Raw genomic sequence first — 57,671 nt, 5'->3', positions numbered from 1 at the left:
GTTCAAACCGTTTAAATAAACTCTTCGCTACAAAAAAAGATAACCTGTTATCTATATATTATACAGCCGGTTATCCCGCTTTGAATACTACGGTTGATATTGCCGAGGCATTGGAAAAAGCCGGGGCCGATTTCCTGGAAGTAGGCTTTCCGTATTCAGATCCTGTGGCAGATGGTCCAACCATTCAGCACAGTTCAGAACAAGCGCTTGAAAACGGTATGACGCTTAACCAGTTATTTGAGGAATTAACAGAGCTACGTAAACGTGTAACCATTCCGATATTGCTGATGGGTTATTTTAACCCCATAGTACAATACGGCGTAGAGCGCTTTTGCAAAAAGGCAGCCGAATTAGGTGTAGATGGTGTTATCGTTCCGGATTTGCCCATGTATGAGTATGAAGCCATGTATGCCAACTATTTTATCGATAATAACCTGAGTAACATATTCCTGGTTACACCGCAAACTTCAGAAGATCGCATCCGCAAGATAGATGAGCTGAGCAATAGTTTCATCTACCTGCTATCGTCGTCGTCTATCACTGGCGGCAGTTTGCAGCTTACAAACAGCATTGAGGATTACTATAAGCGCATTAAAGCTATGGAACTCAGCAATCCAACAATCATCGGCTTTGGTATTTCAGATCATAAAACTTTTGAACAGGCCTGCAGTTATGCCAATGGCGCTATTGTAGGTAGTAAGTTTGTGAAGCTATTGGCGGAAGATGGATATATGGAAAAAATCCCCGGGTTTATAAAAGGGATAAAGGGATAATTATCCGTCCTTTTGTTAGTTGTAAGGTTGACAGATTTAGCGGAGAAACCAAGCGACGAAAGATTTACGAAGTTTTAAAAACTTCGTAAGTCTGGGTTCTGCAACCAGATCACGAAGCAAATACTTGTATATAAGCAACGCTTTTACAAATACAATTCCAAATCCCCTTTACCTTCACGAATAACCTCAAAATCTCCATTGGTACAATCAACCACCGTTGATGCCACATTATCACCGTAGCCGCCATCTATCACTATGTCTACCTGGTCTTCGTACTTTTCGTAAATCAGTTCAGGGTCGGTAGAGTATTCAATGATATCGTCGTCATCGCGGATGGAGGTAGATAGGATGGGGTTGCCTAAAACCCTCACTATCTCCCTGGCAATATCGTTATCGGGTACCCTAATACCAACCGTTTTTTTGTTTGAACTCAATAGCTTGGGTACCTTGTGGCTGGCATTAAATATAAATGTAAACGGCCCCGGCAAGGCCTTTTTTAATACCCTGAAGGTAGTATTATCAATAGGCTTAATATAATCCGATATATGGCTCAGATCATAGCAAATGAAAGAGAAATTAGCCTTCTCGGGTTTAATGTTCCTTATTTTGCAGATAGCTTCAATGGCTTTATGGTTGGTAATGTCGCAGCCCAAGCCATAAATGGTATCGGTTGGGTAAATGATGAGGCCACCTTTGCGTAACACTTCAACAACCTGTTCAATAGCCTTGGGATTCGGATTTTCGGGATATATTTTGATGAGCATAATAGATAGACAAATATACCCTTAGTTAGTTTAAAATATTGTATGGCAGGTATTAAAATAGTGAGGCAAGATCGCATTCGTTTTACATGGAAATCCTTAATAAAACCTTACGTTGTGCTAAATCGATATTAATTACCGTAATTTACTTTGAAGGAATATCATATTAATACGTAATTTGAAGCGGATTTAAATATATTAAGATCGATGCCAAAGTTTTGGATGTTAACGCTTTTTGTTTTATGCCTTTTAGGTAATAAAGCGTTGGCAGCTAACACAATGAACTCTGCCGATAGTTTAAAATCAATCCTGGTTCAAAAAAACAATTCCCTGCAAAAGGAAGATGTGGTAACCCTGTTGAAAAGAGCTTTCTTTGCCTCATCTGTTAACGATAAATATCAAAACCAACTTGCAGATACTTTAAATAAGTATGATAAGGTAAATTCCACAACCTTAAATACTTTTATAAGCGCTTTGATAAAACGACGTCAGCAAAGGTTTAAAGAGGCGCATGACCTGTTGTTAAAAGCTATTTACATTGCCGAAAAAAATAAACAAACCTATTACCTGTACGTGCTTTACAACCAGTTGGCGTATGCGCAAACAGATATGGGCGACGCGATTGCAGCGCTGTTTAGCTACAGGCAGGCAAAAAGACAAGCGGGTATTTTAAATAATGAATATTACCAGGCCGTTGTAAGCCTTAATATTTCAGATGTTTACACCAATGTGCAATTTTATGCGCAAGCCCTGGTATACCTCAACGAAGCACAGGCTTATTGCTCCAAACATCCCGATAGGGATCTTTCGCTTATTCATAACATCTATTTAAATAAAGGCGAAGTGTTTTTCAAGCAGAAACGAGCGGATTCGCTTGATTTTTATACGGATAAGATTAATAACGAGAGCGATTGGATTGTAGATATAGGTCGTAGCCGTACGCGTTTCGCGGCTTATCAATTGTTGTTAAAACGAAATTATCCGGCTGCTATTACGCTGATAAAAAAACTGGTAAAAGATACTTTGGCATATGCCTATGACGCGGATTGCTGGAACCTGGCCGAAACTTATTTTAATAATCACCAACCCGATTCGGCAAAACTGATACTTCAAAGTTTGCTTGCAGGTAACAGGCAGAATGAAGCGCCTGAGTTACAATATAAATATTACCAATTATTGGCTACCATAGCCGAGCAGGCCAACGATTATCATGAGGCTTCTCTTAATTCGCGCCTGGCTTTAAAACAGGCCGAAAAGTTTGCCCATAACCTGGTACAGCTTGGCGATCTATCGTCACAAATCAGGCTTGATCAGATAGAATCATCTTACCAGGCCGATAAACTGGCTTATAAAAGAGAAAGGATATTGCTGATGATGGCTATCGCGTTGTCGGTGCTCGTAGTAGTAATCATTGGCATGTTTTACTATAATACCAAACAAAAAAGGCATTACGAACAATTGTTGTACGCCTCCAAGAAGAAAACGCTTGCCTACATGAATTCACACGAAGTGCGCAGGCACCTTTCAAACATTCTTGGCCTTTGCGCCTTGCTTGAAGAAGAAAACTTAGACCAGGAAGAGCTTGCCACCTTCAATAAATACATGCTCGAATCGGCCCGCCAAATGGATGAATCACTTAAAAGTGTAGAGCAGGAGTTGAGCGGGGACGGGTAGGGTAGCGGAAGCAGGTAGGATACTAATCTTCACCAGCTAAACGAAGAATCTCTTTGATAACAAATGAAGAATAATGGAAATTTGTTTTTTGAACTTTTTCTATAATTGAAAGTACAGATGGAATAAGTCCGTTTTGCTTTGCCCGCAGAATTAAACCAAAAGTTCCGGTGTAATTTAAATTCATCCTTTCGGCGGCAATCCTTGCTTTCTGGTCATCTAAAATTAACAACGATGGCTTAGATTCCATTGCAAGTGAAATTGCACTGGCTTCCCCCGCGTCTATATCAAGCATGGATTGGACATCAAGATAACTTGTGGGTTTTACAATTACCCACTCGGGTAGTGGAGAGCCAAATTCCTGGGCTATAGTTGTAGTTGTGGTAACCTGGCCGAAAAGGGATTTTAAAAGATTCAATTCACCAATTTTATCCAATAAAATAAAACAGGTAGTATCGGCAATAACAATTTCATATTCTGCCTGCATCACGCGATATTTCAGAAACAGGGTAATTTAAAAGCGAAACATTATAGTCGCTCAACAAATCAGCAAAAGTACGTTTTGATAGGTTCGCCATTTCGGCGGCCTGTCCCAATGAAAGTTTGCCAGATTCATAAAGCTTAGCTGCTATAAACCTAATGGTATCGTGTTTATACTCGCCAAGACTATCCGGTATTTGCAACGTTAATGTGGTCATAAACAAAAATAAACATTAAATTTAGTAAATGACGCCTGCTTCGTTTATTGTTCCGCTGGTAACTTCAAATGTTTTTATTTCCTAAGCAGCTTTGTATGGGCCTTGGCTCCGTTAGCTTCAATATCAACAGCTATCGAGTCTCCGTAAAATTTGCCGCTGTGTGGAATTTCAATATCGCCTAAAGTAACGCTGAAGGTGAACTTATCGCCGTTTATTTTGCCATTGTCAACAGGCAGCTCGCCTTTTGGGGTAAGTACCGTGCCAGTTAGCGCGTCGCCGGTAATTTTAAAGTTGTAGGTTAAAGGATATTGATCGCCATTTTCCATGGTAAGTACTCCGATCCACTTGCCGCTAAAATCGGCAATGGCAGCAAAACAAGCTAAAAAGCAGCAGGTTAACACGGTTGTTGCTAAAATCTTTGTTTTCATGAGTGTTGTTTTTATACCATTAAAGGTAAATTCCCTATTAAAATTTAATATCAACAATAAGTTAAGTTTACCCTATGATGCCATGGCATAAACTATGCCCGGTACAGCCATTAAACTAAATGATATGAATTTTTTACACTCACGCTATATTTTGGCGGTTTTTATGGTAATACTGCTTAATACAGTGCACGCCCAGGTATATAACATTAAAGATTACGGCGCTGTAAGCGATGGTAAAACCAACAATACGGCAGCTATTCAAAAGGCTATAAACGCCTGTTTTAGCAATGGTGGAGGCAGGGTTTATATACCGGCGGGTATCTTTGTTACCGGTACCGTAAACCTGAAAAGTAATATTAACCTGTACCTGGAGAACGGAGCGGTATTATCTGCCAGCACCAATCTTAAAGACTATCAAACTTACACTGTGCCCGAATATGGTGTAAACCATTACGGTATTTTATACACTGCCGATGCCGAAAATGTATCTGTTACAGGGCAGGGCACCATTGACGGCAACAACAAACTGTTTTATGATTTTAACCATGCCAAAACCATGGATGCCAACAGCACCAAACTTACCCGGCAAAAAGACAACTTCAGGCGTGTAACCAGTGGGATAGGGGATGGCCCCGTAGTGCCGCTGGACAGACCCCGGCAAATGGTAATTTTTGCCCGGTGTAAAAATGTACAGATGCGGGATATTTCGCTGCTTAACTCGTTTTTCTGGACTTTGCACTTTGTTGATTGCGACATGGTGAATGTAAACGGTATTCGCCTGTGGAGCGGTATCCTGGTGCCTAATGCCGATGGTATTGATGTAAATAGTTGCAGCAACGTGGTGATAGCCAATTGCGATATCCGCACAGGAGATGACGCGATAGCTATTACAGGCTTTGATCATCATTTTGAGATGGGCGGCTTTAGTGGCTTACGGCACGCGTCAGACAATATTATTGTAAGTAACTGTAATTTGCAATCGGCATCCAGCGGTATCCGGATAGGTTTTCTTGATCAAAATACGGTACGCAATATACAGGTGAGCCATGTTAACATCACCAATTCAACCCGTGGCATAGGTATCTTTTTGCGTGATGAAGGTTCATTAGAAAATATTTCTTTTAGTGATATGAATATAGAAACCCACCTGCGCACCGGCGATTGGTGGGGCAATGGCGAACCGATCCATATTTCGGCCGTGCGGGGTAAAGAAAATGTAAAGCTGGGCATTATCAAAAACGTAAGCTTTAACAATATTACCTGCAAAGGCGAAAACGGCATGATCATTTACGGCAGCGACGAAAGCGTAATACAGGACGTGCGTTTTAACAATGTATCCTTTGAGTTGATGAACAGCAAACTAAATGATATAGCCGGCGGCAATATCGACCTGCGCGGTGCGCTTTACGAGAAAGACCAGCTTTTTGCAAGCGATATTCCCGGTTTGTTGGCTCATTACGTGAATGGCCTAACGTTCAGTAGCTTTAAACTAAAATGGGACGATACCATCAATCAACCCTATTTTACCAATGGCATTGAGGTTAATAACTTTAAAGGATTACAAATTAATGGTTTTAGCGGTGGTGCCGCCCCGGCAAATAAAAACGCGTCGCGGATATTTTTAAGTAAAGGTGACGGTGTGGTGTTGGATAATAAAGAAGGATTGAAAACAGAGGGCGTTAGCGATATTAAATTGAAATAACCCATTAGTATAAAAGACAGATTTAAGAGCCTGCTGAAACATCAGTGGGCTTTTTTTATGGCTATCTTTAATTTTATCTCTGAAAAATTCTACCCCGCTAATATTCACTTATCTCCAGATAAAATAATGAGTGTTTAAAATACAATTAATGCTATATTTGAAATATCATAGCTGTTCACAGCTTTTTTCAATTGTAAACTATTATGTATAAAAAGATTTGTTTATTGGCAGCTGTTTGCTGCAGTTTATCGGCTTTTGCTCAAAAAACGCAGGATTATCCCATCCAGCCTGTGCCTTTCACCAGCGTAAAGCTTGCCGATCATTTTTGGACAAGCCGTATAGAAACCAACCGTACGGCTACCATCCCCGCGTCATTTGCACGTTGCGAAAGCACGGGCAGGGTAAAAAACTTCCAGATGGCCGCTACCCACACGGGTAAGTTTTGCACTACTTATCCGTTTGACGATACCGATATCTATAAAACTATCGAGGGCGCATCTTACTCTTTGGCAGTTCATCCCGATGCGCAGTTGGATCATTATATCGACTCGATGATCACTATTGTAGGTAAAGCCCAGGAGCCGGATGGCTACCTGTATACAGCCCGCACTATCGACCCCATCCATCCGCAGGCCTGGGCTGGTGCCGAGCGTTGGGTTAACGAGCAAAACATGAGTCATGAGTTATATAACTGCGGCCACATGTATGAAGCTGCCGCCGCGCATTTCATGGCTACCGGTAAACGCAATTTCCTGAACATCGCCCTTAAAAATGCCGATTTACTGGTACGCACGTTCGGTCCGGGTAAACGTACGGTTGCACCCGGGCATGAGATTGTGGAAATGGGACTTGTGCGCCTGTACCGCATCAGCGGCAAAAGAGAATATCTTGACCTGGCTAAGTTTTTCATAGATGCACGTGGCCATAAAGAGTATAACACCAAAAGCAAAAATCCATTTGAAAACGGCGTTTACTGGCAGGATAATACCCCGGTTACCAACCAGGATGAAGCCGAAGGTCATGCCGTGCGTGCGATGTACTTGTACTCGGGCATGACAGATGTTGCCGCACTTACCGGCGATAAAGAATACATTGCCGCGGTGGATAAAATATGGGACAACATGGTTACCAAAAAAATCTACGTGCAGGGCAGCATTGGCGCGGTCGGCGATGGCGAACGCTTTGGTGGCAACTACGAATTACCCAACACCACCGCTTACAACGAAACCTGCGCGGCCATCGGCAACGTATTTTGGAATCAAAGGATGTTTTTGTTGCATGGTGATGCCAAATACATTGATGTGCTTGAAAAAACCTTATATAACGGCCTTATTTCGGGCGTAGGGCTCGATGGTAAATCGTTCTTTTACACTAATGCCATGCAAATTCAGGATAGCTTCACACATCCCGATATTGAGCGCCAGCGCTCTGGATGGTTCACCTGCTCATGCTGCCCAACCAATATCGCGCGGTTAATCCCATCCATTCCTGGTTATATGTATGCCCAAAATGGTAAAGATGTTTATGTGAACTTATTTATCAGCGGTTCGGCCAATTTAAAGGTGGAGAACAAAGCCCTGAAAATTACCCAGCAAAACAATTACCCATGGGATGGTGGCCTGGTGTTTAATGTTGATCCGGCTTCGGCAATGGATATGAACCTCAGGATCAGGATTCCGGGCTGGGCACAGGATAAAGCCATTCCGTCTGATCTGTACAACTATGAAAAACCATCGGCACAAAAAATAGAAATTAAAGTGAACGGCAAAGCAGTTGCATATCAAATGGAACGTGGTTACGCCGTGGTTAGCAAAAAATGGAAAAAGAATGATAAGGTAGAACTTACCCTGCCTATGGACGTTCAACGCGTAGTAGCCAACGAAAAATTAGCTGACGACAATGGCAAAATAGCCATTCAACGCGGCCCTATCATGTACTGCGCCGAGTGGAAAGACAACACCGGTAAACCGAGCAGCTTTATTGTACCTAAAGATGTGGTATTTACCCCAAGCTATGATGCCAGCCTGCTTAACGGTGTAATGGTATTAAAAGGCGATGTTAAAAGCGTTAATGTTGACGAGGCCGGCCAAAACATCAACACAACCAATGCTACGCTAACGGCCATTCCATATTACTCCTGGGCGAACCGCGGCAAAGGCGAAATGCAGCTTTGGTTTCCGGAGCAGGTTAAGTTTGTGGATTTATTGAGTAAATAGCCGATTAAATAAAACCTTGTTTTGTTGGCGTAGCACGGCAATCTCCTACCTGCAGAGCAGCTCTGTATAGTCGGGGATTGCTTCGTACCTACCCATGACAAGTTATAAAAATGGAAGTCATCCTTGTTTCAGGACCCCACAGGACAAGCGACGGTATACTTAGCAAGTGGGGTGCCGAAACAAGTTCGGCATGACGTTAGGATTAAAAGTGATTGTCATATCCACTTTCAGAGTCCGCGGATTTTACAACTCGCAATGACAAGTTATGTTTTAAAGTAAGGCGGCCTGTCACCCTGAGCCTGTCGAAGGGTCGCGCACAGAGGCCTTCGCCCGCGTGCTTCGACAGGCTACCCATGACAACTTGTAAAAAGTAAAGAGGGCTGTCAGTCTGAGCCTGTCGAAGACTAGCGTGCAGAGGCCTTCGCCCGCGTGCTTCGACAGGCTCAGCATGACCCCATTTTTTTTCTTGATGCTGTCATATCCACTTTCAGAGTCCGCGGATTTTACAACTCAGCATGACCCCATTTTTTTGATGTTGTCATTTCACTTTCAGAGTCCCTGGATTTACAAACTCAGCATGACCATATTTTTTTCTTTTTTTCTTTTTTTTGATGTTGTCATTTCCACTTTCAAAGTCTCCGGATTTCACAACTCGCAATGACGTATTTGTATGTGTGGCTTCTTCTTTCAATAAATGTTAAACATACATTTACATTTTTGCTAATTGTTTCTATCTTTAAAAACAATTACAAAAACCATGTAAACCAGTGTTAAACCTGTGTACTCACAGGCTTTAACAACATTTAAACCCAATCAAACATGATCAGGAAGATCTTTACTATGCTATTCCTTTCGGCGGGTGTTTTAAGCGCGTCGGCACAGGAGGTGTCTTTAAGCAAGGGCTGGAAGTTTGCCGTTGGCGACTCGGCACAATGGGCCTCCCCAACATTTAATGACCAGGGCTGGCAAGCTGCTAACCTTAATGAAAGCTGGGAACAGCAGGGACACCCCAATTATGATGGCTTCGGCTGGTATCGTACCAAAGTGGTGATCCCATCATCATTAAAAAATAATTCGTTTTTAAAAGATAGTTTGCGCCTTAACCTGGGCAGCGTTGATGATAACGACGAAGTTTACATAAACGGCAAACTGATAGGTAAATACGGCGGCTATGGTGGTACTATTAAAGATGGTCATTACGGTGCGCGCTCCTATACCATAGCGGTAAACAATCCTGCTATTTTGTGGGATAAAGAAAACGTGATAGCCGTACGTATTTTTGATACCGGAGGCGATGGTGGCATTTACAGCACCGGGCATGGCAACGTGTTTAACCTTACCATGGCCGATGTAATGGATCATGTAACGGTAAATACCGGTGCCGATTTTGAATATGGCGAAAATAACAGTCTTAATAAAAGCATTAAACTGGTAACCACCAATAAATACCTTTACAGCGGTAAACTGGCATTTAAAGTAGTTGACCCCGAAAACGGTACGGTACTTTACGAAAAGACAAACGATGCCAATTTTACCAGCGGTAAACCCTTCACCTATTCGTTTTCAATAGCGCGGCTGGCCAAAAGGTCATATGCTATTACTTACACGTTTACCGATACAAAATCGGGTAAATCAATAGTTAAAACTGAAACTACGCCGTATGTGCTTACGCCATATCCATCGGCCAAAGTAAAAATTAATGGTGCCGACGTGTTTGGCGCAAGGCCGGGCAATCCGTTTTTGTACCTTATCCCGGCATCGGGCAAAAGGCCTTTAACTTACAAGGCTGATGGTTTGCCCGAAGGCTTAAAGCTTGATGCCAATACAGGGGTTATAACAGGCGTTGTAGCCCAAAAAGGCGACTACCCGGTAACTTTCACCGTTAGCAACAGTTTAGGTGCTAAAACCAAGAAATTTACCATCAGCATTGGTGATAACATTGGTCTTACACCTGCTTTGGGCTGGAACAGCTGGAATGCCTGGGGATTAAGTGTTAACGACGAAAAAGTACGCGTATCTGCCCGAGCCATGATTGATAAACTAAGCCAGCATGGTTGGGCCTATATTAATATTGATGATGGATGGGAGGCCGAAAACCGCGCTGCCGACGGTAAAATTGTAACCAACAGCAAATTCCCGGATATGAAGGGCCTGGCCGACTATGTGCATAGTTTGGGTTTACGCATCGGTATTTATTCGTCGCCTGGGCCGCGTACCTGCGGTGGATTTTTGGGTAGCTGGCAACATGAAGATCAGGATGCCCAAACTTACGGCGACTGGGGTATCGATTACCTGAAGTACGATTGGTGCGCCTATTCGGAGATTGTTCCTAAGCCAGACCTGCCCGGCTTAAAAAAACCTTACCAGGTAATGCGCGGTTCATTGGATAAAGTACACCGCGATATTATGTACAGCCTTTGTCAATACGGCTGGGGCGATGTATGGAACTGGGGTGGCGAAATTGGCGGCAACAGCTGGCGTACAACAGGCGATATTGAAGATACCTGGCAAAGTATGTCGGGCATTGGTTTCAGACAGGGTGATGCCGCTCCGCACGCAAGGCCTGGTCATTTTAATGATCCCGATATGTTAGTGGTTGGCAAAGTAGGATGGGGCCCAAGCCTGCACAATACCCGTTTAACTTATGATGAGCAGTATACCCACATCAGTTTATGGAGCCTGCTATCATCGCCATTATTAATTGGTTGCGATATGGGCCACCTGGATGAGTTTACGCTGAGCTTGTTGACCAATGATGAAGTTATCGCCATTGATCAGGATGCTTTAGGTAAAGGTGCCAGCCAGTACGTTAAAAAAGATGATTACCAGATATGGGTGAAGGATTTGAAAGATGGTAGCAAAGCCATCGGCCTGTTCAATACATCTGATAAATATCAAACCATCAGCCTTGATAAAAATGACCCAGCCATAAGCGGGTATACCAAATTCAGGGATGCGTGGCAGCAAAAATATATCATTACTGCAGGTAATGCTTTAACCGCCAAAGTAGCGCCGCATGGTGTGTTACTGGTAAGGGTTGAAAAATAGGTTGTCGTTTTTCCAGACTTACGAAGTTTCAAAAACTTCGTAAGTCTTTCGTTTACAGTAGTCCTACTTCAACGGACTATCGTAATAATAAATCGGCGCGAAAACGCCTTCGCTGGTGGTGTAGTAGCCTTTTCCATCATTAGTGAAACCAATGGCCTCACCTTGTTTTTCCATGGTATAATGCAATTCCTGTGGTTTTTTGACCATCACATCCCATATGTGTTCATTGGGCTTGCGTTTCCAGTAGTATACCTTTTCGTAGCTTCTTAGCAGTATTTGAGTACCATCTTTTGATATATCGCCGGCAGTGATCCATTTAAAGGGTTTAAAGCCCGCAAAGAACAGTTTGGATCGTTTGGTTAGCGTAACGGTATCATTGGCTTTAAAGCCGCTTAAAGGGGTTGTATATACGGTTACAGAGTCGCTGCGTTTGCTAACAATGCAAAGCAGTTTTTCTATGGGGTCTATCATCAATGTTTCCGCGTCGCGTGGCCCATCGGGGTATTTAAAATTTACCGGTACTGGTGTAGCGTGGGTAGTAGTATCCAGACTCCATAATTTGCTTTCGGCAAACCTGTAAACGGTGATGTATTTTCTTATGCCGTTATTATCACCAATATCGCCAAGGTAAACGTAACTCCTGTTTTTTTGAGGGCCGGGGCCAACAGCAATATCCTCGCAATCCCTTACGCCTAAGGGTTCTTTTTTATCGCCGGTAAAATAAATGGTACTTTTTAGCTTGCCATCCGGAGTGATAGAGAAGAACCTGCTGGTATCGCCACTATCATTATGTACGTAATAAATATCGGGGTTGATGGATGAAGCGGCAATGCCCGATGTTTCGTCCATTTCCTTGCTGCTTAGGGTACCTGTAATATCTTTTTTATCAATAATACGGTGCTTGGCATAAGCTCCTATAAAAAGCAACAGGGTAAAGGGAATCAGTATCTTTAGCTTTTTTTGTCGACTCATCTTATTGTTGCAAATAATAACGCAAAACTATCACATTATTATGAAGTTCACATTAATTAAATAATGCGATTAATCAATCTGCAATAATAAGGCCAGTTATTTAGGCGGGTTCTTCCTGCGCAATTTCTGTAGTTTGCTGAATTTCCTTTGCCCGGTGCATATCCTTTTCCTGCGGCGTACCATAGCGTTGCGGATGGTCAAATTTTTGAAAAGGGATTTTTAGCACATTTACAAACTTACCGTTTAGGTTTTCGTCCATGTGGGTATCTATACCAAATACGGTTTTCTCTTTTTCAAGGCTCCCAAAGGTGCCAAACAAGCGGTCCCAGATGCTTAATACATCACCATAATTGCAATCGGTATAAGGCAATTGATAGTGGTGGTGCACATGATGTAAATTGGGGGTGATGAACACCATGCTTACAATTTTATTTACCCTGGTTGGTAACCTGAACTCGGTATGCGCCACAATGTTTGAAAACGATTGGAACGTTTGCCTTAATATTAAAACACCTATAGCCGGGCCACAAATAAAAACCCACAGCATTAAAAAGCTGGTACGGATGGCGGTTTCGCAAGGATGCTCCCTGATGGTGGTAGATACATCTACTTTTAAATCGCTGTGATGTACCAGGTGAAATTTCCACAGAGCTTCAACTTTGTGCATGGTAACATGGTACACATATTCACAAAAATCCATCATCATAAACATGGCGATATAATAAACCCATATATTGGTGTGGAAGGGGATGAAATTGATTAAACCCCAGTGATGCGCGTTGGCCCAGCCAGATATCATTACCACAAAGGTGGTAAGTACCAGTTGGATTGGTAAGGCGGTAAAAATAAAAAGCGTATTTACCGTTGAGTGTTTCCATTTGGTTTTAATGCCATCTAATGATACTATCATTTCGGCAAACCAAAGGCTTGTGATTACACCGGCATATAAAATTACCTGTGTGAGGTCTTCATGTTGTGAAAAAAACGAGCGTAGCTCCTGCATAGTTATTGTCAATAGGGAAATAAAGATAACGTTTTTGTTACCAAATCATAAATTTGGTATAAAATCTTCATTATTTTTTCATTTTTTTTTGACAATTTAATGATTTTTTTTTGTTTACTATATATGGCTAACTTTTTGGAAATAAAACCGGTATCAAACAAAAAAAGACCCTAATGGGTCTTTTTTTGTTTGATACTAAAATTCTTATTCTGTTATCAATTCCGGTTTGGCTGCTTCCGCGCGACTCATTTCGGCATCGGGTTTTGAAACATCCGTTAGCGCTACCCTGCCGCGATCCTTACGTAAAATGCGGTTGAAAAGCGAAATCTCCCTATCAAACAAAAAGCGGAAGAATAATTTGGTCCACGATGTATGGTAATACAAGGTGTCATAATATTCTGGAGCGGTTTTTTTGATCTCAGGTAATTTATTCCATGGAATAGATGGAAAATCATGGTGCTCATTGTGGAAGCCTACGTTAAAGGCAACCACGTTTAGGTTACCATAGTAACTGTAAGTTTCCTGCTCTTCGGTATGCGTTAAATAATGCTCCTGAATCCAGCGGGCACCAAGTGGGTGCAAACCTACCGAAAAAGAGAAGCTAAGCAGTAAAAACGCTACCGCGTGCCAGCCCATAAAATAAGCGATGGCAGTGGTGAAAATTACCTGTAGTACAAAGTTGGTAATAATCCAGCCATCAATAGGGTGGATTTCTCTCAATCTTGATAAACGGAACAATTGAAATACCGGGAAAAATAATAACCACATGGCTTTGCCAAAAAAGGAATGACCAATAAGTTTTGCTTCCCATTTGTTAGGTAAATCGGCATCCAGCTCATGCACACCCTGAAAAGAGTGGTGTTTGATGTGATATTTTTCGAACGAGATAGCGCTTGGCAATATTTGCGGCAAATTGGCAAACATTGATGCCCAACGGTTAGCGTTGCGGTTTTTAAATAATAACTGATGTGTACACTCGTGAATCATTACAAACAAAGCATGATCGGCAAAAGCACCTAAGGCGTAAGCCGCGCCGAATACCCACCACCATGACTGATCACGAACCAGCCATGCTAAAACTACCTGGAAAGCCACCAGGCCAACAATAGCAAAAATGGTATTGGGGTTTTTACCTATCAGGTTACGCAATTGCGGAAACTGCTTTAAAATCTTTTTTGTACGGATACGATGTGGTTCAGACTCGGAAGAATAAACAAAATCAGTTTTCTTTATCATATAAAAGTATAAACGTTAAATATAGCAATAACGTTTCGAGAATTTCATTTTGGAGTAAAAAAATTGTCACAAAACGGAAAATTCACAATTTTTTCACGAAAATTTTTTATAAAATTAACCTTACTCAAGCTTGAATACCAGTACTTTAAAAGTATTAGGCAGTGCCTTGCGGGTGCCTGGTTCAAATTCGGCAACGCTTAAATAAATTTTATGGGTTTGGGTATCCAACGCTAACGTTTTAGCTCTCGTTGGCGTTTTTAACGTTTGGATAACGCTGTAGTCATCTGCCGATTTCTGTTTGATGATAACTGTAGTACCATCGCCGCATGAGCAAAATACCAGTTTGGTTTCGGCATCATAAGCTACTGCATCTACGCCGGCACCAATTGGTACCGTGGCAGTTACTTTACCTGTATTGATGTCAACAACACTCATGCCCTTGTTTTCGCGGCAAACGGTAAATACGCGCTGATTGGCTGCGTCTAAAGCTAAACCTGTAGGACCGCCGCATGGAGCCAGCGGATAATTTTTAATTACCTTAAGGCTTTTGCTATCGATAATATTCAGGCTGCTTTTATCTTCCAGGTTGTTGTAAATTTTGCCTTTACCATCTGCAACGGCAAACTCCGGGCCGCCGCCAAGCGCTACTGTGCCAACCTGTTTTAATGTTTTTGGATCGATAACTGATGAGTTGTTGCTTTCGCCGTTAAAACTAAAAACACGATCTGAATATGAATCATACATAATAGCATCAGGTCCGTTTGCACCTGTTAAAGGGATGGTAGCTATAGTTTTAAGCGTTTTAATGTCAAATGCAACAACAGCGTTTGCTTTGCCATCAGTAATAAAACCGCGGTTAAGTTTGTTTACAATGGCAATGCCGTGTACGCCTTTCATGTTATCGATAGAGCCAACCTGTTTTTCGGTAGTTAAATCTATCACATTAACCTGTGTGCCGTGGGATACATAAAGGCGATTATTGGCTTTGTCGATACTTAGGTAATCATACCCGCCATCGCCGGTTAATGCTATGGTTTTATCGGCCACGTAAGTTTGCGCTTTTGTAATAGCCGGAATTAAGGTTGCCGCCAGGAATGCCAGCGTTAAAATTTGCTTTTTCATTTTTATGGTTCTGCTTTTGGGAATGAAATTATCTTTTAAAACTGTAGAAATGTTGGTTACGAAGTATGATTTTCATGTTGTTCCATAGCCGGTGTAGAAAAGCCGTTGCGGTATAAAATACGCATCATACTTGGCAATACTATCAGCAGCAAAGGCAACGCTACCACAAAGCCGCCAATAACTGCTATAGCTAAAGGTTGGTGTAATTGAGCGCCCGCGCCAATGCCTAATGCCAACGGTGTTAAGGCGATAATGGCACCAAGTGCAGTCATCAATTTGGGCCGTAAACGTGTGGAAATAGAATAAACAATGGCTTCGTTTATTGATTTTTCCCTCGCGCTCTCCCTAAATTGCAGGTAGGTGAAAATGGCGTTTTCGCCAATGATGCCTACTATCATAATTAAACCGGTGTAGCTACCTACGTTTAAAGGAGTATGGGTAATAAACAGTGCTAAAAAGCTGCCCGAAATACCTAAAACCGCCATCACCAAAATTAATATGGCTATCCTGAACTGTTTAAATAAAAACAGGATCACACCAAACACCAACAGGCTTGAGGTAATGAGGATGATTAACAACTCTTTGAACGATTGTTGCTGCTCGGCATAAGCGCCGCCATATTCAATATGGTAGCCTTTGGGTAAGCTAATATTATCGGTTATGTTTTTTTGTATCGCCGGAATTACGGTACCTAAATCGCTGTTTTCAAGCCGGGCGGTAATTACCCCCATTGATTGCAGGTCCTGGCGGCTTATTTCGGCATCACCCGCGCTTATGTTCACCGTGGCCAGCTGATCTATAGGAATCAGTTTGCCATTAGCTAAAAATACATTCAGTTTGCGGATGTTGTTAACATTTAATGACCTGTTGCCAGGGTAAACCATTCTGATGGGTGATAGCTGCTGGGGCTCATATAAATTACCTACCACATTACCATCAAGCGCCGTTTGGGCCTGGAACTGCAGGCTGGCCGGCGTAATATTGTATTGTGCCAGTTTTTTATAATCGGGTACAATACTAACCGACGGGCCGGCTATTACAATACCGTCAAAGGTATCGGCAGTGCCCTTTACGGCTGTAACCTGGGCGGCTATTTGTTTTGATAATGATTGTAAAACCCGCTGGTCATCGCCAAAAACCTTTATTTCAATAGGCTGTGTTGAGCTCATTAAATCGCCCAGCATATCGGTAATAACCTGGCCAAAATCGACACGAAGAGCAGGCTGTGTTTTTTCGATCTCACCTCTGATGTCGCTGGTTACTTCTTCTGTGGTTTTTTCGTGGTTCTTTTTAAGCTGGATGAGGTAATCGCCGGTGTTGGGTTCGGTTATAAAGAAACCCATTTGTGTTCCTGTACGTCGCGAATACGCGGCAACATCGGGTTGTTTGGTTACAATTTTTTCAACCTCGCGCAGCATACGGTCTGTTTCTTCTAAAGAAGTACCCGGCGGCGAGCTGTAGTCCATCACAATACTGCCTTCATCCATATCTGGCAAAAAGCCGGTTTCTAATTTAGAGGGGATAAAAACAATCACCGCTATCAATACCAGCATAATCACGATGCTGATAAAAGGTTTCAGGATAAAAAACGAAACCCATCCCTGTCTTTTTACCTCATGTGTTTCTTCCTTCGCGTTTGCCGAGTGGCCATGGTGATTACGTGTTAAAAATAGGTATATAACCGGCAAGCCTATCCAGGTAACAAAAAACGAACAGATGAGCGTAATGATCATGGTATTGGTCATTACTTTAAAATAAGCGCCGGCAACACCCGTCATCAACAAAAAGGGCACAAAAATAACGATGGTGCTTATAGATGAACCCAACATGGCCGGAAACAGGTAGTCTATCGCTTTTTTGATGAGCCTGCTGGTTGGCTCGTCGGGGTGCTCTTCATGCGTACGATGAATTTGCTCCACTACCACAATGGCATCATCAATAATTAAACCTATGGCTGCCGCTATGGCGCCTAAGGTCATGATGTTAAAGGTGTAGCCTATTACATATAATACAATAAGCGTAAGGCAAAGCGTTACAGGAATGGTAATTAAAATAGTAGCACTTGCCTTAAGCGACCGCAGGAAAATAATAGCGACAATAATGGCCAGCAATAAGCCTATCCACACGCTATCGGTTACGCTTTTAACAGAGTCGTTAACAAAATCGGCCTGTACATAGTATGGTTTTATGGTAACGTCCTTTGGTAATATTTTTTGCAGGGCGGCCACTTTTTTAGTCATATCATCTGATAAGGATATCAGGTTGGCATCGGGTTGCTTAATAACCGCTATTAATACACCATCGTGGCCGTTGGCGTTAATTTTGGTGTATTCGATACCCTCGCTGATTTGTACCGAAGCAATATCTTTTACCTGGATAACTCGTTTGCTGTTATTGCTGATCACAATGTTTTCCAGCTGATCTTTGCCCGTTACCGTGGCATCTGTTACGGTAAGGTAAAGCATCTTATAATCTGAAAGGTAACCCTCCGATTTAATGAAGTTGGTTTGGGCCAGCGCGTTGTTAATCATATCGGGCGTTAATGACAGGGCCGTCATCCGTTCGCGGTTAAGTACCAGCCAGTACTCTTTGGTTTTACCGCCAATTACCCTGATCTCTGATACGCCGTTTATTTGCGATAAAAATGGTTTAACGGTAAAGGTAGCCAGCTGTTTTAACTCAATGGGCGATCGTTCGTGGCTCTCTAAGGTGTACCCGCTTACCGGCAAGATAGAAGGGTTCATTTTCTCTACCGAGATATTTACATCGGGCGGCAGGGTATTTTGAATTTTAGCTATCTGCGATTCTATCTGTTGCTTGCTCAGGTCAATATCGGCGTTCCAGTCCATGTAGGCCGAGATTTCGGCACTGCCACGACTGGTAGTGCTCCTTACTATTTGTAAGGCGGGTACCTGTTTTATAGCATTCTCTAACGGTTTGGTAACCGTTATCATCATTTTATTTACGGGCTGCAAACCGGCATCGGCAATTACCTTAATTTTAGGGAAAGTAATCTCGGGAAAAAGCGAAGTTTGAAGTTTGGTATAGGCAAATATGCCGCCCATTAAAGTAAGCGAAAGTACCAGCAACAGGGGCTTACGGTAAAAGATGAAAAAGTTTTCGGCTTTTACTAATCTTGTTTCGTCTGCTTTAGCCATTACTTTATAATTTTAACTTTAGCAGTATCTGCCAAACCGTAATTACCACTTATGATGATCTTATCATTTGGCGAAAACCGGGGCGATAAAATTTCGATCTTATCGCCGCTTTCAATTCCTTTTTTTATTGGTGTTTTAACAGCGGTGTTGGCATCAATCAGTTTCATTACCCAAAACTCTGTTTGGGTTTCGTTTGATAAAATTGCCGAAGAGGGCAGCGAAATGGTATTTGATCTGGCTGTTTTTACAATGCGTGCCCGTGCTACCAGGTTTTCTGGTATAGTGTTGTTGCCAGCTACCTTTATTACAATCCCTTGTGTTTGGGATAGGGTATCAACAGTGGGCATAAAAGAGTTTACCTTTCCGTTTAGTTTGGTACCATCGGGAAGGCTAAGCAGCACATCCTGGTTGTTGGTTACCGATGCCCTTAACTCATACGGCAGTTGCATAATAAAGGCAAAACTGCTGCGGTCGCTAATAATAGCCAATTGTTCGCCGTCCTGTACATAATCGCCAACCTGGTGACTTAACTGGGTAATATAGCCGTGCTCAGATGCTTTGATCTTATTAAGGCCCGAGAATTTGAAAGTGGTATCCAGTATATTAATGCTGTTACCAATACTTTGCGACTCCTTGGTTTTTATGGTAAAAAGTACTTCGCCTTTATTTACATAATGACCTATTTGGGCGTTTACTTTTTGAATATAACCTATAGCGTTTGCCTTCACATAGTTTTTTTGCAGGAACGATGAGGTAGCGTTAAGCTCAATATAATCGGTAAGCGAACTCTGATCAACAGTGGTAACTTTTACAGGTGTTACCGTAGCGGCGGCGGGGGCATCTGCTGCGGCACCAGCATCCGCGGGAGCATTACCACCGCACGATGAGCAGATTACCGCTGCTGTTAAAATGGCTAAAAGGCTTTTAAATGGCATACAGGTCGTTTTATATATTTTCATGCTATTTATTCCAGTAGTTTAATTGATTGATAAGCTGCAGTTTCGCTACAGTAGTTTGGGTAAGCAGGTTGGTTATGGAGTAGTAACTATTTACTGCCAGTATTAAATCGGCCATTCTTACGTCGCCGGTTTGCAGCAGTTTGGTATCAACCTTAATTAAGCTTTCGGCATATTTTACCTGTTCTTTTATCTGGCCGATAAGGGTGTTGTTTTCGTTTATCTGCTGGTTTAACTGCGCTATTTGCTGCAGATATTGCGAATTGAAAAACGATTTATAGTTTAACCTTGTTTCTTCCTGTAATTTAAGCTTTTTGTATTGCAGGCTGCGCTGGCCGCCATCATAAATTGGCATGCTGATGCTAAAGCCAAAGCTGGTACCAAAGTTTTTATAGGCCTGACCGGTAAAATCGGTATTGTAGCCGCCATCAGCAAAAACGTTAACCTTGGGGCGGTAGCTATGGTCAATTAAACTACGGGTGTTAATAAGGCGCAAGCTATCGGCCTTAAACTGCCTGAAAAATATGCTGTTTGCCGCGTCGGGCCTTACAGCTGTTTCTAATTTAGGTTCGCCCAAATCAACCGTGGCTGTATCAACAATGCCAACTACATAACTAAGTGTGGCGTAGTCATTTTTGTATTGCAGCTGCGCCTGTGTAAGCTGTAATTGCTGTTGTTTTAAGGTTACCAAAAAGGCAAGGTATTCGCTTTGCTTGTAAACGTTGGTACGGGTAAGGTTTTTAAGCAAAGCTTCTTCCTGGGTAAGCAGTTTTACAATATCGCGGTTAAAGTTAACCTGCTGTAAACTGCCGTAGGCGGTAATATACTGGCCGGTTACGGTTTTCTTTAAATCCTGTGCAGATACCGCCCCACTGTTGATGATCGAATCGCGCTGCAGGTTAATGGCGTTCAGTTGCGAGTTAAGGTATTGTTTGCTTATAATTTGCTTGTTTACACCCAAAAGCGCGTTAAATGTTTGCACGTTGGTAATTGCGCCAGAGTAACCAAAGCCGCTTATAACAGGGGCGTAGTAACCGCCGCTGTTTAAATTAACCTGGGGTTTTAAACCGGCTCTTAATCGTAAACTATCAATACGGCCAGCCGCGATTTGATTTTTAAGATCCTTTAGAAGCGGACTGTTATTTTGGGCAAGCTCAATATAATGATCAAGCGTGTTTGTTTGCGCCCGGGTAGCAGTATAAATAAAGGCAAACAGTATAAGGCTAAAAAATAACTTCATTAATTCCGTTATAAATCCATTTTAAACATAGCGAAAGTATCCTGTAATTCTGTAAAAAAATAGGATAGGTGAATTGTCACATTTAAAATACAATAGTGAAGGAGTGATGGGGGCTTACATGCTGATAGTTAAGCTGCCAGCCCATGTTTTCGCAAATCTGCTTGCTAATGGTGAGGCCCAGGCCGCTGCCTTCAGATTTATCTGACTTGTGGAAGCGGTTAAAAATTTTATCATCCTGTAAGGGGGTATTACTGCCGGTGTTTTTAACGCTTAAACTTTGGGGAGTTAAGCTAATAATAATTTCGCCATGAGGATGATTGTGTCTTACCGCGTTAATAATCAGGTTGTTCAATAAAATTTCTATTAAATATTGATTACCCATTATTTCTTTGTTTTCCAGATTTGTTTTTATTTCGATCTGTTTATCGCTAAAAATATCCTCTAACTGGGTTAATAATTCCTGTACCAATTCTTTCAGATTAATGGTTTGCTGGTCGGTAAGCAGGCGGTTTTCTATTTTAACCAATAGTAATAGTGATTGATTAAGACGGCTTAATCGTGCCACGGCGCTGTACAGATCTGTAAGCAGTTTGCTTTGCTGTTCGCTAAAATCTTCGGTTTGAATAAGCGTATCCAATTTGGAGTTGATAACCGCGATAGGGGTAAGCAGTTCATGCGACGCGTTTTCGGTAAAAGTTTTCAGATCCCGGTAATCATGCCGGGCTTTGTTGGTCATGGTAGTGGCGGCCTGGTTTAATTCGGTAAATTCGTCTATCCGCGTGGTAGTTTGCGCTATCTCCTGGCTATCAGTGATGTTAAAAAGTTTCATTTCCTTCAAAATCGTATGGAAAGGTTGCCACAGCCGGTTTAATATTAACCGGTTTGCAATTAACAGTACCAGTAATAGCAATAAAATAACGCCAAAAGTGATGCCGAAGATAATCTGGATCAGGTCTTCAGTTTCTACTTTCGATTCTACAATCAGAATTTTATAATACTTACCGTTTACCGTTACCGAACTAATTAACCCGCGACCTGATTCGTACTCGTTTTTATCCCGATGGTAATCGGTATTGATAAACTCCCGGTTTACCGAATTTGGGGCAACTTCGGTAAAAGAGATTTGCTGATCCTTACTTTCAAATTCCTGCGGAAGCTTTTTGTTGAGGTTCACATAGTCAAAAACCTCATTTTCCTCTACCTTTAACGCTTTGTCGTTTTGATCGTTGAGTATCCAGCTAATGGCCTGGTAATAAATAATACCGGTAATAAGCATCACTATAATAGTGGTAATGATGTTTACGCGGTTGTATAAAGTAAGGAGTTTCATTGCCCGGCAAATTTGTACCCCATGCCGTACGCCGCATGGATATAGTCGTTAGCGCCAGCTTCAATTAGTTTTTTGCGGATATTTTTGATATGCGAATATATAAAATCAAAGTTATCGGCAAGGTCAATCCCATCGCCCCAAAGGTGTTCGGCTATGGCGTTTTTAGATACTACTTTGCCTTTGTTGGCTATAAAGTAAATGAGCAGGGCAAACTCTTTGCGGGTAAATTTTAAAGGCTTATCAAGCACGCTCACGGTTTTGGCCTGCAAATCAATAGTGATTTCGTTAAATACTAATAAATTACTGCCATTGTACATTTTACGACGGATGATGGCCGATACCCTGGCCTTTAATTCTGATAAATGGAAGGGTTTTACGAGATAATCGTCGGCACCTAAATTTAAACCATCCAGGCGGTCGTCGAGCGAGTTTTTTGCCGATATGATAAGCACGCCATCGGTATAGTGATTATCTTTTAGTTTTTTAAGTATGCTGATGCCGCTGCCGCCGGGCAGGGTTATATCCAGTAAAATACAATCGTAGCGATACAATTCTATTTTGCTTATAGCATCGGCATAGGTAGCCGCGGTTTCGCAAATACTGCCATCGCCTGTAAAATATTCTTCAATACTTTCGCGCAGGCCTTCCTCGTCTTCAATGATCAGTAATTTCATTTTAGTTTTGAGTAATAAATTGTGCGTATCGGCTTAAATTTAAAGTCAAACTAATACGTATTATTCAAAACTACACGTTCATTTTGTATATATTCTGTATTTGAACAGATTTAATACAGCATCAATCTTCAGTTTTGAATTGTAATAAACATTTATAGCAAAATAAATATTATAGAGCAAGTAACACATCAATTAACAATTAAAACTAACAACCATGTGGTGGATATACGCATTACTATCGGCTTTATTTGCAGCGCTAACCGCGATATTTGCTAAAATAGGCATTAAAGGAGTTGATACCGATCTGGCTACGGCCATCCGTACGGTCATCATCCTGATACTGGCCTGGGGTATTGTATTATTCAGGGGAAGCGCGCAGGGTATTACCGGTTTAACTAAAATTAACTGGACTTTTCTTATTTTATCTGGTTGCGCGACAGGTTTGTCCTGGATATGCTATTTCCGCGCCCTGCAAATAGGGAAAGTATCACAGGTGGCCCCGGTTGACAAATTGAGCGTTGCGCTGGCTATCGCGCTATCTGTTATTTTTCTGGGCGAACCGTTGACGTTAAAAAACGCGATAGGGGCTATCCTGATTATTGGCGGAACGCTGGTGCTGATTTTTTAAGGGAGAGTCAAGAATCAAGAGTCAAGAATCAAGACAGGAACAAACGTGCGAAAAGTATCGTTTGATTTGCACTTTGAAGACACAATTATGCGTCACTACAAAAGAGAGAATCCTCCGTCGAATGTACTAAATTTCTAAAATCGTGCTTTGTTTTGCCTCCAATTACTTGCTATGCGCAACTATTTTGTAACAAAGATATTGATGATTTAACCTTAATGTAACAAACACACCATAATTCAGGATTAATCCAATCTTTCTTTTCATTTTCGCCGCAAATGAAGTTTTCGAAAGTGATGAAAGTAAGGATTATATTATTTCTTAGTGTTTTTTTGGCTATAAAGGTACACGCCCAGGCTCCTGCAGGCAAGGGTAAAATTACGGGTAAGGTTACCGACGCCACCTCCAAACAAGGCGTTGACTATGCTACCATATCTGTTTATAAACAAGGCGCTACGTCGCCATTCAATGGTATCAGTACCGATCCGAAAGGTTATTTTACTGTAGACCAGGTGCCGGCCGGTGAGTATAAGGTAACAGCCGATTTTTTAGGCTACCAGCGTGCCACTGTTGAGCATGTAATTGTTAAAGCAGGCGGTACTTTAAATTTAGGCGAAATCCTGTTAACCTCTTTATCAAAAGAATTGAAAGGAGTAACTATTACCGCGCAAGCACCAACGGTTACCAATAAGATTGATAAAATGGTTTACAACCCTCAAAACGACCTGAGCGCGCAGGGCGGTGTAGCCATCGATATATTGAAAAAAGTACCGCAGATAACTGTTGATATTGATGGTAACGTGGAGTTACAGGGCAATGCCAATATCCGCTTTTTAATAAATGGAAAGCCATCAAGCATCTTCGGGGCAAGTTTGGCCGATGCACTGGCCAGTATCCCCGCCAGCCAGATTAAAAGTATCGAGGTAATTACCAGTCCGGGTGCAAAGTATGATGCTGCTGGTACTGGTGGCATAGTAAATATTATATTAAAAGATAGCCGGGTAGAAGGTGTTAACGGCAGCGTTAACCTATCGGCAGGTACCCGCCGCGAAAACGGATCATTCAATTTAAATGTGCGCAAGGGTAACTTTGGTGTTAACGCGTTTTTTAGCGGTAACGCGCAAATTAACAGTAATGCGCCAACATCAACAAACCGGGTATCTACAGATGGCGCGGGCAATACCAATACTTTGTTCCAGGACGGAAGTAATAATTTCAGGAGGAACGGTTATCAATCGGGCTTAAACTTTACCTGGAACATCAGCAAACATGATGACCTTACCGCTGCTATTGGTTTTGATCATTTTGGTAATCATGGTAACGGCGTAACTAACCAGGATCAGCGCATGGTAAATGCTGCCGGTAGTTTAATGTCAGATACTTCGAGCATCCGTAACTCAAGCAGTAAATTCAACGGCACCTCAACAGATGTAAGCTTAAGCTATAAAAAAACGTTTGAAAAAGAGGGCCAGGAACTGGATGTATTATACTCATCAAGCTTTGGTAATAATAGCTTCAGCTCGTTTCAGCGAACAGATTATCTTTCACCTATCGGCGTACAATCAACCGGCCTGTCAAATACCAATCCTGGTAAGGATAGGGAAACCCAAATTTCTGTTGACTATACACAACCGGTAGCTAAAGATTTTACCATAGAAACCGGCGCTAAACTGGATTTCAATAACATTAAAAATAATGTAGTTACCGATAGCCTGATGGGCGGTAAAAATTTTGTACCCAATGGCGATCAAACTTATGGCTTTACTTACGACCGTAAGATTTACGCTTATTACCTTTCCTTAACGGCATCGGTATTCAATAACTTTTTAGATATCAAAGGCGGTTTAAGAGACGAGTATACCGTAACTACTGCCGACTTTAAGGGCGCTAATATTCCTAACTACAATATCCTGGTGCCGTCGCTGGTGTTTTCGCACAAGTTAAGCGAATCTTCATCAGTGAAGCTAAGCTACACCCGCAGGATTGAAAGACCGGATTACGGTTCATTAAACCCTTTCCTTAACATCAGTGATCCGCACAACATCAGCACAGGTAACCCTAACTTAAAGCCCGAGCGTGGCGATAACTTTGAGTTAGGTTACAATAAATCATTTGAAAAAGGGGCCAACATTAATATAGCGGCTTTCTACCGTAAAAATACAGATGACATACAGCGTTTTACCACCTATTATGATACGTTAAGGATCAATGGCGCTACTTATACCAATGTATCGTTGAGTCAGCGTTATAATTTAGGGTCAGAGGTTCGTGCAGGTATCAATATTTACGCGTCGTTGCCGGTTACTAAAAGTTTCAGTTTGCGAACCAACATGATTTTTGCCGATAGAACAAGCAATAATCCGGGCAGTCCGAGCGTAAGCGGTTTTGCCTATCGTTTAAACCTGAACGCCCAATACGAATTTGCTAAAAACCTGAGTGCCGAATTTTTTGGCAACTACAACTCATCGCAAAAAGGGATACAGGGAACACAGCCAAAGTTTGTGTTTTACAACTTTGCCATGCGCAAAATGTTCATGAACAAAAAAGCCAGTATAGACTTAACCGCTTCAAATCCGTTTGCAAAATATGTTAGCCAAACATCCACAACTTACGGCAGCAACTTTAATTTAACCAACGTTCGTTATGTGCCCATACAGTCATTCGGCATCAGTCTAAGCTATAAATTCGGCAAGCTCGACTTTAAAAAAGACCGTGACAACAAAGGCGATGGAGAAGGTAAACCTGATGATGGATCGGGAGATAAGGGGCGGTAAGAGCCTCACCTAAATCCTCTCCAAAGGAGAGGACTTTTGATTTGTATGCGTAATTAACGTAATAAAAAGCCTCATTTAGAATATTAAATGAGGCTTTTTATTACGTTTTTACCTCCCTCTCCTTTGGAGAGGGCCGGGGTGAGGCTACCCGTTTTTAATCAAAATACTTTCAATAACCAGGGTAGCATCTTCACAACTGTCGGTGGCAGTTTCCATGGCCATAAATACATCGGTGTATTTGATGAGTTGTATGGCGTCGGTTTCGTTGGCCAACAGATCGGCAAAGGCTTCGTTGTAAACGGTATCGGCCTGGTATTCTAATTGTTTAATGTTGTTGCAAAGTTCAAATATCTGGGCCGAATTGCTCAGGTTATTCATCGCTCTTACGGCTTCTTCTAACGCTTTTGCGGTTTTTAGAATCAACCCGGCCAGGTTAATCATAGGAGGCGTAATTTTTGGCACATCATAGAGGTTAATCCTGCGCGATGCCATGGCAATCCTATCGGCAACGTCATCAATGGCAGCAGCTAAATCGCACATGTCCTTGCGTTGAAAAGGGGATATCAGCATACGGCCCGATTCGGTGAATACCTGGTGAGTTATCTCGTAACTTTTGTTCTTTAATTTATCAATATGGTTAAACTGAAATTTTTGTTCGTAAGTGTCTGTAGTGTTTACCGCAGTGTTAAGAAAAGTTGCCATTTCGGAGGCATTTGCAACGGCCCGGTTAAATAAATCATAAAAAACCTGGTTAGAATTTGGAAATATCGACATTGATTTGAATTTTTTATGATCGCTTTTTTAACGTCTTAAAATTAAATGTTTGTATGATAGGTAATTAGCGCCTACCGCACGTAAATATTTATGCAGCTAAATGTAGCTATTAATTTGTTGGCAAAAGTCACACTAATGTTAAGTCAATGTTAATTAAGGGTTATTAAATTATTTATGTCTATGGTGTAGCATTAACACTTTGAGTAAGCGGTAAAAAATATACTTGTAACATTTGTTTAATACTAAAACAATAAGCCACTTAGGTATATTATCATTATATAAGTTAACACATCATGAAACCCGCTGATAAACATTATAAATTTATAAACAGTAAAACTGGTTATGCAATTTATTATCACTCCCTAAGCAGCGACCTCAATGCCGATGAGATCAAAAATCAACTGCAGGAAGTAAAGGCCCGTGTGGCTATTCAAAACGGAATTTATCTTGAAACTGTGTACTGGGAGGAGATAAAGGAAGGGGCCGAATTAGGCAGGTCGACTATTTGATAATAAGTAGTAATTATTTAATTTGCTTTTATACAGGGAAATACGGTATATTTAATCACCAATTATAAACCGCTTCTACTAACCTTTCCCTATATGAAAAAAGTGACATTGGCACTCCTGTGCTTACTGTTTTTTTACACACCTGGTTTTTCGCAAACAGCTAAAACTTCAATTTCTTTAGATGATATCGTAGCGCGTTTACAAACCCTATCAACCACAAACGCAACAGAAAAAGTTTACCTGCACCTGGATAGAACGCAATTTAATGCAGGCGATACGCTTTATTTTAAAGCGTACCTCACGCTTGGCGAACAGCATCAGCTTTCAAAGTTAAACGGCATTTTGCATGTCGATCTTTTAAACAATGCCGATTCATTGGTTAAAAGTATCGAATTACAAACCAATAACGGCTTATCATGGGGCGATTTTACGTTGTCCAAAAATCTGCCTAAGGGAACTTATCACGTAAGGGCCTACACCAAATGGATGCTTAATAACGCCGACCCTGATATTTTTGATCAGCCGGTAATTGTTAACAGTTCTGTACCCGAAACCCAAACGCTTACTAAAAAGCCGTCGAAAAGCACCAATAAGTTTGACATCCAGTTTTTTGCCGAAGGCGGTACTTTTGTGGATGATATACCTGCTAAACTGGCCTTTAAAGCCATAGACGAACATGGTAAAGGCGCGGATGTTAAAGGTGTTGTAGTCGATAACCTCAATACCGAGGTAACTAAGTTTGAAGCCAAACACCTGGGCATGGGCATTATTTTTATAACCCCCGTAGATGGCCGTACCTATAAAGCCAGGCTTACCTATCCGGATGGTACAAAAGCTACTGTGGATTTGCCAAAAGCAGATGTTAAGGGAATGACACTGTTGGTGAATAACGACAACCCGGATAAGTTACTGATAGAAATTAACGCCAGCCGACCCTATTTTCTCGAAAATAAGAATAAGGAAATCAGCGTGGTTATTTATTCAAACGGATCGGTGCGGTCTGTAAAAACGGTGCTTGACAGCCAGGTGCTTGATCTTAACCTGGCTAAAAAAGATTTTCAGACGGGCATTGTAAGGGTAACGTTGTTTTCAAACACCGGCGAGCCCATGAACGAACGGCTATCATTTATCCAGAATAATGATTTGCTCAATATTCAAACCATATCTGATAAACAAGTTTACACCGCCAGGAGCAAGGTACACATTGCCCTAAATGCCAAAAAAGATAACAAACCGGTTACCGGGTATTTTTCTGCGTCTGTTATTGATGCCGAAAAAATTCCGGTTAATGAAAATGCCGAAACTACCATACTTTCCAACCTGCTGCTTACATCAGAGCTTAAGGGCATCATTGAGCAGCCTAACTATTACTTTAACAATGTTACTAATGATACCCGCGCTAATCTTGATGTATTGATGCTTACACAAGGCTATCGCCGGTTTGAGTGGAAGCAGCTATTGGGCGCGGATGAGGCCGCCACTGCATCAAATGTACCGGTTGAAAAAGGAATTGATATTACCGGGACTGTTACCTTAAAGAACGGCAGCCCTGTTGAAAACGGAACCGTAACCCTGTTGACCAAAAGCGGCGGTAATATGCTAAATCAAACAACCGATGCTAAGGGTCGGTTTACTTTTCCTAACCTGGTTTATGAGGATAAAACTCCCTTTGTAATACAGGCTAAAACCAGCGCGGGTAAAAGCGATGTATTGATAGCCATAGATGAACCTCCTTTATTATCTGTCACCGATAATAATTTCCCTGAATCTGATTTTACAGCAACGTTGCTTAAATCAGATGGGAAAGTGCAACCAGTTTTTTTGGCAGATGCAAGCGGTAAAATGTTGAAAGAAGTTGTTGTAACTGATAAAAGCTATATCGGGCCAGATCATGCATCACAAACCATCAATAATAGTCAGCTTAAAGATCAGGGATCAATGGTACGGGGTTTGGAGGGCAGGTTAAACGGAGTGAAATTTATTAGTGGCGTACCATATCTTAACGAAAAAACAGGCGGCTTTGTACAAGGCGGACCAATGATGATAGTTTTGGACGATGTACAAATGTATGAAGGCGCAAGCATTGATAATATTAATGTAAGTGATGTGGAAAGTGTGAAAGTGCTTAAAAACAACGATGCCACGATTTACGGTGTCAGAGGTGCCAATGGTGTTATCGTTATTAAAACCATTAAAAATAAATCCTTGCCGGTTAGCAATATTATGGCTCCCGGTTTACTAACCTATGCTCCAAAAGGCTTTTATAAAGCGCGTACTTTTTATTCGCCGGCGTACGGCGGTTCGGTGCAGGATACCCGGCCAGATTTGCGCAGCACCATTTACTGGAACCCCGATCTGGTTACCGATAAAGACGGAAGCGCCTCTTTTGACTATTTTAATGCCGATGGCAAAGGCAATTACAGAGTTGTGGTAGAAGGGATTGACGAAAACGGCAATATTGGCCGTGGAGTTTATGATTATAAGGTAGAGTAAAAACAAATAAAAAACCCTTGCCGTAAGGCAAGGGTTAAAAAAACCACAACAATTGTTTAACCTTTTGGCTCGTTTAACCTTAAGGTCAATTCCTAACTGCAATGCGGTGTTTCTGATAGTATAACAATACTGTTTATCAAGTGTTTTAGTGAGTACTATAATTTAAAAACAAAAGCATGGTGTTAATTTTAAACAACAAATTGCTACTCACATAAATTTCATCCTATATTTATACCAAACAAAAATCATGAGAACTATTATGAAAACATCTTTTAAAATTAAAGCTGCTTTGCTTTTCGCGTTTGCGCTTTTAACAGTAACATTTGCCCAGGCACAAACTAAAGCAATTGCAAGTCCGCGTGATAGCGTTAGCGGTAAAGTTGCAGGCTCAACAATTACTATTAACTATGGCAGCCCATCGGTTAAAGGCCGTAAAATTTGGGGCGGTCTTGAGGCCTATGGTAAAGTATGGCGCGCGGGAGCTAACGAAGCCACTACTTTTACAACCACTAAAGCTATTAAAGTAGAAGGTAAAGAATTAGCAGCCGGTACTTACGGCTTTTTCCTGATCCCAGCCGAAAGTGGCGAATGGACCGTTATTTTTAACAAAGTGGCCAAACAATGGGGCGCTTTTAAATACGACGAAAAACAGGATGCCCTGCGTGTAACTGTAAAAGGTAAAACTGCCGCCAAACACGAAAGATTGGTTTACACCGTATCTGCAAAAGGTTTTGCCTTATTATGGGATACTGTTGAAGTACCAGTATCGGTAAAATAATTTTATCAACCCATTTTACAAAGAAAGCTCCCTAACCGGAGCTTTTTTTGTAGGTTGCCTTTTCCTTTCATCACACTCATATTATGGGGCCGGTTAAACAAACTTTAATAAGTTTATATTTACTTCTTAATGCGTAAGTACATCAGTAAAAATCCATTACTAAAAAGGATCATAATTATATTATTACTGGCCCTGGCTATCTTTTTGCTCATGTTACTTGCCGATCATCCAAAACTGGTTGAACGGTACTATTCCGGTGGTTTTTATAAACTCATCTGCTGGGTTTTTCACCCCGTTTTAAATCTATTTCCCTTTAGTGTTGGCGATGTGTTGTACGCCGTAGTTGTAATCGCCATCATCCTGGGTGTAGTTCGCATTATAAAATTGCTATTTAAAAAACAATTTGAAAAGGCGGCTGCCGCTTTATTAGGTTGGGTGATAGGGATGCAGATTGGTATTCTTGCGTTTTACCTTTTTTGGGGAATGAACTACTTTCGCCCCTCGGCTGCCGACCGGCTTAATTTGCGCGATACGGCTTTTACTACGGCCAATCTTAAAGCAGTTACCAAATTATTAATTGATAGTGCCAACGCCTGCCGTGCCCGCGTTACTGCTGCCGACCTGGTCCAAAGCAACAGTACTATTTATCAAACGGCTATCAATGCCGTAAAAGCCGTCTCGGCAGATTCTGCCAGTTTCAATGCTTTCCATCCGGGTATTAAGCCATCAATGCTTACCTTTTTCATGAATTATATAGGCACGTCGGGCTATTATAATCCTTTCACATCAGAGGCGCAAATTAATTATGCCATGCCCGTGTTTAACCGGCCTTTTGTGGCCTGCCATGAAATGTCGCACCAGATTGGTTACGGGGCCGAAGATGAAGCCGATTTTGCCGGTTTTGTCATCGGCATTCAGTCTAAAGACAGGTTGTTACGTTACTCGGCGTATCACCTTGCTGTGGACGAGTTTATGCACACGCTCCGTCGCCGGGATACTACAGCCCATAAAGAGCTTAAAGCCATGATATCTAAACAGGTACACCAGGATTTTGTGATTGAGCGCGACTACTGGATAAACTATGAAAACAAGCTAAGCGCCATCAGCAGTATTTTTTACGATAACTTCCTCAAAGCCAACAACCAACCCCAGGGACTGGGTACCTATAACCGCATGGTGCTGCTGGTAATGGCGAAATATAAAGCTTATTGGTTTACTGGGCATTAGTCATTAGTCATTAGTCATTGGTCATTGGTCATTGGTCATTGGTCATTGGTCATTGGTCATTGGTCATTGGTCATTGGTCATTGGTCATTGGTCATTGGTCCAAAACTGTTTTTTTCAAATTGTTTTAAATATTTCCAATTGTTTAAAACCAATATACTAATGACCAATGACAGCGCAGCGAAATGACCAATGACTGCAACGCAAATGACTGCGCAGCATAAAAAAAATGCGTTCCGTATCTCACCCCGGAACGCACTGCAATATCACGTCTCAAATGATATTGTATCAACTAAACCTCAGATCTCATGTTAAACAAGTATCCAAGCTCTTATATATTTACTGCTGTAATAACCAGTAAACAAAAATTTTATTACTTTGTGTATAAGCCCCATTAAAGGCCGAAATTAAAGCTGAGTTTTACGAATTATGAATAATTGAAGGAAAACGCAGGTTAGATGTAAATATTATGCTTAATGCGTCAAATTTACACAACATTATTAATATAGCATTACAACCGTAGTGTTAAATTTGTTTTTTGTTTCGGTAAAAAAAATGTTACCATGAAAATTTATTTAATTTTTATTTTATTATTTTCTCCGTTTATTGTTTTTGCTCAGTTATTTAACCCAAAGGAAATAGAGCGAGCCGAGGCAATGGCAAAAGCGGTAACTATCATTCGTGATGATTATGGCGTGCCGCATATTTATGGTAAAACAGATGCTGATGTTGTTTTTGGGCTGATGTACGCGCAATGTGAGGATAATTTTAAAGGTATCGAACGTAATTACTTATATCAATTAGGCAGACAGACCGAAGTTGACGGTGAAAATAGTTTGGCGATAGACATTCAACTGCAACTCATTGCTGATAGTGCCGATGCCATCAAAGATTATAAAGCAAGCGCCCCGGCTTTTAAGAAGCTATTAGATGCCTTTGCCGATGGAATCAATTATTACCTGTACAAACACCCCGAAGTAAAACCCAAAGTATTTAAACGTTTTGAACCCTGGTATGCATTGATGTTTACTGATGGCAGTGTGGCAGCTACCGAAACAGGGGGCATTAAGCTTGATGAAACCAAGGCCTTTTATGCCGATGGGGGTGAGAAAATAGGCGCGGTGATTAATCACCCGGCTAAAGCTTACGAGTTTGTTGAGGAGCGCGAAACGGGCTCAAATGGCTTTGCTATTTCGCCGTCAAAATCGGCATCGGGACATGCTTTGCTTTATATTAATCCACATGTGCCTTTCTATTTTCGTAGCGAGGTGGAGTTGGTAAGCGAGGAAGGCTTGCATGCCTATGGCGCTGTTACCTGGGGGCAGTTTTTTATTTACCAGGGCTTTAATTCGCACCTTGGCTGGATGCATACCAGTAGCTACGCCGATGTGGCCGACTTGTATGCCGAAAAGATGGTCAAAAAAGAAGGCAAATGGTATTATGAGTACGATGGCGCTTTAAAACCTATTACCACACGTAAGCTGGTCATCAACATAAAAACCGGCGATAAAACCGAGCGGAAAACTATTTTAGCTTACTATACGCACCATGGTCCGGTATTGGGTAGCCGCGATGGCAGGTGGCTGGCGCTTAAGGCCAATAATCGCTCCTATAACGCCCTGTTGGAGTCATGGCAAATTACCAAAGCCAATAACCTGGCCGAGTATAAAAAGGCTATGGACCTGCTTTCAAACGCTACTAACGCTACCGTATATGCCGATGATAAGGGTAATACTATTTTTTGGTATGGTAATTTTATCCCCAAACGTAACCCCAAATATGATTTTAGCCTCCCCGTTGACGGCAGTACATCGGCAACGGAGTGGCAGGGCGTACATCCCTTAAAAGAAATTGTTACCATAACTAACCCGGCGTCCGGCTGGATTCAAAACTGCAATTCAACGCCATTTACAGGGGCGGGAGCAAGTAGTCCCGATAAAAGCAAATACCCGGTTTACATGGCTCCCGATGGTGAAAACTATCGTGCTGTCACTGCCATCAACGTACTAAAAGATGCTAACCATTTAACTATAGACGGGCTGATTGCCAAAGGCTATGATCATTACCTGGCCGCCTTTGATGATTTGCTGCCACCCTTATTTAAAGCTTATAATGAAGCGCCCGACTCTGTAAAAGCTTCGCTTGCCGAGCCTGTTAAAGTTTTGCAGGCCTGGGATAAGCGTACAGCCGTAAATTCTGTAGCCAGCAGTTTGGCTATTGAATGGGGAACCTTAATGTTTAAATTATTGCCCCCTCCTAAAACAGAGCAGGAGGGTACTTTTATCACCCAGCGCGTAAAAACACTTGCACAAGCAATTCCGGGTAACCAGCAATTAAGTTTGCTTGCCGCTGTGATACAAAACCTGCAGAGCCGTTTTGGTACCTGGCAGGTTAAATGGGGCGATATGAATCGCTACCAGCGCCCTGCCGATGGCATAACATTTGATGATAAATTACCCAGCATCCCGGTTGGGGCAACCGGATCAGGTTTTGGGCAGTTGCCATCTTTTCAGAGCAGAACGGTTAATACCAATAAGCGCTACGGCTACTCTGGCAACAGTTTTTTAGCGGCAGTTGAGTTTGGGCCCAGGGTAAAAGCTAAAAGTATCATGACGGGCGGTGAATCATTTGACCCCTTATCAAAAAACTTTAGCGACCAGGCCCGGGGTATTATTGACGGTAAGTTTAAAGATGTTTTGTTTTATAAGGAGGATGTGTTGAAGCATGTTCAAAAAACCTATCACCCCGGCGGCGAAAAGTGATATTTAAAAAAGTATATTTGAATACCTTAAAAATGATGAAGAAATACCTGTTTATAGCTTTATGTTGTTTTGGCTCGGTTAACCTGTTTGCCCAAAGCATCACTGTTAACGATCTTACTAATTTAACAACCCTTGCAAATCCCGAGGCACATAATTACCTGGTGCTTTCAAAAGGCTTCAAAAGAGAATATACCCAGGAGGTAGATGGAAACACAGTTGAGCGTTTAAACAAGCTTACTGCCGATAAAAAAGAGGAGTCGGTAGATATTGGCCAGGCTGTTAAGTTAAGCAGCGGTGCTATTTTACGTACCGTGAGTTATAAAACAGGAACCCCCTTACATGTATTTAACCTGATATCACAGGCCAAAAGGGCCGGCATTCATATGCGTTTTCAGGGGGCCGACGTAAAAAACAATATCTACCAGTTCGATAACGATTTTTATCATATCGAAATGCTTATCGCCAGGGATAATACCTATGGGTTTGTACAGATAAAACAAAAGGAATACCTGGGCTTTGATTAAATAAAACCAGCCCCGATCTTTAACTTTCCGCTTGGGATGCCGCTAAGCTTTGGTATATTGCCATACCAATTATCTAAAGCTTATGGAAAATATCAGTCGCAAAAAGTTTATTGCAACCACGGCTATGGCCGCTGCCGGTTTAACCTTAGGGGTAAAGGCATCGGGTAAAGAATTGTTAACGCATCTGCCCGAAAATCGCCGCCATATTATTGATAATAGCTTATCTGCGGCCGACAAAATTAAAGTAAGCATTTTTTCCAAACACCTGCACTGGTTAAATTATACCGATATGGCTAACCTGGCCGCCCGGATGGGTTTTGACGGGGTTGACCTAACCGTGCGGCCCGATGGGCATGTACTGCCGCAAAACGTGGCTACAGATCTCCCTAAAGCTGTGGCAGCCGTTGAAAAGGCAGGCCTAAAAGTTTATACCATAGTAACCAATATTAAATCGCCGGATGAGCCATACGCGCGTGATATTTTAAAAGCAGCATCGGCATTAGGAATCAAGTATTACCGTACCGCCTGGTTTGATTATAACAAAAGCATAACCATTCTTGAAAACCTGAAAGCTGTTAACAAGCAATTTGCGGCCCTGGCCCAGCTTAATACAGAATATGGCATGCACGGGGCTTATCAAAACCACTCGGGCGAATTGTTTGGCGCATCGGTATGGGATCTTTGGCTGGGGTTGGAAGGGCTTGACCCTAATTTGATCGGCTGCCAGTATGATATCCGTCATGCTACTACCGAGGGGGCGGATACCTGGGCAACATCAATGCAGTTGTTGGTACCCAATATTAAAACCATCAACGTAAAAGATTTTTATTGGGATAAAAAGGATGGCAAGTGGCAGGTAAAAAGTGTGCCTTTGGGCGAAGGCATGGTTGATTTTAAAAAATATTTTGGTATATTAAAGCAACAAGGCATTGGCGGCCCCATGAGCCTGCATTGTGAGTACGATTTGGGCGGTGCGCAAGACGGAGCAAAAAAGCTTACTATAAGCAAAGAAGCTTTTACAACGGCTGTACAAAAAGATTTGCTCACGTTGCGGAAATGGCTGGCCTATAATGGGCTTTAAAAGGTTTTTATGATATCATCTAAAAATTGACTTTGAAAATTTTTTCGCTTCAATTCTGGCAAAACAATTTGCTTTTATAACAAGTTTGTTACTATATTTATATATAGTGACTGGCCTCTTTAACCCAATAAAGCCGCCGGTTGTTTAAAACCAATTTAACTTCTAAAAAAAGGAGGCCGTCATGAACTTAGTTCATAAAATTGAACGCTGGGGCGATACTCATCACCCTAAAGCTATTGATTTGGTACGCATTGCGCTTGGCGTGTTTTTATTGCTGAAAGGTGTAGCGTTTATGGATAACACGGCATTCCTTCGCAATATGATTGAAAGCCAGAATTTTGTAATTCTATCGCCAGATGTATTGATGATTTTGGTGTATTATGTAACGTTTGCGCACATGGTTGGCGGTATCCTTATTGCCCTTGGCATTTTAACCCGTTTAGGCTGCATTGTACAAATTCCTATCGTATTTGCCGCGGTGTTTCTCACCGGCTTTTTCCGCGAGCCTATAAATACCGAAGCATGGCCATCATACGTGGCCCTGGTACTGCTGGTTATTTTCACTGTCTTAGGTTCCGGACCGATATCGTTGGATAAATATTTGGAGGAGTAGGGGCGGGGAGTATCAAGTAGTTAGTATCAAGTATCAAGTATCAAGTATCAAGTATCAAGATTTTTTGATGTGCGATTAACTTCGTTGAGGGCTTCGCCGTTTCAAATGTGCAGATATGCAGATTGATTTTTTGATTTTAGGATTATTTCTGAACTGGGATTAAACAGATTTATCGGATTTTTTGGATTTGATTTTCATGCGAAAGAAAATCCTGTATAATCTCATAAATCTGTTTAATCCCGGTTCAGAAAAAAAATCTGAAATCCGAAATTGAACATCCGATATCCCAAATCAGTACCCCTGCGCTACTTTATCTACATAGCACCATAGCCAGCGTTCGCCGGGTTCGGCAGAGATCACTACGGGGTGCTCCGTCGCATGGAAGTGTTTGGTCATGTGGGTATTGGGCGAACTATCGCAACACAGCGTTACACCGCAGGTTTGGCAGGTACGCAGGTGCATCCAGGAGGAGTGCGTTTTAATGCACTCTTCGCAAAGATAGTCTTGTGGTTGTTTAATATCGGTTACGGCTGCCAGGTGCTGGCAAGTTTCATCGTTTTGCATCGTTATTAATTTTCTGCTAAATATTTGTGTACAAAACTAATAGCCATTGAACCTTCGCCTACGGCAGATGCCACACGGTTCATGGCCCCGGCGCGTACATCGCCCGCCGCGAAGATGCCCGAGCAGCTGGTTTCCAATAAAAACGGATCGCGTTTTAACTTCCATATTTTTTGAAAGCTATCATAAGCCCGCAAATCGCGGCCTGTTTCAATAAAGTCTTTATTGTTTTTAATGATATCCAGCTTTATCCAATCGGTATAAGGTTTCGCGCCGATGAAGATGTATAGGGCCGCTGCTTTATTGGTAACGGTTTCCTGAGTTTTGCAGTTTTTAAGCGTTAGCTTTTCAAGGCAGTTGCCACCATGCGCTTCGGTAATTTCGGTATCGGGTATAACTTCAATATTCGGCGTTTCGCTGATCTGTGTAATGAGGTAGGCCGACATGGTAGCCACCAGATCTTCCCGGCGAATTACTATATGCACCTTGTTTGCGTATTTTGAAAGGTGCATGGCTGCCTGGCCTGCAGAGTTGCCGCCGCCAATTACATATACATCTTTACCAATACAGGCCGAAGCTTCGGTAGTGGCCGCGCCGTAATAAATACCGGCACCTGTAAAGTTTTCAACGCCTTTAACCTCCAGTTTACGGTAATCAACCCCGGTGGTAATCACTACCGTACGGCTAATAATCTCGGGGCCATCATCCAATATAATGGTTTTATAGCCATCTTTTTGTTTGATATCACTTACCGATTGTGGCGACAAAAATTCGGCCCCTAAACGCATCGCCTGGCTTATGGCGCGCCGGGTAAGATCGGCACCACTCAGACCTGCCGGGAAACCCAGGTAATTTTCAATACGCGAACTGGTACCAGCTTGTCCGCCCGGCGCTTTACGTTCAATAAGCAGGGTTTTTAAACCCTCAGATGCGCCGTAAACCGCGGCAGCAAGGCCGGCCGGGCCTGCACCTATAATTACCACGTCATAAACATCGGTAAGCGTTTGCGGGTTTTTCTCCAGCTTGGCTGCAATGCCTTGTATAGTTGGTTTTTGCAGATAGCTGCCATCCTCAAAGAAAACGGTAGGCAGGCAATCAACAGTAAGCTTATTTAAGGCCAGTATGCCGGCCGCGTCAACATTGCGTTCAATATCCAGCCAGCGGTAGGGGATAAGGTTACCTGCAAGGTAGTCTTTGATAATGTGCGATTGAGGCGAAAACTGGTAACCAACTACTTTAATGCCCACAAATTCGGGCACGTAATTATTTTGCCAGTCCTCCAACATATCATTCAGTACCGGGAACAGCTTTTCTTCGGGCGGGTCCCATGGTTTCATGAGATAGTAATCAAGCTGCACATCGTTAATGGCTTTGATGGCGGCTTCGGTATCAGAATAGGCGGTTAAAAGTACGCGTTTGGCATCAGGATAAATTCTTTTGGCCTGCTCCAGAAACTTAACGCCCTCCATTTCGGGCATGCGCTGATCACATAAAAACAAAGCCACCACGTCCGATCCGTTTTTTAATTCGGTAAGGGTATCCAGGGCTTCGTTTGCCGATGTTGTGCTTAGTATTTTGTACTCTTTACCATACTGCGACCGGATGTCGCGGCTGATGGACCGTAGTACTTGCGGGTCATCATCAATGGAAAATATTATAGGTCGGCTCATAGGGGCGTGTTACAGGTAAAGTTTAAATAATAAAAAATATTTGTTAACCATCAATCAGGAAACAAACGCTAAAAACAGTAAGGCCAGGCTGCGATTTCATTTTAATTGATCCGCGGTGTTGTTTAACAATGCGCTGCACTACCTCAAGCCCCATGCCGGTACCTTTGCCCATTTCTTTTGTGGTAAAAAACGGATCAAACACCTGGCTCTGAATCTCGGGCGGAATACCGGGACCATCGTCAACAATAAACACTTCAACAAACTCGCGGTCGCGCCGGGTTTTAATAGTTAATGTGCCTTTGCCCGATGGTGCCATGGCGTCAAGCGCGTTATCAATCAGGTTGGTCCACACCTGGTTAAGTTCGCCAATAAGGGCTTTTACTTCGGGCAGGGTGCGGTCAAAATCTTCAATTACAGATACGTTGCCTTTTTTAATTTTGTAACCCAGCATGGTAAGGGTATTCAGGATACCGATGTGAATATCGGCATATTGCTTGTCCTGGCCCCGGTCCATATGGGTAAAAGTTTTAACAGAACTTACCAGTTCGGCAATGCGTTTTGATGATTCCTGGATATCTTCAATCATCTTTTCGGCCACAAGCTTGCTGCTCATCCAATTTAAAATGGTTGATAGGAACTGCTTTGGGATATGACTTTTTAACGCGTTAAAATTGCTGATATTAAATTTAAAATCAACAAAACTTTCGGCTATATCATAAGCATTTTCAACTTCATTTTCATCTAACCACTCAGCTATCTCGTCTTCCAGATGGGTACGTTGTTTAAGGCTTAAACGTACATTATCACGGGCATCTAAAACTTTAAACATTTCGTTGGTTACACCTTCTACCTGTTCTTCGTTCATTTTTAGGGTGAATATGCTTTTGAGCGAATCGGGAACCAAACGCAAATGTTTACTCAATGTAGTAGAATCGCGTACAATGGCCGAAGCAGGATTGTTAAGCTCATGCGCCAACCCGGCCGATAGTTTACCAAGGGCCATCATCTTTTCGTTTTGCTGCTGCAGGGCCGTAAAATCGCGTACCCGGTTGGTCATGATATGAACCAATGCCTGGGTAAGTTCAAAATGACCTTTAATCATTTCGTTAATCCGGTCGGTAGGGAAGCTTAGTACATGCACATCGCCAACGGCTTGCGCGTATCCTTTTGAAACCAAGCCGCGCGAAAAAGGCATATAACCCGTGATGCTTCCTGGCCCGGCATCCACAAAATCGCGCCGGCCGGCACCTTGCAGCATATAAAACCGCATATGGCCTTCTATAATAACGTGCGGCCCTGTCATAGGCCAACCCGGTTGATTCAGCATCTCGCCATCCTGAAAATAGCGCTCTTCACATATATCTATCAGCCATTGCAGCTGATCTTCCGGAACATTCTCTAAAACTTCAAGGGACTTTAACCAGGAAACAGTAGCCTTCATGAAATAAAATTAGGGATAATTATTCAATAGCAAAAAAAAAGCACAGGGCAATGACCCGCACAGCAAAGTAGGGCGAAAAAATGACAAGAGGAAAACTGTCTGAATCAGAATTTTTAGAATTTAAGAATATTCAGAATGAAAAACGAGTTATATATTCGGTACAGAACGAAGCCCTTTAGGTTACAGAATTAGTTACTGCCTGTTATTCTGTTAATCCTTAAATTCTGTAAATTCTGATTCAGAATTTTACACCCACTTACTCAAAAACACCCCGAAAGCTTCCTTATACTGATCGCCAACGGTGATGTTGATTTTGCCTATCTGCAGGGCATTGCGGGTAATGGAGTTAATTTTATCAAGCGATACAATGAATGAGCGATGTACGCGCATAAAACGTTTGGCTGGTAATTTTTCTTCAAGCGCTTTGAGGCTGGTGAGCGATAGCAAGGGCTTTTCGGCACTTTGCAGGTAAATTTTTACGTAGTCTTTTAGTCCCTCGATGTACAAAATGTCTTTAAGAGCAATACGCACCAGTTGATATTCTATCTTTAAAAATAGGTAATCATCTTCAATTCTGCTTTCTTCTTGTGCGGCAACGGCAGGAGCGGGGTTGGCAGAGCGTTGCAACAGTTCAGCATAACTTAAAGCTTTATTGGCAGCGTGCAAAAACTCTTCGTAATTGAAGGGCTTAAGCAGGTAATCCAAAGCATCTACCTTATAACCTTCCAGTGCGAATTGGTTGTAGGCTGTGGTAAAAATAATGCGTGGCTTGTTCGCTCCGCGACTATCCAGTACCCGCGCCAGCTCAATGCCGTTTAAATTGGGCATCTGGATGTCAAGGAATATCAAATCTACTTTTTGATCCTGTAAACCAACCAAGGCTTCTACCGCGCTGCTATAACGTCCGGTTAGCTTTAAAAACGGAGTTTGTTCAATAAAAGCGCAAACCAGGCCCAGGGCCAGTGGCTCATCATCAACGGCTATACAATTTAATATCATGACAGGTTGAGGGTTAAGTGAACTTTATAAGTGTTGGTATCAGCATCTTCTTTAATATCCAGCGTGTATTTGCCGGCATACAATAAATCAAGCCGGCGCAAGGTATTGGTTAGGCCGATGCCTTTGTTTTCTTCCAGGTTGGGGTTGCTATCTTTATAAATGGAGTTTTCTACCCGTAGTTCCAGGTTTTCGGCCTGTTGCTGTACACTGATGAGGATATTGCTGGGTAACGTAGCGCTGATGCCGTGTTTAAAAGCATTTTCAACAAAGGGCAAAAAAATCATTGGCGCTACGGTCATATCGCTTACCGTTTCGGGCGTATCAAAAGTTACGGTAACTTTATCTGTAAGGCGCAGTTGCATCAGGCTGATATAGTCTTTAATAAATGCTATCTCCTGGCTTAATAACGCTGTACCGTGCTGAGTATCATATAGTACATAGCGCATCATACGCGATAGTTGGTGAATGGCTTTGCGCGATGTATCGGCATTTATGTGCGTTAAGGCGTAGATATTATTCAGCGTATTAAAAAAGAAGTGCGGATTAATCTGCGCTTTTAAAAACGATAGTTCTGAACTGATCTTATCCTGCTCCAATGCCTCGCGAACCCGGGCATCCCCCTGCCATTTTTGGATAGATGTTATACTGGTGCTGATCCCTAAAACCAGGGCCATGATAAATAGCAAAGCGAAATCGTAAAAATGATTTTTTTCGCCATGTTTTGGAGGCCCGTGTTTATGAAAAGCGGCATCCATTAGGCGGTGCAGGTCAAGGCTGCGTTCAAACAAAGCATCTAAAAAGTAAATAGCCCCAATGAGTATAATAACGCATAAAAAGTACATACCGGTGCGGTTCTTTAACAAATATCTTGGTACAAACGCTTCTGAATTAAGATAAAATGCGCCAACCAGCATGCTGAAAATAAGGGTTTGCTTTATCCAGAATTGGTAAGGCAGCTCCACATTCATGGTTAGGGGCTGATATCCAAAAAGTACAAAGCCCAGCACCAGCCAGGTTAATACATGGATAAGTATAGTAACGGTGCTACTTTTAGATTTAAGGCTCATCTCAGTTAATAATCAGCAGTCAAGATACGAGAATCATGACTATTTATGTTTTTTATTTTATGCTCCAAAACTACTGTGGTTTTGAATTTCAGCGATCAATATTACAAATCAATTTATGTTATTATCAATCAAAATCGCTCAAAAGCAAAAACTTACCGACGGAGGGTTGATATCAATCTTTAAACAGATATTTGGGCTGCTCGGGTCATAAACAAAGGCATTTATAGGTTAAAAACAGGCTTTTATCTACATTTATATAGCCCCGGTCTATTGCGTTTTTTAGGTTGATAGGTAAACTATTGTTTTGCGTCAATAATTAAACGCATTCAATGAAAACCGTATACCTTTTAGCCATCACACTATTTATCAACATTACCGGCTTTGCTCAAACGGGCAGGCAAATTAAGGGCGTTGTAAAAGATTCTACCGGTGTGACCTTACCGGGCACCACCGTGAAAATTTTAACCGGCACCGATAGTACCACTTTAATTACCGATAGCAACGGCAGCTTTATGTTTAGCAACGTGAAGGTAAACCAATTTAGCCTGGTGCTAAACTCCATAGGTTACCAGGGTTTAAGGAGGCGCTTTAATTTAGATAACGCCAATACGCCGGTATTGTTAAAACCTATCATCCTTAAAAATGATACGTATATGTTAAACACGGTAACCGTTACGGATGCCAACCCAATAAAGCTTAAGGAAGATACTGTAGAGTTTAACGCCGCCGCTTATCCAGTACGCGATAACGCGCCTGTAGAGGATGTGATTAAAAAACTGCCCGGTGTTGATGTTGATAAAGATGGTAACATTACCGCGCAAGGTAAAAGCGTTACCAAAGTGCGGGTAAACGGTAAAGATTTTTTTGGAGGCGACGTAAAATCGGCTACTAAAAACCTACCTGCAGATATAGTTCAAAATATACAGGTCATTGACGATTATGGCGACCAGGCTAATTTAACCGGCATCAAAAGCGGTGAACCGGACAAAATTCTGAATATTACCATTAAACAAAGTAAAAACTATGGTTACTTTGGCCAGGCCAGCGTGGGCGGCGGTAAAGACGATATACCAAGCGTGGCCGGTAAAGATGATGGCAGGTACGTGGCATCGGCCAACGTGTTTAGTTTCAATGGCGATAGGCAGCTGGCATTTTTGGGTAACCTTAATAATACCAATACCAACCTGTTTACCTTTGGCGGCGGCGGCCCCAGGGGCGGTGGACCGGGCGGGCCTCCGGGTGGTAACAGCAGCAGTACTAACGGCATTACCACCGCGCGATCATTTGGTTTTAACTACCGCGATAGCTGGGGTAAAAAGGTAACCGCTTATGGTAGCTATAGCTTTGCAGATAATTCGGTATATACGGTTAGCAAAACTATCCAAAACAATATATCATCAACCAACCCCAGTACCAATACCAATAATAGTACTCAAAACGACGAAAAGCTAAACCATCGCTTTAATTTTAACATCGAAATAAAACCCGATACGGTTAACTATATAAAAATTACGCCTACCTACGCTTATGCAAAGGTAAATACCACGCAAACTGGTAGCAGTTTACTGGTTAATAATTCCGAAACGGTATCAAACTACAATTTTGTAACGGCCAGCAACCAAAGCGAACCCAATTACGGCGCCAATATTTTGTTTAACCACCGCTTTAAAACGCATGGCCGTAACTTTAGTATCAATGTAGGAGCAGGGTCATACAGTATTAATAAATATCAAAACCCGGTTTATACTTATATTGATGGTGCTGCTAACGCGCCATTGAATCAATTCATCAATACCAACAGCCGTACAGATAGTTTGGGTACCAGTGTATCATACCTGGAGCCTTTGGGCAAAAAAAGCTACCTGGAGGCTACCTATGCTTATCACTACGCCTATACCACGGCTGATAAGCTTACTGATACATTGAATGCCGATGGCATCAACAAAGATTACTACAGCCTGTTGAGCAATAACTATAATTCAACTTTTATCACCAACAGGTTTGGGTTGAACTTTCGCTTTATCGATAAAAAATATAATTACACGTTAGGTGTGGTAGCTCAACCAAGTGTTTTAAGGGGACGCTCGGTTTTGAACAATACGTCAACAGATATCAGCACCTTTAATTTGGCGCCTAATGCCAGGTTTATTTACAACTTCTCGCGCAATCAATCGTTAAGTTTAAATTACAACGGGGCCAGTAACCAGCCTACTTATACCGAGTTGCAGCCTGTTACCGATTTCAGCAATGCATCATACCCAATACAAGGTAACCCCGATTTGAAACCGGAGTTTAATAACAACTTGTCGATAAGATACAATAAGTTTGATTTTGCCACTGGTAACGTGTTCTTCAGCAATTTATCATTCACCACTACCGATAATAAGATAGTCGCCAATACCATTACCTATCCTAAAACTTATACGCCCAACAGCAAACTGGCCGGTAGTATTTTAACCCAGTATTTAAATGCCGATGGCTATTATTCGGCACAGGGTTTTTATGTGTTTGCCAAACCATGGGATAAAAGGAAATATAATTTATTCTTTATAGGCAACGTTGCCTACAATAATAACATCTCTTATATCAGTAATGTTGATTCTGCCAGTTACGCCATGACTACAGAGAAAAACATAGCTAAAAACCTGGTACTGTCGCAGGGAGTGAAATTTAGATTAAGCATTGAAAATGTGGTAGATGCCGAAGCAAGTACAACATACGCGGTAAACAAATCAAACAATTCGCTTAGCAATGCCAATATCAATAACAATTTTAGCTCCCTTAACCTGGGTATTAATGGCAAAAACTATCTATGGAAAGATTGGACAGTAAGTTATGATTACTCAAAAATGTTTTATTACGGTTACAAGGGTGCAACCAATCCAAATATATTGAATACTTACATCGAACGCAGGTTTTTAGCGGGCAATGCAGCAACTATCCGCTTATCGGCAATGGATGTGTTTAACCAAAACACCGGTTATACCAGCACGCAAAGCGGCAGTTACATTACACAAAGCAATGTTAACCGTTTGGGGAGGTATTATTTATTAAGCTTTACGCTTAAGCTGCAAAAGTTTGCGGGTAAAAAACCAAATATGGGGCCTGGTGGTCCGGGTGGCCCTGGTGGTCCTGGTCCGGGCGGCCCGCCGCCGCCGGGAGGTTTTTAAAGAGCTTGTCGTCCTTGAGAAAGATGACATGAAAAGATCAGGTGAGATTGATCTGGATTTAGTTGATGTTGTTGGTTCAGGCCGATAACAGAGCGTCCCGGGGGTGAGATACCGGGACGCTTTTTTAGTTGTAAAATTTATTCTGCAATCAGCTTTTTTTACAATAAATCATTACATTTATCCAATCAATTGTAAAATAAGCTGAATGAAGCCTTTATTGCTTAAAGTATCTTCGGGCCCTGCGCACTCTTTTAGCGTTAGGCACGATGTATTGCCCGATATTAATAACCGTTGGCATTGCCACCCCGAACTGGAACTTATTTACCTTAAAAAGGGTAGGGGGACACAGTTTATTGGCGATAGTATTAAGCAATTTAAAGCCGGCGATATGGTTTTGGTTGGTTCAAATCTGCCGCATTACTGGCGTTTTGACGATGCTTATTTTAACCAAAACGATACCGAAGGGGTTGATACCTATGTAGTGCATTTTTGCGAAAACTTTTGGGGCGATGCTTTTTTACAACTGCCCGAAAATAAGTTGATTAAAGTGTTGCTCGAAAAATCAAAACGTGGGCTGCAAATTACCGGCATCACCAAAGAAAAAGTAGCCGCGCAAATGGCTGCCATGCTTAATACCGATGGTGCCGAACGTATTATTATGCTGCTAAAGGCGCTCAACACCATTGCAACCAACACACCATCGGCCTACCTGGCATCCATCGGGTTTAAGTACGATCATAACGACTCTGAAAACGACCGGCTCAACAATATCTACGAATACTCGATGCAAAATTTCCGCAAAAAGATTTACCTGGATGAAATTGCCGAAATTGCAGGTGTAAGTTCCAACTCATTTTGCCGTTATTTTAAAACCAAAACCCGTAAAACTTTCTCACAATTTATTATTGAAATAAAGGTAGGCCATGCCTGCAAGTTGCTGATAGAAGATAAGTTGAACATTAAGCAGTTGTGCTACGATAGCGGCTTTAACAATTTCTCAACCTTTCATAAGCATTTTAAGCAGGTAACAGGCAAAAGCCCGCTGATGTATCAAAAGGAGTTTACTAAAACGCCGTAGGGAGCTGTCTGAATCAGAATTTACAGAATTTTAGAATTAGCAGAATGCTATGCCCTCGTTCAATTACAATTTGAAACAAACCTCAGATTGTAAAAGCGAAAATAACACCATGCGAATCTTTTCATTCTGTAAATTCTCAAATTCTGATTCAGATTAATTCAAAGTCTCCTCAGGGTCTCTTTGAAAAAGGACCCTGAGGCCGCATGCAATATATTGGACTATCCATCTCCCACAAATATTTTAAAGTCCTCTCCTTTGAAGAGGATTTAGGTGAGGCATCATGCCAAAAAAGCTGAATGTTTTGACATGATTTGGCTAACTATTTAGCTGTAAACTTTATTTCTTTGTATAACCAATCTAATCTATTTATGGGTCGCAGATATTGTTTAACGCTTGATTTGGTTGACGACGCCAGTCTTATTGCCGAATATGAAAAATACCATGAAGCTATCTGGCCCGAGATTTACAAAAGCATTACCGATTACGGCATCACCCACATGGAAATTTACCGTTTTGATGTGCGCCTGTTTATGATTATGGAAACCGATGACTCCTTTAGCTTTGACAAAAAGGGGGCTGCCGACGCTGCCAACCCCAAAGTGCAGGAATGGGAAAACCTGATGTGGAAATACCAGGCCGCCGTAAAGGGAGCTCAAAAAGGCGAGAAATGGGTTTTAATGGATCAAATTTTTTCTTTATAGCGCTAACCAATTAAACAAACATAAACCTCATGCTTAAAAAACTTCAATTGCTAAGCCTGCTTATATTGATGGTTGTATCATCAGTATCGGCACAAAAAATGATCGGTACTGAAACCGATGCTCAAAAAGATCAACGGATGGAGTGGTGGAAAGATAGCCGCTTTGGGATGTTTATTCACTGGGGATTGTACTCCGGCGCGGCAAGGCATGAATGGGTAAAGCATAATGAAAAGATTGATAACGCCGGATATCAGAAATATTTCGACCAGTTTAACCCCGATTATTTCGACCCTAATAAATGGGCAAAATCGGCAAAGGCGGCAGGTATGCGCTACGCGGTGCTTACCACCAAACACCATGAAGGCTTTTGCCTGTTCGATTCAAAATATACCGACTATAAAGCACCAAACACCAAAGCCAAACGCGATCTGGTGCGCGAATACGTAAATGCTTTCCGTGCGCAAGGCTTAAAAGTAGGCTTTTATTATTCGTTGTTAGACTGGCATCACCCCGATTATACTATCGATGAAATTCACCCGCAATCGCCTGCTGATAAAAGCGATGCCTCCTATGCCAAACTGAATAAAAACAGGGACATGGCTAAGTATCGCCAATATATGCGTAATCAAATTACCGAACTGTTAACCAACTACGGTAAAATAGATGTGCTTTGGCTCGATTTTTCTTTCCCACATGCAGACGGACATGGTAAAGGCAAAGATGAATGGGGTTCTGTTGAACTGTTAAAACTGATCAGAAAATTACAACCCGGCATCATTGTAGATAACCGCCTTAACCTGGAAGAATATAAAGATGGTGCCGATTTTGAAACGCCAGAGCAGGTAAGCACTGCCGAACTGGCCAAATACCGTGGCAAAACCTGGGAAACCTGCCAAACGTTCTCTGGCTCATGGGGATATTATCGCGATGAAAATACCTGGAAAACACATCGCCAGCTGCTTGATCTGTTAATTACATCGGTAAGTAATGGTGGTAACCTGATATTGAATGTTGGCCCAACAGCCCGTGGCGAATTTGATTATCGCGCAAAAAACGCGTTGGATAGCCTGGCTTACTGGATGCACGCCAATGATCAGTCTATTTACAACTGCACTTATGCTCCCGACACTTATAAAGTACCCGAAGGCACTAAACTGACTTACAATAAAGCAACTAAAAAATTATATGTGCAGTTATTTGATTACCCTAAGGGCAAGCTGGTATTACCAGGCTACGCGGGTAAAATAAAATACGCGCAATTTTTGAATGACCATTCAGAACTTTTGTACAAACCATCCGGATCTGATGATCTGGAGATAACTATGCCGGCTAAACCTCCATATGAGATTCCGGTGATTGAATTATCGCTTAACTAATTTGGTTCATAGTTGATGGTTCATAGTTCATAGCCGATTTATTGAAAAGAATAAACTCGCCACTATGTACTATGAACCATTAACCATGATCTATGAACTAACAAAACAATGTCGCAAAAAGAAACATTTTTAAAAATCCATCCGCATGATAATGTGCTGGTTGCTCTGCAAAACCTGGAGGCAGGTACCCTCATCAATTTTGAGGGCGAAAGCTTTCCGTTGGTTGATAGGGTAGCAGCCAAACACAAATTTGCCATTAACGAACTAAAAGAAGGCGCCGAAATTTATATGTACAGCGTTTTGGTTGGCAAAGCCAGCAGTACTATACCAAAAGGCGGTGTGCTTACTACCGCCAATGTGCATCACGCATCTGATGGTTACCGTTTGGGCGAACGTAAATTAAACTGGCACCAGCCCGATACGGCCAATTTTGAAGGCAAAACCTTTAACGGCTACCACCGTGCTGATGGCTCGGTAGGTACCGCCAATTATTGGGTGGTTGTGCCTTTGGTGTTTTGCGAAAACCGCAACATCCAGGTATTAAAGGAGGCTTTGGTTGATAAACTGGGCTACAAAAAAGCCAAGAGCTACGAGGGTGATGTAGAGCAACTGATGGAGCTGTACCAGGCCGGTAAATCGGTAGAAGAAATTTTAAATGCCGATATCCAGGCCAGTGCCGATAAACCAAACTCCAAGCGTTTATTTAAAAATATTGATGGTATTAAATTCCTTAACCATAGCATGGGCTGTGGCGGAACCAAAGATGACTCCGACGCGCTTTGCGGCTTAATTGCAGGCTATATTACCCATCCCAACGTGGCCGGTGCTACGGTGCTAAGCCTGGGCTGCCAGCACGCGCAGGTAAGTATATTGCAAGCCGAAATCGCCAAACGCGACCCTGCCTTCAACAAGCCAATGGTAGTTTTAGAGCAACAAAAACTGGGTACCGAAAGCGAATTGTTGAAACAGGCGCTTAAACAAACCTTCGCGGGTTTGGTACAAGCCAATGAAACAAGCAGGCAGCCGGCACCTTTATCAAAATTATGTATTGGTATGGAATGTGGTGGCTCTGATGGTTTCTCTGGCATATCTGCAAATCCTGCTTTAGGTTATGTATCAGATTTGCTGGTTACCATGGGTGGCTCGGTAATTTTGGCCGAGTTTCCGGAGCTTTGCGGCGTTGAGCAGGAATTGAGCGACCGTTGTACCGACGAGGAAACCGCCAACCGCTTTATGCAACTGATGACCACCTATAACGCCAAAGCCGAGGCAGATGGCTCGGGCTTTTACGCTAACCCGTCGCCGGGTAATATCCGCGATGGCTTGATCACCGACGCTATTAAATCGGCAGGGGCAGCAAAAAAGGGTGGCACATCGCCGGTGGCCGCGGTTTTAGATTATCCAGAAAAGGTAACCAAACCAGGGCTTAACTTGCTTTGCACCCCCGGCAGCGATGTTGAAAGCACCACTGCCGAAGTAGGCTCGGGCGCAAACATTGTATTGTTTACAACAGGCCTTGGTACCCCAACGGGCAACCCTATTGCACCGGTAGTAAAGCTATCAACCAATACGATACTTTATGAGCGCATGCCCGATATCATCGATATCAATTGCGGTACCATCATTGAAGGTGATGAAACCATTCCGCAAGCCGGCGAACGTATTTTAGATTACGTTATTAAAGTTGCCAGCGGCGAAGCCGAGCCAAAATCGGTAAAGCTTGGCCAGGATGATTTTATACCGTGGAAGAGGGGAGTGTCGCTGTAAGAAGCGCAGAGCCTCCCCGGTAGGGAGGCTTTAAGAAATATTTACCACCTGTCATGCTGAGGAACGAAGCATCTATTTTACGATATGCATATTCAATGTGCAAAGTTCATTAATAGATCCTTCGTTCCTCAGGATGACAGCTTAATTTAACATAACAATATGTTCAAACTAACCAATAAATCAGTAGTAATAACCGGTGGTGGCAGCGGGATAGGCCGGGCAATGTCAATATTGTTTGCGCAGCAGGGTGCCATTGTGCATATCATCGAACTTAATGATAAAGCGGCTGCGGATACTGTTGCCGAGATTGAAGCAGGCGGCGGTAAAGCCACTGGTTATGCCTGCGATGTGAGCGATCAGCAGCAGGTTGTAGATACTTTTGCCAAAGTTGGCCGAATAGATATTTTGATTAATAACGCCGGCATTGCCCACATAGGTCGGGCAGATAACACCAGCACTGCCGATTTTGAGCGAGTATTTAACGTGAACGTAAAGGGGGCTTATAACTGCCTTTACGCGGTGATCCCGGCGTTAAAGGCCAATGGCGGTGGTGTTATTCTCAACACGGCATCTATAGCTGCCAGTGTAGGTATTACCGATAGGTTTGCGTATTCGATGAGTAAAGGAGCTATTCATGCCATGACCTTATCTGTGGCGCGCGATTATCTGCATGACAACATCCGTTGCAATTGCATTTCGCCGGCCCGTATCCATACGCCGTTTGTAGATGGTTTCATCGCCAAAAACTACGCCGGCAAAGAAGCCGAGATTTTTGAAAAACTATCAAAAAGCCAGCCGATAGGCCGGATGGGCAAATCAGAAGAAGTAGCCGCTTTGGCACTTTATCTATGTTCGGATGAAGCTGGTTTCATCACCGGTACCGATTACCCTATCGATGGCGGCTTTATCACCCTTAACAATTAAAACAAGAATTTTAATCCCATATATAATGAAGCTTATCAGATTTGGCGAGATCGGCAAAGAAAAAACAGGAGTGATCCTTTACGATAAAAAATACGATACATCTGCCTTTGGCGAAGATTATACCGAGCAATTTTTTGAAACCGACGGTTTAAGCCGTTTAGCTGCTTTTATTAAAGGTGCTGAATTGCCCGAAGTCGCGGCAGGCGTACGTTTAGGCAGCCCGATTGCGCGCCCGTCAAAAATTATTTGCATTGGTTTAAACTATGCCGATCACGCGCATGAAACCAACGCGCCGCTGCCGCCAGAGCCTGTTGTTTTTATGAAGGCTACCAGTGCCATAGTTGGTCCTAATGATAATGTGGTGATCCCTAAAAATTCGGTAAAAACCGATTGGGAGGTTGAGCTGGCTGTGGTTATCGGCAAAAAAGCTTCATATGTTGATGAGGCCGATGCCCTGAGCTATGTAGCCGGTTACATGCTGCACAATGATGTATCTGAGCGCGAGTTTCAGTTAGAGCGTAATGGCACCTGGGATAAAGGTAAAGGCTGCGATACCTTTGCGCCATTTGGTCCGTTTTTAGCAACGACCGATGAAATTGAAGATCCGCATAACCTGCACCTTTGGTTAAAAGTGAATGGCGAAATTATGCAATATGGCACTACATCAAACTTTATATTTAACCTTGCGCAGGTAATTTCATACACAAGTCAGTTCATGACGCTGTTACCTGGCGATGTGATTTCTACAGGTACACCTGCAGGTGTTGGCCTGGGTATGAAACCACCGGTTTACCTTAAAGCCGGCGATGTGATGGAGTTAGGTATTGATGGCCTTGGCGATCAAAAACAAACTTTGGTAGCGTATGCTTAAAATTGATTCGCACCAGCATTTTTGGATTTTTGATCCCGTTAGGGATAGTTGGATTGATGATTCGATGCCGGCTATCAAACGCGATTTTTCGCCGGTTGATTTGTTGCCCGTTTTACAGCAGCATGGTATTGATGGCTGTGTAGCGGTACAAGCCAGCCAAACCGACGATGAAACCCACTTTTTGCTGGAGCATGCCACTGCAAGCCCTTTTATAAAAGGGGTAGTAGGTTGGGTTGATTTAAAAGCCGATGACCTTGAAGCAAAATTGCAGGCTTATCAGCAACACCAAAAGCTGAAAGGCTTCCGGCATGTGCTGCAATCAGAGCCCGACGTGCAATACATGCTTCACCCTTCTTTTAAAAAGGGGATAGGTGCATTACAGAAGTATGGATATACGTACGATATTCTGATTTTTCCTCAGCATTTACCCTACGCTGCTCAATTGGTGGCAGAATTTCCTAACCAAAAATTTGTGGTAGATCATTTGGCCAAGCCGCCCATCAAAGCAGGGGAAATTGAAGCCTGGCAAAAAGATATTGAGGCCCTTGCTAAGTATCCAAATGTAATGTGCAAAGTATCGGGCATGCTTACCGAAGCCGACTGGACTAACTGGAAGCCAGAAGATTTTACACCCTATCTTGATGTGGTTTTCAACGCATTTGGCCCCAACCGGGTAATGTTTGGTTCCGATTGGCCGGTTTGTTTGCTGGCCGGTGGTTACCATGCTACCATGCAAATTATACAGCAGTATTGTACTAAGCTTACCGATGCCCAGCAGCATCTTTTTTGGGGCGGTAACGCTATTTCGTTTTATGGCTTATAATCGTCCTCAAAACGGGAAAATAGCGATTTAATATGTAAAGGCTTAAACCTGGCGGCTTGTCATAACCCCGTCAGTTTAAGCCTTTTTGGTTTATATAAACAAGCTTTATTATCAATATGGTGTAACATAAGGGGGATATGCGGCGTTAATAAAATATTGGCACATAATTAGCTATGTAAATTAATGTTCACAGCTAAAATAACAACCCGGTAAGTAAACCTTTTCCCTTTTGTTAAGTTATAGATGTGCATTCACAATATTTCATTTTAAACGTTATGCATATTATTTTATTCCAAATCGCCGCACTGCTTGCCGTAGTTATTCTGCCTATATTAATTATACGTGCCAGAACCACACGTAAAAAGCCCAAAAAAGTTACCAAATACAGAATTGATACTGATACCACCTACGCCCGTTACGCCATCAACGAGAATGGTTTCCTGGAAGAAATTAATCAGGATAAGCTATCAAAACACCGGTACTAATCCAGACAAATGCAAAACGGGCTGTCCTTATTTAAGGACAGCCCGTTTTGCGTTTGTAGTATCAAGTAGTAAGATTTTTTCTTGTCTTACTGGTTCCTGTCTTACTACTTGATACTTACTACTAATTACTTGATACTAAATCTGCCTTATATGCTCCGCTTAATTCATCGGCGCTCGGGCCGTAGCTGCCGGGGATGGGAATATCGAGCAAGCGTAAAAATACACCCAATTGCGCGCGGTGATGTACCTGCTGGCACAACGCTACCCTGATGACGCCAATTTTGTTATAACGTTGTAAAACCTGGTCGCCATTGCTTAATATCCAGGGTTTTAATAACTCTTCTTCGGTAGTGCTTTCCAAAGCGGCCTTTCCCTGGGCCAGTGATTTTTCAAAAATGTCCAGTAAATCCTGGGTTGTTTCTGCTTTGCCCGGGTTGTAAGGGCTTTCGGCAAAGTTTAGTCCATCGGTGTGTACGCCAAGTGCAACCCAGTTGGGTACATCGGCAATATGAATGGCAAGTGTTTCAATATTCATGCTTTTAGGGTGTGGCTGCCATTTAAATTTATCTGCCGGTACAATTTCAAGCATTTTACGGGTGGTTTGGGCTTCCTGCTCCAGTTCCTTTAATAACATTGGGATGATTTCCATAGCTTTTTTTGTTTTTTGATTATGATTCAAAGTAACAACAGCGTAGTGACAGCCCTATGTCAGCAGGTTTTCAGGGACGGAAAATAAATTTTATCATCGATCAATTTATCATCCCGTAGCTTATATTTAAGCAATTATTAACCAATGTTATGAGGAAATTATTATTAGTGCTATTGTTAATTTATAGCAGTCTGGCCAATGCCCAGCAACGCAAAAAAGTGGTGATCATGCTTACCTACGATGACGCTATAGCTTCCCAGTTAAACATCGCCATACCACAACTGGATTCTATGGGTTTTAAAGGTACTTTTTTCCTTATGGGGAATATTAATAAGGTCAACATCCCGCAATGGCGGCAGGCGGCTTTAAAAGGACACGAACTGGCTAACCATTCTCTTTATCATCCTTGCCTGCTTACCACAGTAAAAGCCAACCAGGCAAATAACTCGGGCGCTTATACGGTATATATGATGATCCGTGAAATTGGCGAAATGAATAACCTTTTGTTCGCGGTGGATGGCAAAACAGGGCCGCGCACTTACGCTTACCCGTGTACCGAAGTTTCGGTTGGTGGCGTAAATTATGTCGACTCGTTGAGGAAGGCGGGTTTAGTTAAATATGCCCGCATAGGCGGGGGGGACGATGCCATTATAACTGCCGGTACAAAGATAGATCCTTTACTGGTACCGGCCTGGGGAGTGCCTGCGGGTGTTACCGGCGATGAACTCATAGCTTACGTTAAAAAGGTACAGCAAAGCGGTATTGCCGGTGTGTTGATGTTTCATGGCGTTGGCGGCGATTACATTACCACGCCGGCAGCGGCGCACAGGCAGTTACTGGCCTATTTAAAACAACACCAGGATGAAATTGAAGTAACCACTTTTCAGCAGGGGATGGATGGGGTTGCCGCTGCAAATCACAATTGATAACATTGGTTTCTCCAATTATAATCATGAAACGTATTTTAACCTGCCTGCTATTTATTTTGCCTGTTGTTTGCCTGGCGCAAACCCCCATTGTTGAAAGTTTAACTGCCGAATACCTGGTTAATCCAATCGGTATGGATATTTCCCATCCCCGGTTAAGCTGGAAGATAGCAACAGGCCAAAAGAATACCTTACAAGAGGCCTACACCATTGTTGTATCTACAGATGCCTCTTTTTCGTCGGCAAAAACGGTTTGGAATACCGGTAAGGTTAGTTCAGATTCGTCGGTACTGATTACCTATAACGGCGCTGCTTTAAAATCGGCCACACGTTATTACTGGCGTGTAAAAATATGGGATAACCATGGTCACGCCTCTGCCTGGAGTAAACCTGCCTATTTTGAAACGGGCTTTTTTAATACCACCGACTGGACGGCCAGCTGGATTCAGCCCAAACAGGATAGCAATCGTTTACAACCGGCCCTGATGCTGCGCAAGCCGTTCAGTACCACAAAGAAAATAGCCTCGGCCCGGGTGTATGCTACTTCCCGCGGTTTATATGAATTATACATTAACAGCAATAAAGTAGGCGACCAACAACTTACTCCCGGCTGGACAGAGTATAAAAAACGTCTGCAATACCAGGTATACGATGTAACCGCCATGCTGCAGCCCGGCGATAACGTAATTGGTGCCATGATTGGCGAAGGCTGGTTTAAAGGCGAACTTGCCTATAAAAGCAACTGGGGCTTTTGGGGCAAAAAATTGGCTTTATTATGCCAGCTGCAAATTACCTATACCGATGGCTCAACAGCTGTAGTTAATTCTGATGGATCATGGAAAGCCACTCAAAACAGCCCGGTAACGCTTAATGGTATTTACGATGGCGAGGATTATGATGCCCGTAAAGAAATACCCGGCTGGGCAGCCAAAGGTTTTAATGATGCCGCCTGGATGCCTGTTGATGTTATTAATGCCGATAAAAAAATATTGGTTGGCGTACAAAGCGTACCGGTGCGTCGCATTGCAGAATTAAAGCCCATCGGTATTTTTAAAAGCCCAAAAGGTACGCAGATTATAGATTTTGGGCAGGATATGACCGGTTGGGTACGCCTTAAGGTTAACGGCCCCGCCGGTACGCACATTAGGGTAAGACATGCCGAGGTGCTGGATAAATTTGGCGAGTTTTATACCGAAAACCTGCGCAGTGCCACCGCCACACTCAACTATACCCTTAAAGGAGGCGGTACCGAAATTCACGAACCGCACTTTACATTTTTTGGTTTCAGGTATATAGCCATTGATGGTTTCCCCGGCGAGATTAAGCCCGAAAACTTTACCGCTGTAGTGGTACACTCAGATATGGCCGCCACCGGGCAGTTTACTTGTTCAGATACCATGATCAACAAACTACAGCACAACATTCAGTGGGGCCAAAAGGGTAATTTTGTGGATATCCCTACAGATTGTCCGCAGCGTGATGAGCGTTTGGGCTGGACGGGCGACGCCCAGGTGTTTAGCCGTACGGCTGCTTATAACATGAATGTAGCGCCATTTTTTGCCAAATGGATGAAGGATGTAGCTGCCGATCAGTTTGCCGATGGCGGTATCCCTTTTGTGGTGCCAGATGTTTTGCAAACCAACCACGCTACATCTGCCGGCTGGGGCGATGTATCTGTTATTGTACCGTGGACGATGTACCAGGTTTATGCCGATAAGCGCATCCTGCAAACGCAATACCCAAGCATGAAAGCTTATGTTGATAAAATGGTAAAAAGCGCAGGAGAAAGCCGCATCTGGAAGGGCGGCAGCGTTTTTGGCGACTGGCTGTTTTATCGCCCCGGCATTTACGATTTTTCTGAACCAAATGGCTACACGAACCCAGATTTTATCGCTACGGCCTTTTACGCGTACTCTGCCAAATTGCTAAGCCAATCTGCCGCCGCCTTAGGTAACACTGCCGACGAAAAGAAATACGGCGATATTTTTGAATCAATTAAAAAAGCCTTTATCCGTAAC

Annotated in this window: 47 protein-coding genes (2 of these 47 running past the window's edge); 26 read left to right on the top strand and 21 right to left on the bottom strand. The window is 42.4% G+C overall.

The features are described from left to right. Positions 1-773: the 3' portion of a tryptophan synthase subunit alpha gene (gene trpA, locus QWZ17_RS03915; protein WP_290303627.1), read on the top strand. It extends 28 nt beyond the left edge of the window; 773 of the gene's 801 nt are visible here — the last part of the coding sequence; its start codon lies beyond the left edge, outside the window; the stop codon is at positions 771-773. A 143-nt stretch (positions 774-916) separates the two neighbouring features. Here the strand turns inward: trpA and QWZ17_RS03910 are convergent, their stop codons facing one another. Continuing rightward, positions 917-1,537: an L-threonylcarbamoyladenylate synthase gene (locus QWZ17_RS03910; RefSeq protein WP_290303626.1), complete on the bottom strand. Its 621-nt coding sequence runs from the start codon at positions 1,535-1,537 to the stop codon at positions 917-919. Positions 1,538-1,798: 261 nt separating this feature from the next. Between QWZ17_RS03910 and QWZ17_RS03905 the strand changes: the two genes are divergently transcribed. Continuing rightward, positions 1,799-3,208: a hypothetical protein gene (locus QWZ17_RS03905; RefSeq protein ID WP_290303625.1), complete on the top strand. Its 1,410-nt coding sequence runs from the start codon at positions 1,799-1,801 to the stop codon at positions 3,206-3,208. Between the two features lie 22 nt (positions 3,209-3,230). Here the strand turns inward: QWZ17_RS03905 and QWZ17_RS03900 are convergent, their stop codons facing one another. The 3 genes from QWZ17_RS03900 to QWZ17_RS03890 all read right to left on the bottom strand — a co-directional run bounded on the left by QWZ17_RS03900 (position 3,231) and on the right by QWZ17_RS03890 (position 4,331). After that, a complete protein-coding gene (locus QWZ17_RS03900) occupies positions 3,231-3,692 on the bottom strand; it encodes a PIN domain-containing protein (protein ID WP_290303768.1) in 462 nt (153 codons plus the stop codon). After that, complete coding sequence (locus tag QWZ17_RS03895; protein WP_290303624.1) at positions 3,676-3,903, bottom strand: UPF0175 family protein; 228 nt, start codon at positions 3,901-3,903, stop codon at positions 3,676-3,678. Before QWZ17_RS03895 ends, QWZ17_RS03900 begins: the two co-directional genes overlap by 17 nt. A gap of 74 nt (positions 3,904-3,977) precedes the next feature. Then, positions 3,978-4,331: a hypothetical protein gene (locus QWZ17_RS03890; protein ID WP_290303623.1), complete on the bottom strand. Its 354-nt coding sequence runs from the start codon at positions 4,329-4,331 to the stop codon at positions 3,978-3,980. A gap of 124 nt (positions 4,332-4,455) precedes the next feature. Here QWZ17_RS03890 and QWZ17_RS03885 point away from each other — a divergent pair, with 124 nt between their 5' ends. Then, positions 4,456-6,033, top strand: coding sequence for a glycoside hydrolase family 28 protein (locus tag QWZ17_RS03885; RefSeq protein WP_290303622.1), 1,578 nt, complete (start codon positions 4,456-4,458; stop codon positions 6,031-6,033). 203 nt (positions 6,034-6,236) lie between these two features. Next, on the top strand, positions 6,237-8,249 hold the full coding sequence (locus tag QWZ17_RS03880; RefSeq protein ID WP_290303621.1) for a glycoside hydrolase family 127 protein: 2,013 nt from the start codon (positions 6,237-6,239) through the stop codon (positions 8,247-8,249). Between the two features lie 538 nt (positions 8,250-8,787). Here QWZ17_RS03880 and QWZ17_RS03875 read toward each other — a convergent pair. Further along, on the bottom strand, positions 8,788-8,940 hold the full coding sequence (locus QWZ17_RS03875; protein WP_290303620.1) for a hypothetical protein: 153 nt from the start codon (positions 8,938-8,940) through the stop codon (positions 8,788-8,790). A 128-nt stretch (positions 8,941-9,068) separates the two neighbouring features. Between QWZ17_RS03875 and QWZ17_RS03870 the strand changes: the two genes are divergently transcribed. Beyond that, a complete protein-coding gene (locus QWZ17_RS03870; RefSeq protein WP_290303619.1) occupies positions 9,069-11,297 on the top strand; it encodes a putative Ig domain-containing protein in 2,229 nt (742 codons plus the stop codon). A gap of 63 nt (positions 11,298-11,360) precedes the next feature. Here QWZ17_RS03870 and QWZ17_RS03865 read toward each other — a convergent pair whose 3' ends face one another. The 9 genes from QWZ17_RS03865 to QWZ17_RS03825 all read right to left on the bottom strand — a co-directional run bounded on the left by QWZ17_RS03865 (position 11,361) and on the right by QWZ17_RS03825 (position 22,988). After that, the gene (locus QWZ17_RS03865) at positions 11,361-12,269 is read right to left on the bottom strand and encodes a hypothetical protein (protein WP_290303618.1); all 909 of its coding nucleotides are present in this window, start codon (positions 12,267-12,269) and stop codon (positions 11,361-11,363) included. A gap of 100 nt (positions 12,270-12,369) precedes the next feature. Next, on the bottom strand, positions 12,370-13,272 hold the full coding sequence (locus QWZ17_RS03860; protein WP_290303617.1) for a sterol desaturase family protein: 903 nt from the start codon (positions 13,270-13,272) through the stop codon (positions 12,370-12,372). 204 nt (positions 13,273-13,476) lie between these two features. Continuing rightward, entirely contained in the window at positions 13,477-14,508 is a 1,032-nt protein-coding gene (locus QWZ17_RS03855) for a fatty acid desaturase (protein WP_290303616.1), read from the bottom strand. Positions 14,509-14,628: 120 nt separating this feature from the next. Further along, positions 14,629-15,630, bottom strand: a complete 1,002-nt coding sequence (locus QWZ17_RS03850) for a YncE family protein (protein WP_290303615.1) — start codon at positions 15,628-15,630, stop codon at positions 14,629-14,631. A gap of 56 nt (positions 15,631-15,686) precedes the next feature. Then, entirely contained in the window at positions 15,687-18,788 is a 3,102-nt protein-coding gene (locus QWZ17_RS03845; RefSeq protein ID WP_290303614.1) for an efflux RND transporter permease subunit, read from the bottom strand. Next, positions 18,788-19,747: an efflux RND transporter periplasmic adaptor subunit gene (locus QWZ17_RS03840; protein WP_290303613.1), complete on the bottom strand. Its 960-nt coding sequence runs from the start codon at positions 19,745-19,747 to the stop codon at positions 18,788-18,790. The genes QWZ17_RS03845 and QWZ17_RS03840 overlap by 1 nt, the downstream gene beginning before the upstream one ends. Position 19,748: 1 nt before the next feature. Further along, positions 19,749-20,984 carry a TolC family protein gene (locus QWZ17_RS03835; RefSeq protein WP_290303611.1) on the bottom strand — a complete coding sequence of 412 codons (1,236 nt, stop codon included), beginning with the start codon at positions 20,982-20,984 and terminating at the stop codon, positions 19,749-19,751. A gap of 82 nt (positions 20,985-21,066) precedes the next feature. Then, positions 21,067-22,314, bottom strand: a complete 1,248-nt coding sequence (locus QWZ17_RS03830; protein ID WP_290303610.1) for a sensor histidine kinase — start codon at positions 22,312-22,314, stop codon at positions 21,067-21,069. Beyond that, the gene (locus QWZ17_RS03825; RefSeq protein WP_290303609.1) at positions 22,311-22,988 is read right to left on the bottom strand and encodes a response regulator transcription factor; all 678 of its coding nucleotides are present in this window, start codon (positions 22,986-22,988) and stop codon (positions 22,311-22,313) included. The genes QWZ17_RS03830 and QWZ17_RS03825 overlap by 4 nt, the downstream gene beginning before the upstream one ends. Before the next feature lie 214 nt (positions 22,989-23,202). On the opposite strand from QWZ17_RS03825, the gene QWZ17_RS03820 reads away from it, so the two are divergent. Both QWZ17_RS03820 and QWZ17_RS03815 read left to right on the top strand, forming a co-directional pair. Further along, entirely contained in the window at positions 23,203-23,616 is a 414-nt protein-coding gene (locus QWZ17_RS03820) for an EamA family transporter (protein WP_290303608.1), read from the top strand. A 275-nt stretch (positions 23,617-23,891) separates the two neighbouring features. Further along, positions 23,892-26,387, top strand: coding sequence for a TonB-dependent receptor domain-containing protein (locus QWZ17_RS03815; protein WP_290303606.1), 2,496 nt, complete (start codon positions 23,892-23,894; stop codon positions 26,385-26,387). Between the two features lie 144 nt (positions 26,388-26,531). On the opposite strand, the gene QWZ17_RS03810 is transcribed toward QWZ17_RS03815, so the two are convergent. Next, complete coding sequence (locus tag QWZ17_RS03810; protein WP_290303605.1) at positions 26,532-27,161, bottom strand: DUF47 domain-containing protein; 630 nt, start codon at positions 27,159-27,161, stop codon at positions 26,532-26,534. A 293-nt stretch (positions 27,162-27,454) separates the two neighbouring features. On the opposite strand from QWZ17_RS03810, the gene QWZ17_RS03805 reads away from it, so the two are divergent. The 8 genes from QWZ17_RS03805 (at position 27,455) to QWZ17_RS03770 (ending at position 37,145) form a co-directional block, all read left to right on the top strand. Next, a complete protein-coding gene (locus QWZ17_RS03805; RefSeq protein ID WP_290303604.1) occupies positions 27,455-27,670 on the top strand; it encodes a hypothetical protein in 216 nt (71 codons plus the stop codon). Positions 27,671-27,763: 93 nt separating this feature from the next. After that, on the top strand, positions 27,764-30,163 hold the full coding sequence (locus QWZ17_RS03800) for a carboxypeptidase regulatory-like domain-containing protein (RefSeq protein ID WP_290303603.1): 2,400 nt from the start codon (positions 27,764-27,766) through the stop codon (positions 30,161-30,163). A 259-nt stretch (positions 30,164-30,422) separates the two neighbouring features. Continuing rightward, positions 30,423-30,941 carry a DUF2911 domain-containing protein gene (locus tag QWZ17_RS03795; RefSeq protein WP_290303602.1) on the top strand — a complete coding sequence of 173 codons (519 nt, stop codon included), beginning with the start codon at positions 30,423-30,425 and terminating at the stop codon, positions 30,939-30,941. A 129-nt stretch (positions 30,942-31,070) separates the two neighbouring features. After that, positions 31,071-32,168 carry a DUF3810 domain-containing protein gene (locus QWZ17_RS03790; protein WP_290303601.1) on the top strand — a complete coding sequence of 366 codons (1,098 nt, stop codon included), beginning with the start codon at positions 31,071-31,073 and terminating at the stop codon, positions 32,166-32,168. Positions 32,169-32,728: 560 nt separating this feature from the next. Beyond that, complete coding sequence (locus QWZ17_RS03785; RefSeq protein WP_290303599.1) at positions 32,729-34,927, top strand: penicillin acylase family protein; 2,199 nt, start codon at positions 32,729-32,731, stop codon at positions 34,925-34,927. Between the two features lie 17 nt (positions 34,928-34,944). Next, entirely contained in the window at positions 34,945-35,451 is a 507-nt protein-coding gene (locus tag QWZ17_RS03780) for a hypothetical protein (protein WP_290303598.1), read from the top strand. Positions 35,452-35,533: 82 nt separating this feature from the next. Further along, positions 35,534-36,532 (top strand): sugar phosphate isomerase/epimerase family protein, encoded by a 999-nt coding sequence (locus QWZ17_RS03775; RefSeq protein ID WP_290303596.1) that lies wholly within the window; start codon positions 35,534-35,536, stop codon positions 36,530-36,532. A gap of 181 nt (positions 36,533-36,713) precedes the next feature. Continuing rightward, entirely contained in the window at positions 36,714-37,145 is a 432-nt protein-coding gene (locus tag QWZ17_RS03770; RefSeq protein WP_290303595.1) for a DoxX family protein, read from the top strand. A gap of 291 nt (positions 37,146-37,436) precedes the next feature. On the opposite strand, the gene QWZ17_RS03765 is transcribed toward QWZ17_RS03770, so the two are convergent. From QWZ17_RS03765 to QWZ17_RS03745, 5 genes are all read right to left on the bottom strand, one after another. Further along, on the bottom strand, positions 37,437-37,709 hold the full coding sequence (locus QWZ17_RS03765; RefSeq protein WP_290303594.1) for a UBP-type zinc finger domain-containing protein: 273 nt from the start codon (positions 37,707-37,709) through the stop codon (positions 37,437-37,439). 5 nt (positions 37,710-37,714) lie between these two features. Then, complete coding sequence (locus QWZ17_RS03760) at positions 37,715-39,376, bottom strand: response regulator (RefSeq protein WP_290303593.1); 1,662 nt, start codon at positions 39,374-39,376, stop codon at positions 37,715-37,717. Between the two features lie 43 nt (positions 39,377-39,419). Continuing rightward, entirely contained in the window at positions 39,420-40,817 is a 1,398-nt protein-coding gene (locus QWZ17_RS03755; RefSeq protein ID WP_290303592.1) for an ATP-binding protein, read from the bottom strand. Positions 40,818-41,063: 246 nt separating this feature from the next. Continuing rightward, positions 41,064-41,816 (bottom strand): LytR/AlgR family response regulator transcription factor, encoded by a 753-nt coding sequence (locus tag QWZ17_RS03750; RefSeq protein WP_290303591.1) that lies wholly within the window; start codon positions 41,814-41,816, stop codon positions 41,064-41,066. Further along, positions 41,813-42,883, bottom strand: coding sequence for a sensor histidine kinase (locus QWZ17_RS03745; RefSeq protein ID WP_290303590.1), 1,071 nt, complete (start codon positions 42,881-42,883; stop codon positions 41,813-41,815). Before QWZ17_RS03745 ends, QWZ17_RS03750 begins: the two co-directional genes overlap by 4 nt. 329 nt (positions 42,884-43,212) lie before the next feature. Between QWZ17_RS03745 and QWZ17_RS03740 the strand changes: the two genes are divergently transcribed. From QWZ17_RS03740 to QWZ17_RS03700, 9 genes are all read left to right on the top strand, one after another. Further along, positions 43,213-46,053 (top strand): outer membrane beta-barrel protein, encoded by a 2,841-nt coding sequence (locus tag QWZ17_RS03740; RefSeq protein ID WP_290303588.1) that lies wholly within the window; start codon positions 43,213-43,215, stop codon positions 46,051-46,053. Between the two features lie 205 nt (positions 46,054-46,258). Further along, complete coding sequence (locus QWZ17_RS03735) at positions 46,259-47,131, top strand: AraC family transcriptional regulator (protein ID WP_290303587.1); 873 nt, start codon at positions 46,259-46,261, stop codon at positions 47,129-47,131. 368 nt (positions 47,132-47,499) lie between these two features. Beyond that, positions 47,500-47,832, top strand: coding sequence for an L-rhamnose mutarotase (locus QWZ17_RS03730; RefSeq protein ID WP_290303586.1), 333 nt, complete (start codon positions 47,500-47,502; stop codon positions 47,830-47,832). A 29-nt stretch (positions 47,833-47,861) separates the two neighbouring features. Next, the gene (locus QWZ17_RS03725) at positions 47,862-49,208 is read left to right on the top strand and encodes an alpha-L-fucosidase (protein ID WP_290303585.1); all 1,347 of its coding nucleotides are present in this window, start codon (positions 47,862-47,864) and stop codon (positions 49,206-49,208) included. 108 nt (positions 49,209-49,316) lie between these two features. Continuing rightward, a complete protein-coding gene (locus tag QWZ17_RS03720; RefSeq protein WP_290303584.1) occupies positions 49,317-50,975 on the top strand; it encodes a UxaA family hydrolase in 1,659 nt (552 codons plus the stop codon). Positions 50,976-51,134: 159 nt separating this feature from the next. Next, on the top strand, positions 51,135-51,899 hold the full coding sequence (locus QWZ17_RS03715; protein ID WP_290303583.1) for an SDR family NAD(P)-dependent oxidoreductase: 765 nt from the start codon (positions 51,135-51,137) through the stop codon (positions 51,897-51,899). A 25-nt stretch (positions 51,900-51,924) separates the two neighbouring features. Continuing rightward, a complete protein-coding gene (locus QWZ17_RS03710; protein ID WP_290303582.1) occupies positions 51,925-52,770 on the top strand; it encodes a fumarylacetoacetate hydrolase family protein in 846 nt (281 codons plus the stop codon). Further along, positions 52,763-53,593: an amidohydrolase family protein gene (locus tag QWZ17_RS03705; RefSeq protein WP_290303581.1), complete on the top strand. Its 831-nt coding sequence runs from the start codon at positions 52,763-52,765 to the stop codon at positions 53,591-53,593. The genes QWZ17_RS03710 and QWZ17_RS03705 overlap by 8 nt, the downstream gene beginning before the upstream one ends. A gap of 275 nt (positions 53,594-53,868) precedes the next feature. Beyond that, complete coding sequence (locus QWZ17_RS03700; protein ID WP_290303580.1) at positions 53,869-54,078, top strand: hypothetical protein; 210 nt, start codon at positions 53,869-53,871, stop codon at positions 54,076-54,078. Between the two features lie 121 nt (positions 54,079-54,199). Here the strand turns inward: QWZ17_RS03700 and QWZ17_RS03695 are convergent, their stop codons facing one another. Then, positions 54,200-54,727, bottom strand: a complete 528-nt coding sequence (locus QWZ17_RS03695) for a DinB family protein (RefSeq protein WP_290303579.1) — start codon at positions 54,725-54,727, stop codon at positions 54,200-54,202. A gap of 149 nt (positions 54,728-54,876) precedes the next feature. On the opposite strand from QWZ17_RS03695, the gene QWZ17_RS03690 reads away from it, so the two are divergent. Both QWZ17_RS03690 and QWZ17_RS03685 read left to right on the top strand, forming a co-directional pair. Next, complete coding sequence (locus tag QWZ17_RS03690) at positions 54,877-55,653, top strand: polysaccharide deacetylase family protein (RefSeq protein ID WP_290303577.1); 777 nt, start codon at positions 54,877-54,879, stop codon at positions 55,651-55,653. A 26-nt stretch (positions 55,654-55,679) separates the two neighbouring features. Beyond that, on the top strand, positions 55,680-57,671 hold the 5' portion of the coding sequence (locus QWZ17_RS03685) for an alpha-L-rhamnosidase (RefSeq protein WP_290303576.1). Its footprint extends 741 nt past the window's final position; the window shows 1,992 of its 2,733 coding nt (coding positions 1-1,992); the start codon lies at positions 55,680-55,682; its stop codon lies off the right edge, out of view.

Origin of the sequence: Mucilaginibacter flavus, from assembly GCF_030409315.1 — a bacterium.
Lineage (GTDB): Bacteria > Bacteroidota > Bacteroidia > Sphingobacteriales > Sphingobacteriaceae > Mucilaginibacter > Mucilaginibacter flavus.
The sequence above is the reverse complement of the archived record's forward strand: the minus strand, read 5'-3'. Positions and strand labels throughout refer to the sequence as shown.

Bases quoted from the DNA above. Each gene is read 5' to 3' on its own strand.
- QWZ17_RS03910 (WP_290303626.1), bottom strand. From the start codon at position 1,537: ATGCTCATCAAAATATATCCCGAAAATCCGAATCCCAAGGCTATTGAA.
- QWZ17_RS03900 (WP_290303768.1), bottom strand. From the start codon at position 3,692: ATGCAGGCAGAATATGAAATTGTTATTGCCGATACTACCTGTTTTATT.
- QWZ17_RS03895 (WP_290303624.1), bottom strand. From the start codon at position 3,903: ATGACCACATTAACGTTGCAAATACCGGATAGTCTTGGCGAGTATAAA.
- QWZ17_RS03890 (WP_290303623.1), bottom strand. From the start codon at position 4,331: ATGAAAACAAAGATTTTAGCAACAACCGTGTTAACCTGCTGCTTTTTA.
- QWZ17_RS03885 (WP_290303622.1), top strand. From the start codon at position 4,456: ATGAATTTTTTACACTCACGCTATATTTTGGCGGTTTTTATGGTAATA.
- QWZ17_RS03880 (WP_290303621.1), top strand. From the start codon at position 6,237: ATGTATAAAAAGATTTGTTTATTGGCAGCTGTTTGCTGCAGTTTATCG.
- QWZ17_RS03870 (WP_290303619.1), top strand. From the start codon at position 9,069: ATGATCAGGAAGATCTTTACTATGCTATTCCTTTCGGCGGGTGTTTTA.
- QWZ17_RS03865 (WP_290303618.1), bottom strand. From the start codon at position 12,269: ATGAGTCGACAAAAAAAGCTAAAGATACTGATTCCCTTTACCCTGTTG.
- QWZ17_RS03860 (WP_290303617.1), bottom strand. From the start codon at position 13,272: ATGCAGGAGCTACGCTCGTTTTTTTCACAACATGAAGACCTCACACAG.
- QWZ17_RS03855 (WP_290303616.1), bottom strand. From the start codon at position 14,508: ATGATAAAGAAAACTGATTTTGTTTATTCTTCCGAGTCTGAACCACAT.
- QWZ17_RS03850 (WP_290303615.1), bottom strand. From the start codon at position 15,630: ATGAAAAAGCAAATTTTAACGCTGGCATTCCTGGCGGCAACCTTAATT.
- QWZ17_RS03845 (WP_290303614.1), bottom strand. From the start codon at position 18,788: ATGGCTAAAGCAGACGAAACAAGATTAGTAAAAGCCGAAAACTTTTTC.
- QWZ17_RS03840 (WP_290303613.1), bottom strand. From the start codon at position 19,747: ATGAAAATATATAAAACGACCTGTATGCCATTTAAAAGCCTTTTAGCC.
- QWZ17_RS03835 (WP_290303611.1), bottom strand. From the start codon at position 20,984: ATGAAGTTATTTTTTAGCCTTATACTGTTTGCCTTTATTTATACTGCT.
- QWZ17_RS03830 (WP_290303610.1), bottom strand. From the start codon at position 22,314: ATGAAACTCCTTACTTTATACAACCGCGTAAACATCATTACCACTATT.
- QWZ17_RS03825 (WP_290303609.1), bottom strand. From the start codon at position 22,988: ATGAAATTACTGATCATTGAAGACGAGGAAGGCCTGCGCGAAAGTATT.
- QWZ17_RS03820 (WP_290303608.1), top strand. From the start codon at position 23,203: ATGTGGTGGATATACGCATTACTATCGGCTTTATTTGCAGCGCTAACC.
- QWZ17_RS03815 (WP_290303606.1), top strand. From the start codon at position 23,892: ATGAAGTTTTCGAAAGTGATGAAAGTAAGGATTATATTATTTCTTAGT.
- QWZ17_RS03810 (WP_290303605.1), bottom strand. From the start codon at position 27,161: ATGTCGATATTTCCAAATTCTAACCAGGTTTTTTATGATTTATTTAAC.
- QWZ17_RS03805 (WP_290303604.1), top strand. From the start codon at position 27,455: ATGAAACCCGCTGATAAACATTATAAATTTATAAACAGTAAAACTGGT.
- QWZ17_RS03800 (WP_290303603.1), top strand. From the start codon at position 27,764: ATGAAAAAAGTGACATTGGCACTCCTGTGCTTACTGTTTTTTTACACA.
- QWZ17_RS03795 (WP_290303602.1), top strand. From the start codon at position 30,423: ATGAAAACATCTTTTAAAATTAAAGCTGCTTTGCTTTTCGCGTTTGCG.
- QWZ17_RS03790 (WP_290303601.1), top strand. From the start codon at position 31,071: ATGCGTAAGTACATCAGTAAAAATCCATTACTAAAAAGGATCATAATT.
- QWZ17_RS03785 (WP_290303599.1), top strand. From the start codon at position 32,729: ATGAAAATTTATTTAATTTTTATTTTATTATTTTCTCCGTTTATTGTT.
- QWZ17_RS03775 (WP_290303596.1), top strand. From the start codon at position 35,534: ATGGAAAATATCAGTCGCAAAAAGTTTATTGCAACCACGGCTATGGCC.
- QWZ17_RS03770 (WP_290303595.1), top strand. From the start codon at position 36,714: ATGAACTTAGTTCATAAAATTGAACGCTGGGGCGATACTCATCACCCT.
- QWZ17_RS03765 (WP_290303594.1), bottom strand. From the start codon at position 37,709: ATGCAAAACGATGAAACTTGCCAGCACCTGGCAGCCGTAACCGATATT.
- QWZ17_RS03760 (WP_290303593.1), bottom strand. From the start codon at position 39,376: ATGAGCCGACCTATAATATTTTCCATTGATGATGACCCGCAAGTACTA.
- QWZ17_RS03755 (WP_290303592.1), bottom strand. From the start codon at position 40,817: ATGAAGGCTACTGTTTCCTGGTTAAAGTCCCTTGAAGTTTTAGAGAAT.
- QWZ17_RS03750 (WP_290303591.1), bottom strand. From the start codon at position 41,816: ATGATATTAAATTGTATAGCCGTTGATGATGAGCCACTGGCCCTGGGC.
- QWZ17_RS03745 (WP_290303590.1), bottom strand. From the start codon at position 42,883: ATGAGCCTTAAATCTAAAAGTAGCACCGTTACTATACTTATCCATGTA.
- QWZ17_RS03740 (WP_290303588.1), top strand. From the start codon at position 43,213: ATGAAAACCGTATACCTTTTAGCCATCACACTATTTATCAACATTACC.
- QWZ17_RS03735 (WP_290303587.1), top strand. From the start codon at position 46,259: ATGAAGCCTTTATTGCTTAAAGTATCTTCGGGCCCTGCGCACTCTTTT.
- QWZ17_RS03730 (WP_290303586.1), top strand. From the start codon at position 47,500: ATGGGTCGCAGATATTGTTTAACGCTTGATTTGGTTGACGACGCCAGT.
- QWZ17_RS03725 (WP_290303585.1), top strand. From the start codon at position 47,862: ATGCTTAAAAAACTTCAATTGCTAAGCCTGCTTATATTGATGGTTGTA.
- QWZ17_RS03720 (WP_290303584.1), top strand. From the start codon at position 49,317: ATGTCGCAAAAAGAAACATTTTTAAAAATCCATCCGCATGATAATGTG.
- QWZ17_RS03715 (WP_290303583.1), top strand. From the start codon at position 51,135: ATGTTCAAACTAACCAATAAATCAGTAGTAATAACCGGTGGTGGCAGC.
- QWZ17_RS03710 (WP_290303582.1), top strand. From the start codon at position 51,925: ATGAAGCTTATCAGATTTGGCGAGATCGGCAAAGAAAAAACAGGAGTG.
- QWZ17_RS03705 (WP_290303581.1), top strand. From the start codon at position 52,763: ATGCTTAAAATTGATTCGCACCAGCATTTTTGGATTTTTGATCCCGTT.
- QWZ17_RS03700 (WP_290303580.1), top strand. From the start codon at position 53,869: ATGCATATTATTTTATTCCAAATCGCCGCACTGCTTGCCGTAGTTATT.
- QWZ17_RS03695 (WP_290303579.1), bottom strand. From the start codon at position 54,727: ATGGAAATCATCCCAATGTTATTAAAGGAACTGGAGCAGGAAGCCCAA.
- QWZ17_RS03690 (WP_290303577.1), top strand. From the start codon at position 54,877: ATGAGGAAATTATTATTAGTGCTATTGTTAATTTATAGCAGTCTGGCC.